At 72.8% G+C, this 57,671-nt stretch carries 46 protein-coding genes (2 of these 46 cut by a window edge); 34 read left to right on the plus strand and 12 right to left on the minus strand.

Annotation, left to right across the window (positions count from 1 at the left end):
* The 3 genes in view from AB0917_RS01085 to AB0917_RS01095 are tightly spaced (at most 60 nt apart) and all read left to right on the plus strand, a layout consistent with a single transcriptional unit that may run on beyond the window.
* On the plus strand, window positions 1-279 hold the final stretch of the coding sequence (locus AB0917_RS01085) for a trimeric intracellular cation channel family protein (RefSeq protein WP_366817322.1). 393 nt of this gene lie to the left of the window's left edge; only the last 279 of its 672 coding nucleotides appear in the window; the start codon falls outside the window, past its left edge; its stop codon occupies window positions 277-279.
* A 60-nt stretch (window positions 280-339) separates the two neighbouring features.
* On the plus strand, window positions 340-1,212 hold the full coding sequence (locus AB0917_RS01090) for a thioesterase family protein (protein ID WP_366817323.1): 873 nt from the start codon (window positions 340-342) through the stop codon (window positions 1,210-1,212).
* A 30-nt stretch (window positions 1,213-1,242) separates the two neighbouring features.
* Entirely contained in the window at window positions 1,243-1,911 is a 669-nt protein-coding gene (locus AB0917_RS01095) for a WYL domain-containing protein (protein ID WP_366817324.1), read from the plus strand.
* Window positions 1,912-1,922: 11 nt separating this feature from the next.
* On the opposite strand, the gene AB0917_RS01100 is transcribed toward AB0917_RS01095, so the two are convergent.
* The 3 genes from AB0917_RS01100 to AB0917_RS01110 form a co-directional block, all read right to left on the minus strand.
* Window positions 1,923-2,744 (minus strand): MerR family transcriptional regulator, encoded by an 822-nt coding sequence (locus AB0917_RS01100; protein WP_366817401.1) that lies wholly within the window; start codon window positions 2,742-2,744, stop codon window positions 1,923-1,925.
* Between the two features lie 59 nt (window positions 2,745-2,803).
* Complete coding sequence (locus AB0917_RS01105) at window positions 2,804-3,688, minus strand: DUF2268 domain-containing putative Zn-dependent protease (RefSeq protein ID WP_366817325.1); 885 nt, start codon at window positions 3,686-3,688, stop codon at window positions 2,804-2,806.
* Window positions 3,689-3,751: 63 nt separating this feature from the next.
* Window positions 3,752-4,375: a TetR family transcriptional regulator gene (locus AB0917_RS01110; protein WP_366817326.1), complete on the minus strand. Its 624-nt coding sequence runs from the start codon at window positions 4,373-4,375 to the stop codon at window positions 3,752-3,754.
* A gap of 122 nt (window positions 4,376-4,497) precedes the next feature.
* On the opposite strand from AB0917_RS01110, the gene AB0917_RS01115 reads away from it, so the two are divergent.
* The 3 genes from AB0917_RS01115 to AB0917_RS01125 all read left to right on the plus strand — a co-directional run bounded on the left by AB0917_RS01115 (window position 4,498) and on the right by AB0917_RS01125 (window position 6,582).
* Window positions 4,498-4,653 (plus strand): hypothetical protein, encoded by a 156-nt coding sequence (locus AB0917_RS01115; RefSeq protein WP_366817327.1) that lies wholly within the window; start codon window positions 4,498-4,500, stop codon window positions 4,651-4,653.
* Window positions 4,654-4,755: 102 nt separating this feature from the next.
* Window positions 4,756-5,202: a hypothetical protein gene (locus AB0917_RS01120; protein ID WP_366817328.1), complete on the plus strand. Its 447-nt coding sequence runs from the start codon at window positions 4,756-4,758 to the stop codon at window positions 5,200-5,202.
* A 210-nt stretch (window positions 5,203-5,412) separates the two neighbouring features.
* Complete coding sequence (locus AB0917_RS01125) at window positions 5,413-6,582, plus strand: cysteine desulfurase family protein (RefSeq protein ID WP_366817329.1); 1,170 nt, start codon at window positions 5,413-5,415, stop codon at window positions 6,580-6,582.
* Window positions 6,583-6,591: 9 nt separating this feature from the next.
* Here the strand turns inward: AB0917_RS01125 and AB0917_RS01130 are convergent, their stop codons facing one another.
* Complete coding sequence (locus AB0917_RS01130) at window positions 6,592-7,344, minus strand: peptidoglycan recognition family protein (RefSeq protein WP_366817330.1); 753 nt, start codon at window positions 7,342-7,344, stop codon at window positions 6,592-6,594.
* Window positions 7,345-7,405: 61 nt separating this feature from the next.
* Here AB0917_RS01130 and mnmA point away from each other — a divergent pair, with 61 nt between their 5' ends.
* Window positions 7,406-8,542: a tRNA 2-thiouridine(34) synthase MnmA gene (mnmA, locus tag AB0917_RS01135; RefSeq protein WP_366817331.1), complete on the plus strand. Its 1,137-nt coding sequence runs from the start codon at window positions 7,406-7,408 to the stop codon at window positions 8,540-8,542.
* Between the two features lie 158 nt (window positions 8,543-8,700).
* Here mnmA and AB0917_RS01140 read toward each other — a convergent pair whose 3' ends face one another.
* Both AB0917_RS01140 and AB0917_RS01145 read right to left on the minus strand, forming a co-directional pair.
* On the minus strand, window positions 8,701-9,534 hold the full coding sequence (locus AB0917_RS01140; RefSeq protein ID WP_366817332.1) for an alpha/beta fold hydrolase: 834 nt from the start codon (window positions 9,532-9,534) through the stop codon (window positions 8,701-8,703).
* 72 nt (window positions 9,535-9,606) lie between these two features.
* Window positions 9,607-11,265, minus strand: coding sequence for a DUF4157 domain-containing protein (locus tag AB0917_RS01145; RefSeq protein ID WP_366817333.1), 1,659 nt, complete (start codon window positions 11,263-11,265; stop codon window positions 9,607-9,609).
* 312 nt (window positions 11,266-11,577) lie between these two features.
* Here AB0917_RS01145 and AB0917_RS01150 point away from each other — a divergent pair, with 312 nt between their 5' ends.
* The 15 genes from AB0917_RS01150 to AB0917_RS01220 all read left to right on the plus strand — a co-directional run bounded on the left by AB0917_RS01150 (window position 11,578) and on the right by AB0917_RS01220 (window position 32,955).
* The gene (locus AB0917_RS01150) at window positions 11,578-12,117 is read left to right on the plus strand and encodes a TIGR00730 family Rossman fold protein (protein ID WP_366817334.1); all 540 of its coding nucleotides are present in this window, start codon (window positions 11,578-11,580) and stop codon (window positions 12,115-12,117) included.
* A gap of 25 nt (window positions 12,118-12,142) precedes the next feature.
* On the plus strand, window positions 12,143-12,832 hold the full coding sequence (locus AB0917_RS01155) for an SDR family oxidoreductase (protein WP_366817335.1): 690 nt from the start codon (window positions 12,143-12,145) through the stop codon (window positions 12,830-12,832).
* A gap of 52 nt (window positions 12,833-12,884) precedes the next feature.
* The gene (locus tag AB0917_RS01160) at window positions 12,885-13,913 is read left to right on the plus strand and encodes a methionine synthase (protein WP_366817336.1); all 1,029 of its coding nucleotides are present in this window, start codon (window positions 12,885-12,887) and stop codon (window positions 13,911-13,913) included.
* A 32-nt stretch (window positions 13,914-13,945) separates the two neighbouring features.
* The gene (gene ligA / locus AB0917_RS01165; RefSeq protein ID WP_366817337.1) at window positions 13,946-16,195 is read left to right on the plus strand and encodes an NAD-dependent DNA ligase LigA; all 2,250 of its coding nucleotides are present in this window, start codon (window positions 13,946-13,948) and stop codon (window positions 16,193-16,195) included.
* Between the two features lie 444 nt (window positions 16,196-16,639).
* Window positions 16,640-18,823: a bifunctional diguanylate cyclase/phosphodiesterase gene (locus AB0917_RS01170; protein WP_366817338.1), complete on the plus strand. Its 2,184-nt coding sequence runs from the start codon at window positions 16,640-16,642 to the stop codon at window positions 18,821-18,823.
* A 378-nt stretch (window positions 18,824-19,201) separates the two neighbouring features.
* The gene (gene gatC, locus AB0917_RS01175; protein ID WP_003966094.1) at window positions 19,202-19,498 is read left to right on the plus strand and encodes an Asp-tRNA(Asn)/Glu-tRNA(Gln) amidotransferase subunit GatC; all 297 of its coding nucleotides are present in this window, start codon (window positions 19,202-19,204) and stop codon (window positions 19,496-19,498) included.
* A gap of 5 nt (window positions 19,499-19,503) precedes the next feature.
* Window positions 19,504-21,006: an Asp-tRNA(Asn)/Glu-tRNA(Gln) amidotransferase subunit GatA gene (gene gatA / locus AB0917_RS01180; protein WP_366817339.1), complete on the plus strand. Its 1,503-nt coding sequence runs from the start codon at window positions 19,504-19,506 to the stop codon at window positions 21,004-21,006.
* 5 nt (window positions 21,007-21,011) lie between these two features.
* Window positions 21,012-21,245, plus strand: a complete 234-nt coding sequence (locus tag AB0917_RS01185; RefSeq protein ID WP_366817402.1) for a hypothetical protein — start codon at window positions 21,012-21,014, stop codon at window positions 21,243-21,245.
* A 16-nt stretch (window positions 21,246-21,261) separates the two neighbouring features.
* The gene (gatB, locus tag AB0917_RS01190; RefSeq protein WP_366817340.1) at window positions 21,262-22,770 is read left to right on the plus strand and encodes an Asp-tRNA(Asn)/Glu-tRNA(Gln) amidotransferase subunit GatB; all 1,509 of its coding nucleotides are present in this window, start codon (window positions 21,262-21,264) and stop codon (window positions 22,768-22,770) included.
* Between the two features lie 80 nt (window positions 22,771-22,850).
* Window positions 22,851-24,110 (plus strand): SLC13 family permease, encoded by a 1,260-nt coding sequence (locus AB0917_RS01195; protein ID WP_366817403.1) that lies wholly within the window; start codon window positions 22,851-22,853, stop codon window positions 24,108-24,110.
* 180 nt (window positions 24,111-24,290) lie between these two features.
* The gene (locus AB0917_RS01200) at window positions 24,291-26,393 is read left to right on the plus strand and encodes a phosphocholine-specific phospholipase C (protein WP_366817341.1); all 2,103 of its coding nucleotides are present in this window, start codon (window positions 24,291-24,293) and stop codon (window positions 26,391-26,393) included.
* A gap of 188 nt (window positions 26,394-26,581) precedes the next feature.
* Entirely contained in the window at window positions 26,582-28,822 is a 2,241-nt protein-coding gene (locus AB0917_RS01205) for an MMPL family transporter (RefSeq protein ID WP_366817342.1), read from the plus strand.
* Window positions 28,800-29,357 carry a GNAT family protein gene (locus tag AB0917_RS01210; protein WP_366817343.1) on the plus strand — a complete coding sequence of 186 codons (558 nt, stop codon included), beginning with the start codon at window positions 28,800-28,802 and terminating at the stop codon, window positions 29,355-29,357. The genes AB0917_RS01205 and AB0917_RS01210 overlap by 23 nt, the downstream gene beginning before the upstream one ends.
* Before the next feature lie 194 nt (window positions 29,358-29,551).
* Window positions 29,552-29,722: a hypothetical protein gene (locus AB0917_RS01215; protein ID WP_366817344.1), complete on the plus strand. Its 171-nt coding sequence runs from the start codon at window positions 29,552-29,554 to the stop codon at window positions 29,720-29,722.
* 104 nt (window positions 29,723-29,826) lie between these two features.
* Window positions 29,827-32,955 carry an AAA family ATPase gene (locus AB0917_RS01220; RefSeq protein ID WP_366817345.1) on the plus strand — a complete coding sequence of 1,043 codons (3,129 nt, stop codon included), beginning with the start codon at window positions 29,827-29,829 and terminating at the stop codon, window positions 32,953-32,955.
* A 2-nt stretch (window positions 32,956-32,957) separates the two neighbouring features.
* Here the strand turns inward: AB0917_RS01220 and AB0917_RS01225 are convergent, their stop codons facing one another.
* From AB0917_RS01225 to AB0917_RS01235, 3 genes are all read right to left on the minus strand, one after another.
* Entirely contained in the window at window positions 32,958-33,281 is a 324-nt protein-coding gene (locus AB0917_RS01225; protein WP_366817346.1) for a DUF6191 domain-containing protein, read from the minus strand.
* A 48-nt stretch (window positions 33,282-33,329) separates the two neighbouring features.
* Window positions 33,330-34,541 (minus strand): PQQ-dependent sugar dehydrogenase, encoded by a 1,212-nt coding sequence (locus AB0917_RS01230; protein ID WP_366817347.1) that lies wholly within the window; start codon window positions 34,539-34,541, stop codon window positions 33,330-33,332.
* A gap of 136 nt (window positions 34,542-34,677) precedes the next feature.
* A complete protein-coding gene (locus tag AB0917_RS01235) occupies window positions 34,678-35,634 on the minus strand; it encodes an aldo/keto reductase (protein ID WP_366817404.1) in 957 nt (318 codons plus the stop codon).
* 164 nt (window positions 35,635-35,798) lie between these two features.
* On the opposite strand from AB0917_RS01235, the gene AB0917_RS01240 reads away from it, so the two are divergent.
* The 9 genes from AB0917_RS01240 (at window position 35,799) to AB0917_RS01280 (ending at window position 49,748) form a co-directional block, all read left to right on the plus strand.
* On the plus strand, window positions 35,799-36,761 hold the full coding sequence (locus tag AB0917_RS01240; protein ID WP_366817348.1) for a 2-hydroxyacid dehydrogenase: 963 nt from the start codon (window positions 35,799-35,801) through the stop codon (window positions 36,759-36,761).
* 325 nt (window positions 36,762-37,086) lie between these two features.
* The gene (locus AB0917_RS01245) at window positions 37,087-39,906 is read left to right on the plus strand and encodes an EAL domain-containing protein (protein WP_366817349.1); all 2,820 of its coding nucleotides are present in this window, start codon (window positions 37,087-37,089) and stop codon (window positions 39,904-39,906) included.
* 218 nt (window positions 39,907-40,124) lie between these two features.
* Window positions 40,125-41,981 (plus strand): acetolactate synthase large subunit, encoded by a 1,857-nt coding sequence (locus AB0917_RS01250; protein ID WP_366817350.1) that lies wholly within the window; start codon window positions 40,125-40,127, stop codon window positions 41,979-41,981.
* Between the two features lie 23 nt (window positions 41,982-42,004).
* Window positions 42,005-42,532 carry an acetolactate synthase small subunit gene (gene ilvN, locus AB0917_RS01255; RefSeq protein WP_366817351.1) on the plus strand — a complete coding sequence of 176 codons (528 nt, stop codon included), beginning with the start codon at window positions 42,005-42,007 and terminating at the stop codon, window positions 42,530-42,532.
* Window positions 42,533-42,655: 123 nt separating this feature from the next.
* Complete coding sequence (ilvC, locus tag AB0917_RS01260) at window positions 42,656-43,657, plus strand: ketol-acid reductoisomerase (RefSeq protein WP_366817352.1); 1,002 nt, start codon at window positions 42,656-42,658, stop codon at window positions 43,655-43,657.
* A gap of 326 nt (window positions 43,658-43,983) precedes the next feature.
* On the plus strand, window positions 43,984-45,576 hold the full coding sequence (gene serA / locus AB0917_RS01265) for a phosphoglycerate dehydrogenase (RefSeq protein ID WP_366817353.1): 1,593 nt from the start codon (window positions 43,984-43,986) through the stop codon (window positions 45,574-45,576).
* 276 nt (window positions 45,577-45,852) lie between these two features.
* On the plus strand, window positions 45,853-48,399 hold the full coding sequence (locus tag AB0917_RS01270; protein WP_366817354.1) for a Tox-REase-5 domain-containing protein: 2,547 nt from the start codon (window positions 45,853-45,855) through the stop codon (window positions 48,397-48,399).
* 79 nt (window positions 48,400-48,478) lie between these two features.
* The gene (locus tag AB0917_RS01275) at window positions 48,479-49,177 is read left to right on the plus strand and encodes a hypothetical protein (RefSeq protein WP_366817355.1); all 699 of its coding nucleotides are present in this window, start codon (window positions 48,479-48,481) and stop codon (window positions 49,175-49,177) included.
* 37 nt (window positions 49,178-49,214) lie between these two features.
* Window positions 49,215-49,748 (plus strand): hypothetical protein, encoded by a 534-nt coding sequence (locus AB0917_RS01280; RefSeq protein WP_366817356.1) that lies wholly within the window; start codon window positions 49,215-49,217, stop codon window positions 49,746-49,748.
* A 91-nt stretch (window positions 49,749-49,839) separates the two neighbouring features.
* Here the strand turns inward: AB0917_RS01280 and AB0917_RS01285 are convergent, their stop codons facing one another.
* Complete coding sequence (locus tag AB0917_RS01285; RefSeq protein WP_366817405.1) at window positions 49,840-51,525, minus strand: SpoIIE family protein phosphatase; 1,686 nt, start codon at window positions 51,523-51,525, stop codon at window positions 49,840-49,842.
* 496 nt (window positions 51,526-52,021) lie between these two features.
* Here AB0917_RS01285 and AB0917_RS01290 point away from each other — a divergent pair, with 496 nt between their 5' ends.
* Complete coding sequence (locus AB0917_RS01290) at window positions 52,022-52,804, plus strand: isoprenyl transferase (RefSeq protein WP_366817357.1); 783 nt, start codon at window positions 52,022-52,024, stop codon at window positions 52,802-52,804.
* 33 nt (window positions 52,805-52,837) lie between these two features.
* Here the strand turns inward: AB0917_RS01290 and AB0917_RS01295 are convergent, their stop codons facing one another.
* The gene (locus AB0917_RS01295) at window positions 52,838-54,064 is read right to left on the minus strand and encodes a helix-turn-helix domain-containing protein (RefSeq protein WP_366817358.1); all 1,227 of its coding nucleotides are present in this window, start codon (window positions 54,062-54,064) and stop codon (window positions 52,838-52,840) included.
* 212 nt (window positions 54,065-54,276) lie between these two features.
* On the opposite strand from AB0917_RS01295, the gene AB0917_RS01300 reads away from it, so the two are divergent.
* Complete coding sequence (locus AB0917_RS01300; protein WP_366817359.1) at window positions 54,277-55,203, plus strand: proline dehydrogenase family protein; 927 nt, start codon at window positions 54,277-54,279, stop codon at window positions 55,201-55,203.
* A gap of 54 nt (window positions 55,204-55,257) precedes the next feature.
* Entirely contained in the window at window positions 55,258-56,889 is a 1,632-nt protein-coding gene (gene pruA, locus AB0917_RS01305) for an L-glutamate gamma-semialdehyde dehydrogenase (RefSeq protein WP_366817360.1), read from the plus strand.
* Window positions 56,890-57,126: 237 nt separating this feature from the next.
* Here the strand turns inward: pruA and AB0917_RS01310 are convergent, their stop codons facing one another.
* On the minus strand, window positions 57,127-57,671 hold the 3' portion of the coding sequence (locus AB0917_RS01310) for a nitroreductase family protein (protein WP_366817361.1). 166 nt of this gene lie beyond the right edge of the window; the window shows 545 of its 711 coding nt (coding positions 167-711); the start codon falls outside the window, past its right edge; the stop codon is at window positions 57,127-57,129.

Genomic DNA, 57,671 nt, shown 5'->3' on the forward strand with positions numbered 1-57,671 from the left:
GCCACCGCGGTGGGCGGCGGCGTGCTGCGGGACGTGCTGGCCAACGAGGTGCCCTCGCTGCTGCGCTGGGACCGCGACCTGTACGCGGTGCCCGCCATCGTCGGCGCGACCATGGTCGTCCTGTGCATCCGCTTCGACACCCTCAACGCCGTCACCAGCGGTCTGGCGGTCATCACCGCGTTCAGCCTGCGCCTGCTGGCCCTGCGCTTCCACTGGCGCGCGCCCCGCGCGTACAACCGCTCCTCCGCGCGGGCGGAGGAGGGCCCGGCGGCGACCTGAGGCGGTGATCTCGCCCAAAAAGCTACCGCTCAGTAGGGCGATCGATGTACCGTGCATGCCATGGCACAGGCAGCGACAGAGGCGGCGGCACAGACCGCACGGGCAACCATCGGCGACAGCGAGTTCGACCGGGACACCGCGGTCACCCCGCGCGAGGAAGGCGTCTACGACGCGGAGCTCTCCGCCGGCTGGACCATCATCCACGCCGTCAACGGCGGCTATCTGCTGGCGCTCCTCGGCCGCGCGCTGGGCGAGGCCCTGCCGCACCCCGACCCGTTCTCGGTCTCCGCGCACTACCTCACCGCCTCCGTCCCCGGCCCCGCCGTGATCCGGACCCAGACCGTCCGCACCGGCCGCACCCTCTCCACCGGCCAGGCCTCCCTCTTCCAGTACGCCGAGGACGGCAGCGAGATCGAGCGCATCCGGGTCCTCGCCACCTACGGCGACCTGGACGCCCTCCCCGACGACGTACGCACCACCGCCCTGCCGCCCGCCATGCCCGCCCGTGAGCAGTGCCTCGGCGCGGCCGACGGCAACGCCCCGATCCCCGGCAGCTCGGCCATCACCGAGCGCCTGGACATCAGGCTGGACCCGGCCACGGTCGGCTGGGCGGTCGGCGCCCCGTCGGGCAAGGGCGAGATGCGCGGCTGGTTCGGCCTCGCGGACGGCCGCGACCCCGACGCCCTCTCCCTGCTGCTCACCGTGGACGCCCTGCCGCCGACCTCCTTCGAGCTGGGCCTCACCGGCTGGACCCCCACCGTCGAACTCACCACCCACATCCGCTGCCGCCCCGCCCCGGGACCGCTGCGCGTCTCCATCACCACCCGCAACCTCGCGGGCGGCTTCCTGGAGGAGGACGCCGAGGTCTGGGACAGCGCCGACCGCCTCGTCGCCCAGTCCCGCCAACTGGCGAAGGCCCCGCGCACCGAGTAGGGCCTGCCCCCCGGACCGGGCCGCGGCAGGGTGGACTGGGCTGCATCGAGAGAGGTCCGGGGAGGATCGAGTGAGGTCCGGGGCGGATCAGGCCGGTACGGCGGCATCGCCGTCCTCCACGGCTTCCGCACCGACGTCACCGGCCTCACCACCGACGAGGCCCGCGCCCTGTTCGTGCTGGCCACCGAGGGCGCGCACGCCGCGCTCGGCCTGGACGCCGCGCTCAGCTCCGCCCTGCGCAAGGTGATGGCCGCCCTGCCCGCCCCGCACCGCCCGGCCGCCGAGCAGACCAGCCGCCTCTTCCGCGCCGACCGGATCCGGGCCGCCGACCGCACCGAGGAGCCGGCGCGGCGGCGGGCCGGGGTGGAGCTGGGCGAGGTGTGGGACGTGCTGCGCGCCCAGGTGGAGCGGCGCCCCGGCGGGGTACGTCTGCGGGTCCGGGTGCACCGCTCCCGGCTGGACCTGTTCCGGCGCCTGCACGCGGGCGTGCTGACGGGGGAGCCGCAGCCGGACGAACCCCGGGCCGGGGAGAGGCCGGCCCGGTGGCTGCTGGCCGAACTCGCGGTCCCCGAGGTCGCCTGGGCCCGCTCCCTGCTCTCCTTCGGGCCGAACCTGGAGGTGCTCGCCCCGCCCGAGGCCCGGGAGCTGCTGGCCGAGGCCGCCGCCCAGGTCGTCGAGGTGTACGCGGCCGGCGGCTGAAGGGCCCGCCGTCACTCCCAGGTGGCGGACTCCGGATCGACGCCGTGGGCCCCGGCGTTCGCGGCGATCACCGCGCACAGCCATCGGCCGAGCCCCGGCTCGATCGCGTCGTGGTGCGCGGCGTACCCGCGGTCGGTGATGTACGTCCGGCCGATGCAGACCTGCATGGCGTACGTGCAGTCGAAGTACGTGGAGATCAGCGCGCGGTGCCGTTCCGCGAGGGCGTTCGCCCGGTCCGATCCGGCGGCGACGCCGGTGCGGTACGCGGCGGCGAGGTCGGTGTTCAGGGCCTCGGTGGTCGCCGCCACGGCCTTCCAATCCTCGGCGCTCATCCCGGCGGCCCGCTCCGCGTACTGCGCCCACTGGTCCGTGGAGCCCCAGCGCTCCTCGGCCTCGTCGGCCCAGCCGGGCTGCCAGTCGGCCCCGAAGATCTCGACCTGTTCCTCGGGGGACAGCCGAATCCCGGGCTTCGACTCCAGCAGCATCCGGTCCACCGCTCCGACCATCCGTCGCAGCCGGGAGATCCGGTCCACGAGCTGCCCGCGCTGCCGGTGCAGATGCTCGCGCGCGTCGACACCCGGGTCGTCCAGGAGCCGCCCGATCTCGGCGAGCGGGACGCCGATCTCCCGGTAGACGAGGACCCGGTGGAGCCGGGCGACGTCGTCGTCCCCGTACACCCGGTATCCGGCCCGTGTGCGCCCGCCCGGCCGCACCAGACCGATCGTGTCCCAGTGGTGCAGTGTCTTCACGCTGACCCCGACGAGCGCGGCCGTCCGCCCGACGGTCAGCCCGTCGGCGGGCGGCCCCTGCGGGCGGCGGTCCTCGCTCATCACCGGTCCAGTCTCCCGCAGCCGGGCGGACGGGAGCCGGGGGTACGGGGCGCGGAGCCGGGTCACGCGGTGGTCGGCACGCCCGCGTTGGCGAGCACCTCGCGCGCGGGCAGGGCCACGCTCGCGGCGGCGGTCAGCCCGGAGGCCGCGAGGTGGGCGTCCACGAAGCGCAGCCCGGCCGCGTATCCGGCGAAGTCCGGCAGTCCGACCGGCCGCTGCCCCAGATGGCGCGTGGTGCGGTCGCCGTACACGTACGCGGGGAGGTTCTGCATCCCGGCGACGTCGATTCCGGCCGCCACCTTCGCGCAGGCCTCGTCCAGCTCCGCGCCGGACAGCGTCGTGGCCCAGGGGCCCATGGCGGCCTCGCCCGCCAGCTCCCGTACGAAGGCCTCGGCCAGCCCTTCGGCCACGACCTGCTCGCCGACCGTGACCGCCGTCGGGTCCCAGACCACGTTGGCGTAGCGGACGTTGTGGTGCAGTTCGTGGGCCGCGGCGTACTCGATCCTGGCCAGGCTGGTCGCGGTGGGCCACATCGTCAGCAGGATCGCCCCGGGAATGCCGCCGAAGCCGAAGTAGCCGTCGTTCAGGGTGGTCAGCGGGTTGTCGGGGTCACCGAGGACCAGGACCACATGCACGGTGCCGGCCGTCCGCGCAGCGGGCGCCGCCGTGCTCAGCCGCTCCCGTGCGGCGGCGAGGGACTCCTCGATCCGCTGCCACACCCGCGCTTGCCGCATCCGCTCCAGGGCCGCCAGGTGGCGCGGGTCGTCCCGGTCGAGCCGGAAGCCGCTGCCCGTACGGTGCGTCTCGACCAGGTCCCCGATCCCCACCCGGGACGTCACCTCCTGCAACGGGGCGAGGATCTCGCGCAGGGCGTCGGGCCGCTGGGCGTGCGGGCGGTGCAGGAGGTCGAGCAGGGCGGAGGCGGTGTCATGGACGATGATCTTCATGTCCGGGGACCGTAGAGCCTCCTGTCGCAGGAGGGTCAAGCGCCGTTCCCCGGCCCTGTCCGTTCACCCCTCGTCCAGCCAGTGGGCGCGGCCGATCGAGACCAGGCGCAGGCGCCGCCGGGCGACCTCGACGATGTCCCGCTCATGCCGCGGACCGGCCTCCAGGAGGGCCGACGCGGTGATCACCATGTGGTCCACGTAGAGGCCGCCCAGCATCAGCAGGTCCTCCTCGCTCCACCCGGCCGACCCCGGCTCCTGGCCGAGCGCCACGGCCACCTCCTCCGCGAACCGGAACAGCTGGGCGGCGATGGCCTCGCGCACCGGGCGCACCCCGCCGTGCTGCTCGCGGGCGATGAACCGGAAGTGGGCGGGCTGCGCGCCGACGTGCCGCGCGATCACCGCCACGCTGCGGTCCAGCCGCTCCTCGCTGTCGCCCGTCTCCGCGAGCACCGCGGCGATCAGCCCGTGCAGGCTGCCCAGCGTCTCCTCCACCAGGGCCACGCCGAGGGCCGCGGTGTCCTCGAAGTGCCGGTAGAAGGCCGTGGGGGTGACCCCGGCGGCCCGGGTCACCTCGCGCAGCCCCAGGCTGCTCAGGCTCTGGTGCTCCAGCAGCAGGAGCGCGGCGTCCAGCAGGGCCTGGCGGGTCTTCAGCTTCTGGGCCTGGCGGATCCCGGCGGTGTGACTCATGCCATTCAGTAAACAACCGTTCTCCGAGCCAAGGAAGGGGTCATAGGTTTAGGCTGACTGGTCAGTGAACACTCGTACTCCGAACGGCTTTCGTCTTCGTCGTCGTACAGAGAGGTCCCGCCGTGCTCGTCCTCGTCGCCGCGCTGCTGCTGCTGGGAATCGCCCTCGGGGCGGTCGCCCAGCTCCCGGTCCCGGTCTCCCTGGCCGCCGCGACCGTGATCGGCTGCTGGCTGCTGATCTTCGCCGTACGGGAGCGCCACGGGCGCCGTACGCGCTGACCGGCGGCCGCCACGCCCGCTGACCGGCGCCCGCCGCACCGGCACCCGCACCGGCACCCGCTGAGCCTGCCTCATCCGGACCGATCCGAAGGAGCTCGCACCATGACCCTCACCGACCTCGCCCGCCGCACGAGCCACGTCATCGAAAAGGCTGACAGGGGTGACAGGGGTGACAAAGGTGACAAGGGCGTGGCGCCGCGGCAGCCGCCTCCGCGCGAAGCGGCCACGCCGGCCACCCCGGCCACCGTGGCCACCCCGGCCCCGGAAGCCACCCCCGCCGCTGCCCCCACCCCCGCTCCCCGCCGGGCCGCCGGCCGTGAGGCGGACGGGCTGGCTGTGGCGTCCTTCGTCCTCGGCCTCGTCGGCCTGCTGGCGTTCAACCTGCTCCTCGGCCCCACCGCGATCGTGATGGCGCTGCTGGCCTTGGCGCGCCGCACCCGTCGCCCCCGCCGCGCCTACCTCGGCCTCGCACTCGGCGTCGCCGACCTCGTCGTCCTGGCCGTCCTGGTCACCGCCAACGGCACGGTCGCCTGGAACCTCGGCGCCTGACGCGGCCGTTCCGAGCCGCTCACCCCGTTCCGGATCGGGCTCCGGGGCGGGTTCCGGCCGGGCTCCGGATCGGACCCCGGGCGGGTTCCGGACCGGGTTCCGGGAGGGTTCCGGGCCGGTCCGTCGCACCCCTGTGCGAGCGTGTTCGGCCACCGCGCGGTGACGCGCCCGCCATGCGCCCCGCCCCGGACTCGTAGAATCGGCCCCACCATGGCCTACCTCGACCACGCCGCGACCACGCCGATGCTTCCCGAAGCGATCGAGGCGATGACCGCCCAGCTCGCCGTCACCGGCAACGCGTCCTCCCTGCACGCAGCCGGGCGCCGGGCCCGCCGTACCGTCGAGGAGTCCAGAGAAACCCTCGCCGACGCCCTCGGCGCCCGCCCCAGCGAGGTGGTGTTCACCTCCGGCGGTACGGAGGCCGACAACCTCGCCGTCAAGGGCCTCTACTGGTCCCGCCGCGACGCCGACCCCCGCCGCACCCGGGTCCTCGCGGGCCCCGTGGAGCACCACGCCGTCCTGGACGCGGTCGACTGGCTCGCCGAGCACGAGGGCGCGACCGTCGACTACCTCCCGGTCGACCGCTACGGCCGGGTCCACCCCGAGGACCTGCGCGAGGCGATCCTCCGCAACCCCGACGACGTCGCGATGATCACCGTGATGTGGGCCAACAACGAGATCGGCACGATCATGCCGGTACGGGAACTGGCGGCGGTGGCGGCCGAGTTCGCCGTCCCCATGCACGCCGACGCGGTCCAGGCGTTCGGTCAGCTGGAGGTCGGCTTCGCCGCCTCCGGACTGGCCGCGATGACGGTCAGCGGCCACAAGATCGGCGGCCCGTTCGGCATCGGCGCGCTGCTGCTGGGCCGCGACCACACCCCCGTACCCGTGCTGCACGGCGGCGGCCAGGAGCGGCACGTGCGCTCCGGCACCCTGGACGTGCCCGCCGTCGCCTCCTTCGCGGTGGCGGGGCGGCTGGCCGCCGAGGGGCGCGAGCACTTCGCCCGGCGCGTCGGCTCCCTCCGCGACGACCTGGTCGCCGCCGTACGCCACGCCGTCCCGGACGCCGTCCTGGGCGGCGACCCGGACCCGGCCGGGCGGCTCCCGGCCAACGCCCACTTCAGCTTCCCCGGCTGCGAGGGCGACTCCCTCCTGCTCCTCCTGGACGCCCAGGGCATCGAGTGCTCCACCGGCTCCGCCTGCACCGCCGGGATCGCCCAGCCCAGCCACGTACTCCTGGCCACCGGCACCGACCCGGAGCTGGCCCGGGGCACCCTGCGCTTCTCGCTCGGCCACACCTCGACCGAGGACGACGTCAAAGCGCTGGCCCAGGCGATCGGCCCGGCGGTGGAGCGGGCGCGGACGGCCGGGCTCAGCTGACGGCGGCCACTATTCCGCGCGCGTGGCGGAGGCCGAGGCGGACGGGGCGGGCGCGGGTGGCGGTGCCGTGGCCGCCCGCCGCACCAGCTCGAGATAGCGGTCCCAGTCCCAGTGCGGCCCCGGGTCGGTGTGGTCGGTGCCCGGCACCTCCACGTGCCCGATGATGTGCTCCCGGTCGATGGGTATGCCGTACCGCGCGCAGATCGACGCCGTGAGCCGCGCCGACGACTCGTACATCTCCTTCGTGAGGTCCTTGGGCCGGTCCACGAACCCCTCGTGCTCGATGCCGACCGCGCGCTCGTTGTAGGAGCGGTTGCCCGCCTGGTACGCCACGTCCAGCTCGCGGATCATCTGCACCACCCGCCCGTCCTGCCCCACGATGTAGTGCGTCGCGGCCCGGTGCGCGGGGTCCTGGAACACCCTCACCGCACTGTCGAAGCTGCCCTGGGTGACATGGATGATCACCCGGTCGATCCGGAAGTCGTCCGGGCGGTCCGCGCGCCGCCAGTTCGCCTCCGAGGCGGCGACCCAGGTGGCGCCCGCGTAATCCAGCTCACCGGGCTTGCGGGGCTTCTCCACGCCCGGCACCCGCCACCAGGCCCGCTTCACCTCGTCGCGCGCGAGCACGGCGGCCGTCCCGGCCGCCACCACCGCACCGCCGCCGATCAGCAGCGCGCGCCGGCTGACGCCGCCCGCGGACTTCTTCCGCGACGACCTGCCCGAGGGCTTGCGCGACGCCCGGGTGCTCCCGTTGTTCCCCATGTGGTCACCAACGCATATCCGCGAGCGTTCGGTTCCCGGCGACCCGTACCCTGGAGGGGCTATGACTCAGACTCCCCAGCGCCCCCTGCGTGTTCTCGCCGCGATGTCGGGCGGCGTGGACTCCGCCGTCGCCGCCGCCCGCGCCGCCGAGGCGGGCCACGACGTGACCGGTGTCCACCTCGCCCTCTCCGCCAACCCTCAGTCCTTCCGGACCGGGGCGCGCGGCTGTTGTACCATCGAGGACTCCCGGGACGCCCGCCGCGCGGCCGACGTCATCGGTATCCCGTTCTACGTCTGGGACCTGGCGGAACGCTTCCGCGAGGACGTCGTGGAGGACTTCGTCGCGGAGTACGAGGCCGGGCGCACCCCCAACCCCTGCCTGCGCTGCAACGAGAAGATCAAGTTCGCCGCGCTGCTCGACAAGGCCCTCGCCCTCGGCTTCGACGCCGTCTGCACCGGCCACTACGCCACGGTGGTGCTCGCCGAGGACGGCAGCCGCGAGCTGCACCGCGCCTCCGACATGGCCAAGGACCAGAGCTATGTGCTGGGCGTCCTGGACGAGAAGCAGCTCGCCCACGCCATGTTCCCGCTCGGCGACACCCTCACCACCAAGGACGAGATCCGCGCCGAGGCCGAGCGCCGGGGCCTGGCCGTCGCCAAGAAGCCCGACAGCCACGACATCTGCTTCATCGCCGACGGCGACACCCAGGGCTTCCTGGCCAACCGCCTGGGCGGCCCGGCCGAGGGCGACATCCTGGACGAGACGGGGACGAAGCTGGGCACCCACGAGGGCGCGTTCGGCTTCACCATCGGCCAGCGCAAGGGCCTGAAGATCGGCCACCCCGCCCCCGACGGCAAGCCGCGCTACGTGCTGGACATCTCCCCGGTCGACAACACGGTCACCGTCGGCCCGGTCGAGGCCCTGGACGTGACCTCCCTGACCGCCATCAGGCCCCGCTGGTGCGGAACGCCCCCGGCCGGCCCGGGAACGTACACCGCGCAGCTGCGCGCCCACGGCGGCGAGAGTGAGGTGACGGCGGAGCTGGTGGACGGCACGGAACTGAACGTCACGTTCACCGAGCCGGTACGGGGCGTGGCCCCCGGCCAGGCGGTCGTCCTGTACGACGGCACCCGCGTGGTCGGCTCGGCCACCATCGCCACGACCGTGCGGCGCGAGCGGGTCTCCTCAGGGGCCTGATCCCCGGGTCGTCTCACGACGCCAGGGGCTTGGTCCGCAGCTCACGACGTCACGAGGCTGACCCCGGGCTCACGGCGTCACGAGGCTGATCCCGGGCTCACGACGTCAGGGGCCTGATCCCGGGCGCACGACGTCAGGGGCCTGATCCCCGGGCCGCCTCACGACGCCTGGCCCACGTGCACGCCCCGGGCGAAGAAGTCCGCCAGCACCGGGGCGAGCACCTGCGGTGCCACCTCGCGCATCTGGCCCGTCAGCGTGCGGTGCCGGGCGCGCGGCAGGGCCTCGGCCAGGGCGCGGGTGGACGCGCGGGCCCGCGCCGGGCTGAAGCCGCCGCAGACCACCAGCGTGCGGGCGGTGACGGCGGCGAACCGCTCGGCCGGGACGTCCCCGTCGCCCAGCACCGCGTCGTCGTACGCCAGCGTGTGCGCCAGCGCCTCCAGGCCCGGCCACAGCGGTGCCCGCCGCATCCGGCCCACCGTCGCCGCGTCGATGCCCGACGCGGTCAGGAACAGCTCCACCGCCCCGGCCCGGTCCCCGGCCGCCAGCAGCCGGTGCAGCCGCGCCGTGCAGCGGGCCTTGAAGAGGAGGCCGGAGGCGCCGGGGGTGTAGGGCGGCTCGTAGACGGCGAGCAGGCTGACGGGGAGCCCGGCGGCGGCGGCCTCCAGGGCCAGCGCCCCGCCGGAGGACATCCCGAAGACCGCGGCCCCGGGGCCCGCCGCACCCACGACAGCCGTCAGATCCTCGACCTCCCGGCGCACGCGGACGGCCTCGGCGTCACCGCCCCCGGCGTCCCCGGCGTCCCCGGCGTCACCGCCGGCGCCGCGGCCCCGGCGGTCGTACGTGACCACGGTGAAGCGCGGCGCCAGCAGGGCGGCCAGGGGTGCGTCGGTCGCCGAGGTGCTCAGTGCCCCGCCGACCAGCACCAGCGGTGGCCCCTCGCCCTGGCGGCGGTAGGCGATCGGTGTGCCGTCGGCGGAGAGAATCCTGTCCATGGGAGGGCAGACCGGGCCGGGCCGGGAAACTCATCGCCGCGGTGGGAGGAATGTGGCCCGTCGGCCGGCGGGTCACTTCTTCAGGGGCTTGCGGGACGGGTTGTACAGCCCCTTCGGCAGGAAGGTGGACGTGGGCACCTTCTGGGTCAGGCAGAACTCCCTGAGCGACTGGCGCTCCCTGGCCTTCCCTTCCTTCGGGGGAGGGGTCTCCCGCGTCATGTAAGGGATGTAGACGAAGTTGCCCTTGGCCTGGACGTTGAGCACCGTCTGCCCGTAGTACCGGAATCCGCCCCCCGAGGGGGCCTGCTCGAAGTCGTGGTACTTGCCGTCCCTGACATCCGAGGCGAGAAGCTTGAAGTAGGTGTACTTCGTGATGTGCGCTCGGCTCAGCTTCGCGTCCGCGGCCAGCTCGTCCACCGTCATCCCGGCGTCGACCTCGGTCCATTCGGAGGGCTTGAAGTCGGCGACCTTCACGTTCTTCGTGAGAGCCAGGATCTCCTTCAGGGTTTCGACCCTCCGGGGGTTCTCCATGCCGGGCTCCTTCAGCGTCGCACCCAGCGAGATGAGGCTCTTGAACTCCTTCTTGCCGAGCGGGCTGAAGAACTGGCCGTCGGTGTCGATGTCGTCGCCGTTCTCCGACGGCTCCGCCCGGATCGAGGTGTTGGGGCCGACGAACTGATTGCCCGCCTGCCACTCGAAGAAGGAGTACCGGATGTCCTGGAAGGAGATCCCGTGCACGGACTCGGTGTTCGGAACGTTCTTGTCGGCGAGCCGCGTTCTCAGCCTCGACCGGTAGTCGTCGGTGTTCTCGCTCTCCGGTCGTACCTCCACCTTGAGGTTGACCAGCATCTCCTTGGTGATCTTCTTGGGGATCGCGCTGGTGAGGACGTCGAGCTTCTCCTCCTTGCTCAGACGGGCGAGGGCGGTCGTCAGCGTGGAGTGGGCCACGATGTGGTGCGCGGTCGTCGTCCACCCCTCGTGGTCGGTGGGCTTGGCGTACGGGTTGTCCTCGCGCCGCTGCACGGCGGGCGATGCCGGGGCCGGTGCGGCCGCCGACCGCTGGGCAGCCACCGGGCCCTGCGGTACGGGCCCCGAGAGCGCCCGTCTCGCGTTGGCCTCCGCCTCACGTTCGAAGCGGTCCGACGGGTCGGACACCTTCAGGCCGGAGCCGTTGTCCGTGCCGGCGACCGGACCCTGGCGCTGCTGTATGACATGGGTCAGCTCATGGGCGAGGGTGTGCTTGTCGCCGCCTCCGTCACCGATGACGACATGGCTGCCGGAGGTGTAGGCGCGGGCCCCGACCTCCGCCGCCGAGGCCCTGGCGGCGCTGTCGTCGTGGATACGCACGTCGGAGAAGTCGGCGCCGAGCCGTGCCTCCATGTCACCGCGCGTCGCCTCGTCGAGCGGCCGGCCGCCGGAGCGCAGCACGCCATGGACGGCGGAGCGCTGCACGTCGTGGACGGCGGAGCGCTGCACCTGCGGCTGTCCGGTCGGCTGATGGCCGCACCCGGCGCCGTGCTCGTGCCGCTCCCGTACCGCGCTCCGTACGCCGGGGTGCCCGGCCGCGTGGAGCATCTGCACCACGGCGGCGTTGCCCACACTGCCCTGCAGGGCGAGAAGAGAGGGCTGCGGTGCCCCGGCGTCGCCGACCGGACCGGTCGTCGGCACACGGCCCGGAGCGAGGCTCTCCTTCTCGGACGCCGGCTGCTGGACCTTGCCTTGAGCACGCATGGATCTTCTTCCGCAGAGGACGAAACTCCTTCCTGGATACCGGATGCGCGCGCACGAGGACATGGCCGGGAGGGCAGCGTTCGACGTCCGGGAAGGCACGGCACGCGGGCCCGCCGGACACGGGCTGTACGGCTGTGCTCCACCTCCGGTCCAGGTCGCCGCGGTTCACGGGTCCGGGGCAGGGCGTCGCCCGCCGCTCTCCGACCGCCCGCCGCGCTCCGACCGCCTGCCGCACCGAACACAGCGAGCGGTCGGCGACGGTCCCCAGGGCCGGGACGGAAGAGTGTCCGAGGCGGGTCGTACGGTGGCTCCATGAACATCTGCGTCTTCCTCTCCGCCGCCGACCTCGACGACCGCTACACCGTGCCCGCCAGGGAGTTCGCCGAGCTGCTCGGCAGGGGCGGGCACACCCTGGTCTGGGGCGGTTCGGAGAGCGGCCTGATGAAGGTCGTCGCGGACGGCGTGCAGGCGGCCGGCGGGCGGCTCGTGGGGGTGTCGGTCGACTTCCTCGCCGCCAAGGCCCGGACGAACGCGGACGAGATGGTGATCGCCCGCGACCTCGCCGAGCGCAAGGCCCTCCTGCTGGCGAAGTCCGACGCCGTCGTGATCATGGTCGGCGGGACCGGGACGCTGGACGAGGCCACCGAGATCCTGGAGCTGAAGAAGCACGGCAAGCACACCAAGCCGGTCGTCCTGCTCAACACGGCGGGCTTCTACGACGGGCTGCGCGAGCAGTTCCAGCGGATGGAGGACGAGGGGTTCCTCCCGGTGCCCCTGACCGACCTGGTCTTCTTCGCCAAGGACGCCGTCGGCGCACTGGCCTACCTGGAGGAGTCCGCCGGCCTGCAGTAGGCGGCACCCGCTCTAGGATCGCCCCATGCCTACCCACCTCATCACCGGCGCCGGCTCCGGCATCGGGGCCGCCGTCGCCCGCCGCCTCCTGGAGCGCGGCGACGACCTCGTCCTGCTCGCCCGCGACGCCGGCCGCGCCAAGGAGTTCGCCGACCGCTACCCGGGCGCGCGGACGCTCGTGGGCGACCTCGGCAACCCCGACCGGCTCTCCTGGGCGTTCGGCCAGCAGGCCATGCCCGAGCGGATCGACACCCTGCTGCACATCGCGGGCGTCGTCGAGCTGGGCACGGTCGGCGAGCTCACCCCCAAGGCCTGGCACTTCCAGCTCAACGCCAACCTCGTCGCCCCCGCCGAGATCACCCGCCTCCTCATCCCGCAGCTGCGCGCCGCCCAGGGCCACGTCCTGTTCGTGAACTCCGGCGCCGGGCTCGCCGCCCACGCCGGGTGGAGCGCGTACGCCGCGAGCAAGCACGGCCTCAAGGCGCTCGCCGACTCCCTGCGCCACGAGGAGCACGGCAACGGGGTGCGGGTCACCACCGTCTACCCCGGGCGCACCGCCGGCCCCATGCAGGCCAAGGTGCACCAGCAGGAGGGCAAGGAGTACGACGCCGCCCGCTGGATCGACCCCGAGTCGGTGGCCACCACCATCCTGATGGCGCTCGACCTGCCGCGCGACGCCGAGGTCAACGACCTCACCGTCCGCCCCGGCCGCTGACCCGGGCGCCCCGCGTACGCCGTGTGAGCGCGGCGGACCGTAGGCTTCCCGGGTGAGCGAGAAGAGCAAGTTGAGCGGGTGCCCGGCGACCGGGATCGGGTCGATGCCCGGGGGAGACGCGAGGGAGGCGGCGAAGACCGTCACCGGCTCCTTCGCCGACGGCCAGGGCATGCCCCACCTGGCGGAACTGCCGGCACGCGGGCCCGGCGCGGACATGATCGGCCGGACCCTCGGCATGCTCGTCGAGATGTACGGGCACGTCGAGCCGAGCGGCTGGCGGATCAGCGACCGGCCCGGCCGCGACACCCGCCGCGCCCGCTCCTGGCTGGGCGAGGACCTGGACGCCCTGGAGGAGTTCACCCAGGGGTACGAGGGGCTGCTCAAGGTCCAGGCGGTCGGCCCGTGGACGCTCGCCGCCGGCCTGGAGCTGCGCGGCGGCGAGGCCATGCTCGGCGACCCCGGGGCCTGCCGCGACCTGGCCGCCTCGCTGGCCGAGGGGCTGCGCTCCCACCTCGCCGAGGTGCGGCGGCGGATGCCCGGGGCCCAGGTCGTGCTGCAACTGGACGAGCCGTCCCTGACCGCCGTCCTGCTGGGCCGGGTCCGCTCCGCCAGCGGCTACCGCACCTACCGGGCCGTCGACCGCCAGGTCGTCGAGTCGGCCCTGCGCGACGTCCTCGCCGTCGCGGGCGAGGACGGGACGACGCTCGTCCACTCCTGTGCCCCCGAGGTGCCCTTCGCGCTGCTGCGCCGGGCCGGGGCGGACGGAATCTCGTTCGACTTCTCGTTGCTCACCGAGCGTGAGGAGGAGGCGATCGGGGAAGCCGTCGAAGGCGGCACCCAGCTCTTGCTCGGCGTGGTGCCCTCCACGGACCCGGCAGCGACGGCATTGTCAGACCCGGGCGGTAGCGTCATGGGGGTCAGGACGCTGTGGAGCAGGCTGGGGCTGAATCCGGGGACGCTCGCCCGGTCCGTCGCGATCACCCCGTCGTGCGGACTCGCGGGCGCGTCGCCCGCGTACGCCCGCACCGCGCTCGCCCACAGCGCCCGAGCGGCCAGGTCGCTCGCGGACAACCCTGAGTGACGGGGACGACGGGCAAACGGGAGGACGGGACGATGGCCGACGAACAGCGGGTGGAGCAGGAGAGCTCGATTCCGGCGGACGTGCGGGAGGAGCACGCGCTGCTGGCCGAGCAGGTCGAGGAGCACCGCTTCCGGTATTACGTGAAGGACCAGCCGGTCGTCAGCGACGCCGAGTTCGACCGGCTGATGCGGGCGCTGGAGGCACTGGAGGAGGAGCACCCGGCGCTGCGCACCCCGGACTCCCCGACCCAGAAGGTGGCGGGTCCCTACCGCACGGAGTTCACCTCCGTCGAGCACCGCGAGCGGATGCTCTCCCTGGACAACGCCTTCGACGACGAGGAGCTGGCCGCCTGGGCCGAGCGCGTCGCCAAGGACGTCGGCACGCCCGACCACCACTTCCTGTGCGAGCTCAAGGTGGACGGGCTCGCCGTCAACCTCACCTACGAGCACGGCCGGCTGACCCGGGCGGCGACCCGGGGCGACGGCCGCACCGGCGAGGACATCACCCCCAACGTCCGCACCATCGCGGAGATCCCGCACCGCCTCAAGGGCGAGGACATCCCCGCGCTGGTGGAGATCCGCGGCGAGGTCTTCTTCCCGATGGAGGCCTTCGAGGAGCTGAACGCCCGGCTGGTGGCCGCCGACGACAAGCCGTTCGCCAACCCGCGCAACGCGGCGGCCGGTTCGCTGCGCCAGAAGGACCCCAAGGTCACCGCGGGCCGCCCGCTCCACATGGTGGTGCACGGCATCGGCGCCCACGAGGGCCTGAGCATCGACCGCCTCTCCCAGGCGTACGAGCTCCTCAACTCCTGGGGCCTGCCCACGGCCCGGCACAACAAGGTCGTCGACTCCCTCGCGGACGTACGGAAGTTCATCGCGTACTTCGGCGAGCACCGGCACTCCGTGGAGCACGAGATCGACGGGGTCGTCGTCAAGCTCGACGAGATCCCGCTCCAGGGGCGCCTGGGCTCCACCTCGCGCGCCCCCCGCTGGGCCATCGCCTGGAAGTACGCCCCCGAAGAGGTCAACACCAAGCTGGTCAACATCCGCGTCGGCGTCGGCCGCACCGGCCGCGTCACGCCGTACGCCCAGGTCGAGCCGGTCGAGGTGGCCGGTTCCGAGGTCGAGTTCGCCACCCTGCACAACCAGAACGTGGTCAAGGCCAAGGGCGTCCTCATCGGCGACACCGTGGTCATCCGCAAGGCGGGCGACGTCATCCCGGAGATCCTCGGCCCCGTCGTCGACCTGCGCGACGGCACCGAGAAGGCCTTCGAGATGCCGACGCACTGCCCCGAGTGCGGCACGGAGCTGCGCCCGATGAAGGAGGCCGACATCGACCTCCGCTGCCCCAACGCCCGGACCTGTCCGGCCCAGTTGCGTGAGCGGGTCTTCTACCTCGCCGGCCGCAAGAGCCTGGACATCGACCACTTCGGCTATGTGGCCGCCGCCGCCCTGACCCGGCCCCTGGAGCCCGCCGAGCCGGTCCTGCGGGACGAGAGCGACCTGTTCGACCTCACCATCGAGCAGCTGCTGCCGATCCGGGCGTACGTCCTGGACCAGGACAGCGGGCTGCCCAAGCGGGACCCGAAGAGCGGCGAGGAGAAGATCGCGACCGTCTTCGCCAACCAGCAGGGCGAGCCGAAGAAGAACGCGGTGGCCATGCTGGAGGGCATCGCCGCCGCCAAGGAGGCGCCGCTGGCCCGGATCCTCACCGGGCTCTCCATCCGGCACGTCGGACCGGTCGCCGCCCAGGAGCTGGCCCGTCAGTTCCGCTCCATCGACCGGATCGAGGAGGCCACGGAGCAGGAGCTGGCCGACGCCGACGGGGTCGGTCCCACCATCGCCGCCTCCGTCAAGCAGTGGTTCGCCGAGGACTGGCACCGCGAGATCGTGCGCAAGTGGCGCGAGGCCGGGGTCAGGATGGCCGACGAGGGCTCCGACGAGGAGCAGGGCCCCCGCCCCCTCGAAGGGCTCACCGTCGTCGTCACCGGCACCCTCACCGGCTACACCCGGGACGGGGCCAAAGAGGCGCTCCAGGGCCTCGGGGCGAAGGTCACCGGGTCGGTGTCGAAGAAGACGGCGTTCGTGGTCGTCGGCGACAACCCCGGCTCCAAGTACGACAAGGCCATGCAGTTGAAGGTCCCCGTGCTGGACGAGGACGGCTTCGCCGTCCTCCTGGAGCAGGGCCCCGACGCCGCGCGGGAGGCGGCCCTGCCGGTGCCGGAGCCGGTGGCACCCGAGCCGGAGCCGGCGGCACCCGAGCCGGAAGCCGCCCCGGAGTAGCGCCCCTCGGCCCCGGCCGCCGCACCGGGACACCGCCGCGCCCGCCGCACCGGAAGACACCGCCGCGCCTGCCACACCGGGACACGACACGCCCGCCGCGTCCGCCACACCCGGGCATCCGCTGTTCGCCGGATCGAGACGACTTCGAGACGCGTCCCCGGCGTGGCGCGCCCCTGGTGGGGAAGAAATGGGGCAGAGGGGCGAAGAAGGGTCGGCCGGGCCCCGAACGGGCCACCGGCGTCACCCGTTCGGCGCATAGCAGATGGTGACGGGCAGTCGGTTCGCCTTCGGCAAGAGCTGTGGAGCGCTGCCCCTGGGAGCCCTTCGCGGCCTACTGTTGAGGGGTAGCGCCTGCCCGTGCACGGCCACCCGCCCGGGGCCGTGCGCACCGGAGAGCGGGGGCCACCGAGGGACTTCGGCACCGCCGGCTGTGAGAGGGACGGAATGAAACCGACCGAGAGTGCCGCCCCGGTGTCGCGGCTGCAAGGTTTCGTCGGCCTCACGTCCCCCGTGGGCGCCGCCGTCATAGGGATCGCGGCGTTACTGCTGGCGGCCGGTTTCTACCGGACGGTGCGCGACGGCCACGCCCTCTTCCCGGACGGTTCCGTGGGCTGGTCGCTCGCCGTGCTCACCGGGATCATCGTCGGCCACCTGGTCGCGCTCGGCCGCGACCGCTGGTGGGGCGGGACCGGCTCCGGGGCCGCGCTCACCCTCGCCGTGCTGCTGCTCTACGGCTGGCTGCCCGCGGGGCTGGTCAGCCTGGTCGTCGTGGTCCTCGTCGGGAGCGCCCGCAGACACCGCTGGTGGCAGGGGCTCCTGCACGGCGCGGTGGACATCCTCGGCATCGGGGCGGCGGCGCTCGTGCTCGCCGCGTTCGGCGAGGTGCCGACCGTGGAGCGGCCCTGGCTGCCGCTGGACTGGGGCATCGCCGCCGTGCCGGAGCTGCTCCTGACGGCGTCGACGTACCTGCTCGTCACCCGGGTCCTGCTGTGGTACGCGGGAGCCCCGCAGAACGGCGGGCTGCCGACCATCGCCCGCACCGCCCTGCTGCGCCAGGGGCTCGTCGCCGTCGCCCTGCTCGGCCTCGCCCCGCTGATCTGTGTCGTCGCGATGTCCATGCCCGTCGTGCTGCCGCTCTTCGCGGTCCCGCTGATCGCCCTGGACTCCACGCTCTGGATCGCCCGCGCCCGCGCCGAGGAGCAGCTGCGCGACCCGCTGACCGGCCTGCCCAACCGCCAGTGGCTGCTGGAGCGGACCTGGTCGGCGCTGGAGGACGCCGAGAGCGTCGGCACCAGGTCGGCCCTGGTCCTGATCGACCTGGACCGTTTCCGGGCGGTCAACGACACGCTCGGCCACCTCGCCGGGGACCGGCTGCTGCTCCAGATAGCGGAACGCCTGCGGCTCGCCCTGCCGCACGGCGCGGAGGCGGCCCGGCTCGGCGGCGACGAGTTCGCCGTACTGCTGCCGCAGGCCGACTCGACCACCAGCGCCCAGCGGGTCGCCCGCCACCTGGTCGCCGAGCTGTCCTCGCCGCTCGACCTGGACGGGCTGGTCCTCGTGCTGGAGGCCAGTGCCGGGGTCGCCGTCTACCCGGACCACGCGCTGGACGCCGAAGGACTGCTGCGCCGCGCGGACGTCGCGATGTACCAGGCCAAGCGCGACCGTACGGGCGTGGAGGTCTACGAGTCCAAGCGCGACAGCAACACCCCCGACCGGCTCGGGCTCCTGGGCGATCTGCGCCGCGCGCTGGACGCGGGCGACGTCGAGCTGCACTACCAGCCCAAGGTCCGCTTCGACGGGCAGGTCGCCGGTCTGGAGGCGCTGGTGCGCTGGGTGCACCCGGAGCGCGGCCGGGTCCCTCCGGACGAGTTCATCGCCATCGCGGAGTCCTCCGGACTGATGCCGCACCTCACGGAGTACGTGCTGGAGACGGCGCTGGCCCAGGTGGCCCGGTGGCGGGCGCAGGGCCTGTTCGTCCCCGTCGCGGTCAACGTCTCACCGCGCGACGTGCACACCCCCGGCTTCGCGGGCGGGGTCGCCGCCCGGCTCGCCCGGCACGGCGTCCCGGCCTCGGCGCTCCAGCTGGAGATCACCGAGCACGTTCTGCTGGAGGACCCGCAGCGGGCCGCCGACACCCTGGCCGGGCTGACCGCGCACGGCGTGAAGATGTCCCTGGACGACTTCGGTACGGGGTACTCCTCCCTCGTACATCTGCGCAGGCTGCCCGTGAGCGAGCTGAAGATCGACCGGTCCTTCGTGGCCCGCCTCGCCCTGGACCACGAGGACGGGGAGATCGTCCGCTGCACGATCGACCTGGCCCACTCGCTCGGCCTGGTCGTCGTCGCCGAGGGCGTCGAGGACGACGAGACCTGGGAGCGGCTGCGGGACCTGCGGTGCGACGCGGTGCAGGGCTGGCTGGTGGCGGCCGCGATGCCGCCCCAGGAGACGACGGCCTGGCTGCGGGCGCGCGGCGAGCACGGCTGGCGGCGGCCCGCGGACCTGAAGGCCCAGGCGGCGGCCGCCGCGGCGAACGGGAAGCCGGACACCGAGCAGCACCAGCACCAGCACCAGCACCAGCACCCGCACCCGACCCAGGGGCGTACGGTCTCGGGCCCGGCGACGACCTGAGGCACGGGCCCGGCCCCGTACGGAAACGGCTGGCGGCCCGTACGGAAACGGGTCACGGCCCCCTGCCGAAACGGGTCACGGCCAGGCACCGTGACCGCCCACCGCGTCCCGAAAAGGGTGGGCCCATCGGGGCGGGGCACCCGCCCCCGGCGGACCCCATAGGATTGGGGGTCGGTGGCACATTTCCACCTGCCGCCCGACGCCTGGCACGCACGCTCGCCGCGTTGCCGAATCGCCCACGTGGCCCCGCCACGAGGGCGCTCCGGCGCCTTGCGATCGCACGCACCGGACGCCGCGCGGCCCGTCCTTCGGACGGACGGTGGAAATGTGCCACCGACCCCCAGCCAAAACCACACACCAACCCCTGAGGATCGCTGCATGCCTGGCATCACGCGCGAGGAGGTCGCCCACCTCGCCCGGCTGGCGCGTCTGGAGCTGAAGGGCGAAGAGCTCGATCACTTCGCCGGTCAGCTCGACGACATCATCGGCGCGGTCGCCCGCGTCTCCGAGGTCGCCGACCAAGACGTACCGCCGACCTCCCACCCGCTGCCGCTGACCAACGTCATGCGCGCGGACGAGGTCCGTCCGTCGCTCACCCCCGCGCAGGCGCTCTCCGGCGCCCCGGCCCAGGAGCAGCAGCGTTTCAAGGTGCCGCAGATCCTGGGGGAGGACTAACCGCCATGACGGACAACAGCTCCATCATCAAGCTCACCGCGGCCGAGATCGCCGCGAGGATCGCCTCCGGCGAACTCACGGCCGTCGAGGTCACCGAGGCCCACCTGGCCCGGATCGACGCGGTCGACGAGAAGGTCCACGCCTTCCTGCACATCGACCGCGAGGGCGCGCTCGCCCAGGCCCGTGCCGTGGACGCGAAGCGGGAGGCGGGCGAGAAGCTCGGCCCGCTGGCCGGTGTCCCGCTCGCGCTGAAGGACATCTTCACCACCAAGGACATGCCGACCACCGTCGGTTCCAAGATCCTCGAGGGCTGGGTCCCGCCGTACGACGCCACGCTGACGCGGAAGCTGCGCGCCGCCGACGTCGTCATCCTCGGCAAGACCAACATGGACGAGTTCGCCATGGGGTCCTCCACCGAGAACAGCGCCTACGGCCCCACCGGCAACCCGTGGGACCTCACCCGCATCCCCGGCGGCTCCGGCGGCGGCTCCTCCGCCGCCCTCGCCTCCTACGAGGCCCCGCTCGCCATCGGCACGGACACCGGCGGCTCGATCCGCCAGCCCGCCGCCGTCACCGGCACGGTCGGCGTCAAGCCCACCTACGGCGGCGTCTCGCGCTACGGCATGGTCGCCTTCTCGTCCTCCCTGGACCAGGGCGGGCCCTGCGCCCGTACGGTCCTGGACGCGGCGCTGCTCCACGAGGCCATCGCCGGGCACGACCCGCTGGACTCGACCTCCATCGACGCCCCGGTCCCGCCGGTCGTCGAGGCCGCCCGCAACGGCTCCGTACAGGGCATGCGCGTCGGCGTCGTCAAGCAGTTCCGCGGCGAGGGCTACCAGGCCGGCGTCCTCCAGCGGTTCGACGAGTCGGTCGAGCTGCTGAAGTCGCTCGGCGCCACCGTCGTCGAGCTGGACTGCCCCTCCTTCGACCTGGCGCTCTCCGCGTACTACCTGATCGCGCCCTCCGAGTGCTCCTCCAACCTGGCCCGCTTCGACGCCATGCGCTACGGCCTGCGGGTCGGCGACGACGGCACGAAGTCGGCCGAGGAGGTCACCGCGCTGACCCGCGAGGCCGGCTTCGGCGACGAGGTCAAGCGCCGCATCATCCTGGGGACGTACGCGCTCAGCTCCGGCTACTACGACGCGTACTACGGCTCGGCCCAGAAGGTCCGCACCCTCATCACCCAGGACTTCGAGAAGGCCTTCGAGCAGGTCGACGTGATCGTCTCCCCGACGACGCCGACCACCGCCTTCCCGATCGGCGAGCGCGCCGACGACCCGATGGCGATGTACCTCGCGGACCTGTGCACCATCCCCACCAACCTGGCAGGCAACTCCGCCATGTCGCTCCCCTGCGGCCTGGCCCCGGAGGACGGTCTGCCGGTCGGATTGCAGATCATCGCCCCCGCCATGAAGGACGACCGGCTCTACAAGGTCGGAGCGGCCGTCGAGGCCGCTTTCGTGGAAAAGTGGGGGCACCCGCTGCTTGAGGAGGCTCCGTCGCTGTGACCGCCATGGCAAAGAAGGCCAGTAACTTCAAGAAGTCCAAGACCGGGCTGTACGTCTCGCTCGGCAGTACCGCGTTCGGCGCGATCAGCATCGCCAAGCAGGCGAAGCTCGCCCGCCAGGACAACGACGTGCTGCGCCTCATCGACGCGGCGGTCTCCGCGGCCGCCGTCGTCACCGGACTCGCGATCCTCTATCGCGAACTGAAGCGTCTGGGCGACGACGACGTCCTGCTGGGCTGAGAGGGAAAGTTTCACCGTGACTGTCACCGACCTGGTGTCGTACGAGGACGCGCTCGCGTCCTACGACCCCGTCATGGGCCTGGAGGTCCATGTCGAACTCGGCACGAAGACCAAGATGTTCTGCGGCTGCTCCACGGAGCTGAAGCAGGGCGCCAACTCCCAGACCTGTCCGGTCTGTCTCGGACTGCCCGGCGCGCTGCCGGTCGTCAACGAGATCGGCGTGGAGTCGGCCATCAAGATCGGTCTCGCGCTCAACTGCGAGATCGCCGAGTGGTGCCGCTTCGCCCGGAAGAACTACTTCTATCCGGACATGCCGAAGAACTTCCAGACCTCCCAGTACGACGAGCCGATCGCCTTCGACGGCTATCTGGACGTCCAGCTGGAGGACGGCGAGATCTTCCGCGTGGAGATCGAGCGCGCCCACATGGAGGAGGACACCGGCAAGTCGACGCACGTCGGCGGCGCCACCGGCCGTATCCACGGCGCGTCCCACTCCCTGCTCGACTACAACCGGGCCGGCATCCCGCTCATCGAGATCGTCACCAAGCCGATCGAGGGAGCCGGCGCCCGCGCCCCCGAGGTCGCCAAGGCGTACGTGGCCGAGCTCCGCGAGCTGATCAAGGCCCTCGGGGTCTCCGAAGCGCGCATGGAGATGGGCCAGATGCGCTGCGACGTCAACCTGTCGCTGCGCCCCAACGGCGCCGAGAAGTTCGGTACGCGCTCCGAGACGAAGAACGTGAACTCGCTGCGCTCCGTCGAGCGGGCCGCGCGCTACGAGGTGCAGCGACACGCCGCCGTACTGTCCTCGGGCGGCACGATCGTGCAGGAGACCCGGCACTTCCACGAGGAGGACGGCTCCACCACGGCCGGCCGCATCAAGGACAACGCCGAGGACTACCGCTACTTCCCCGAGCCGGACCTGGTGCCCGTGGCACCCGCCCGCGACTGGGTCGAGGAGCTCCGCAAGGGCCTCCCCGAGCTGCCCCGGCTGCGGCGCGCCCGGCTCAAGGAGGAGTGGGGCGTGGGCGAGCACGACATGCAGTCCATCCTCAACGCGGGCGCGGTCGACCTGATCGTCGCCACGACCGAGGAGGGCGCCCCCTCGGACCAGGCCCGCAAGTGGTGGATGGGCGAGCTGGCCCGTAACGCCAACGAGACCGGCCGCGCCCTGGACGAGCTGCCGATCACCCCGGCGCAGGTCGCCCGGGTGGCCGCGCTCGTCGCCGCGGGCGACCTCAACGACAAGCTGGCCCGCCAGGTCATCGAGGGCGTCCTCGCGGGCGAGGGCGACCCGGACACCGTCGTCGAGAAGCGCGGCCTGAAGGTCGTCTCGGACGAGGGCGCGCTGTCCACGGCCGTGGACGAGGCCATCGCGGGCAACGCGGCCATCGCGGACAAGATCCGCGGCGGCAAGGTCGCGGCGGCGGGCGCGCTCGTCGGCGCGGTCATGAAGGCCACCCGGGGCCAGGCGGACGCGGCGCGCGTGCGCGAGCTGATCCTGGAGAAGCTCGGCGTCGAGGGCTGACCCACCGATCGTCACCCTGAGGGGGCGGTGCACCCGTAGCGGTACGGGCGCGCCGCCCCCTCACCGGTCCGGAGAACCCCCTGAACACCGTCACCGCCGAGGTTGTCTCCTTCGCCCTCCTCCTGGGCGTCCTCGCCTTCGCCGTCCTGCGCCCCCGGGGCCTGCCGGAGGCGACCGTCGCCGTGCCCGCCGCCGTCCTCGTGGTGGCCGTGGGGGCGGTGTCCTGGCCCGAGGCCCGGGACCAGGTCGGCGAGCTGCTCCCGGTCGTCGGGTTCCTCGCCGCGATCCTGGTACTGGCCCGGCTCTGCGCCGACGAAGGGCTCTTCCGTGCCGCCGGGGACCTGGTGGCCCGCGCCTGCCGGGGCCGGACCCGCCCCCTGCTCGGCGGGGTCTTCGCCGTCGCCGCCCTCGTCACCGCCGTCCTCAGCCTGGACGCCACCGTCGTCCTGCTCACCCCGGTCGTCCTCGCCACGGCGGCCCGGGTCGGCGCGCGGCCACGCCCGTACGTCTACGCCTGCGCGCACCTCGCCAACTCCGCCTCCCTCCTGCTCCCCGTCTCCAACCTCACCAACCTCCTGGCGTTCACCGCGAGCGGCCTCTCCTTCACCCGGTTCGCCGCGCTGATGGCGCTGCCGTGGCTGGCCGCGATCGCCGTCGAGTACGCGGTGTTCCGCCGCGCCTTCCGGGCCGACCTGGCGGCCGGGGCGCACGCGCCGGACCCGGAGGCAGGGCGCACGCCCCTGCCCGTCTTCACGCTCGTCGTGCTGGGGCTGACCCTGGCCGGGTTCGTCGTCACCTCGTTCGCGGGCGCGGAACCGCTGTGGGCTGCGCTGGCGGGGGCGGCGGTGCTGGCCGTACGGGCGCTGGCCAGGCGGGAGACCACACCGGCCGCCGTCGTCCGCTCGGCCAACCCGCTCTTCTGCCTCTTCGTCCTCGCGCTCGGCGTCGTCGTCAAGGCCGTCGTCGACAACGGCCTCGGCTCCGGGATCGCCGCCCTGCTGCCCGAGGGCGACACGCTCCCCGCGCTCCTGGGCGTCGCCGTGGTCGCGGCGCTGCTGGCCAACCTGATCAACAACCTGCCCGCGATCCTCGCCCTGCTCCCGATCGTCGCGGCGGCCGGCCCCGGACCGCTGCTCGCTGCCCTGATCGGGGTGAACATCGGCCCCAACCTCACCTACGTCGGCTCCCTCGCCACGCTCCTGTGGCGCCGCATCCTGCACGCCCACGGGGACGCCCCCGAGCTGGGCCTGTTCACCCGGCTGGGACTCGCGACCGTACCGGCGACGCTCGTCGCGTCGACGCTCGCGCTGTGGGGATCGCTGCACCTCATCGGGGCCTGAGAGGCGTGCCACCGGTTGGGAGAGGGCACCTCACCGGGGTGTGGGCGGGGGCCGTGCGTCCCGGCCGGACCTCCGGGTCCGGCCGGCCGGACGTTCACCACCGGGCCGGACGCAGTCCTTCCCGGGGCCACCTGGCCCAACTAGCTTCCCGGCTGTAACCACCGAGAAAGGGAGGCTCTTTTGACCACGGACATGTCACGGCGGCGGCTCTTCGCCCTCGGCGGGGGCGCGCTCGGCGCCGCTGCGGCCGGATCGTTCCTGCCGCCGTCGCTCCAGGCAGCCATCGCCGCGCAGCCCGCCCACGCGGGGTCCGGTGGGCTGGGGGCCATCAAGCACGTGGTGATCCTCATGCAGGAGAACCGCTCCTTCGACCACTACTTCGGCACCCTGCGCGGCGTACGCGGCTTCGGCGACCGCAACGCCATCGAGCTGCCCACCGGCGGGAGCGTCTTCGAGCAGCCCGGCGCCTCCGGCACCACCGTGCTGCCCTTCCCGGTGCGCGGAGCGGCCGAGGAGCAGAAGAAGGACCTCCAGTACATCGGCGCCCTCGACCACTCCTGGAACGGCGGCGCGCAGGCCTGGGGCGGCGGCTGGATGAACGGCTGGATCGGCGCGAAGACCGCGGCCACCATGGCGTACTACGACCGCCGTGACATCCCGCTCCACTACGAGCTGGCCGACACCTTCACCGTCTGCGACGCCTACCACTCCTCGATCCACACCTCCACCAGCCCCAACCGCAACCACCTGTGGAGCGGGAGGACCGGCTTCGAGCCGAACGGGAAGCGGGCCGTCGGCAACGACGCGTACAGCGAGGGCAGCCACCCCGGCTACGACTGGTCCACCTACGCCGAGCGGCTGGAGGAGGCCGGGCACAGCTGGCGGACGTACACGGAGTGGGAGAACTTCACCGACAACCAGATCGAGTTCTACGCCACCTTCAAGGCCATCGCCCGCAAGGCGCTCGCCCGGACCGGCGGCCTTACGTACATGGAGGCGTTCCACGCCAAGGTCCGCGGCGCGTCCGCGACCGAGCGCACCCGCCTCCTCGGGCTGCTGGAGGAGGGCGTGGCCACGCTCACGAAGCGCGAGCGCAGCCTGTTCGAGCGGGGGCTGCGCCGGGTACCCACGGGCACGCTGGCGGACGAGTTCGCCAAGGACGTGGCGGCCGGGACGCTGCCGGAGGTCTCCTACCTGGTGCCCTCGGCGATCGACTCCGAGCACCCGAGCGTCTCCTCGCCGGTGCACAGCGCCACCGTCGTCTACAAGATCCTGGACGCCCTGGGCAACCATCCGGACGTGTGGCGCCACACCGCCGTCCTGATCAACTACGACGAGAACGATGGCTTCTTCGACCACGTACCGCCGCCCGTCGCGCCCCCCGAGGTGACCGACGAGCAGTGGGAGGGCCGCCCGACCGGCCTCGGCATCCGGGTGCCGCTGCTCGTCGTCTCGCCGTGGACCGTCGGCGGGTACGTCTGCTCCGAGGTCTTCGACCACACCTCCGTCATCCGCTTCCTGGAGCGCTGGAGCGGCGTCAAGGAGCCCAACATCAGCGACTGGCGGCGCCGCGTCACCGGCGACCTCACCTCCGCCTTCGACTTCACCCGCCCCCGGCGCAAGCCCGCCCTCCAACGGCCCGGGGCGATCCCGCCGCTCAGCGGCCGCTGGCAGCCCAGGCCCCCCTCGATCCAGCACCTCCCCGAGCAGGAGCCCGGCGTACGCCCGGCGCGCCCGCTGCCGTACCAGCTGGACGCCCAGGTCAGGACGGTGGGCGGCGGGCTGCGGGTGGAGCTCGGCAACAGCGGCCGGTCCTCGGCGCACTTCACGCTCTATCCGTACGCCGGTGAGTTCGCGGCCCCGCAGCACAAGGACGTCCGGGGCTCGGCGCACTGGACCGTGCCGCTGACGGGTGGGGCGTACCGCTTCACGGTCACCGGGCCGAACGGCTTCCGGCGCGAGTTCGCCGGACCGGCCCAGGGCGGCGCCGAGGTCACCACCCGCCTCGACACCCGCGACCGCGACCTCCACCTCACCCTGCGCAACACCGGCCGCCGGAACCTGACCTTCCTCGTCCGGCCGCTCGGCTACGTCGACGAGGACGACCTGCGGGACTGGACCCGCCGCGTCACCGTCAAGCCGGGCCGCAGCCGTACGGTCGTGCACTCGGCGGCCGACGCCCACGGCTGGTACGACCTCGCCGTCACGGCCGACGGGGAGGACGGCTTCCGGCGGCGGCTCATGGGGCACATCGAGAACGGCCGGGCGAGCGTCTCCGGCTGAGGCGCCCGCAGCCACGGCCCCTGTCCCTGTCCCATGTAGGGGTCAGATCAAGCCATGTGACCATGGCCACGAACCGGACAAAGGATCTTTTTCTGCTGACAGAGTGACGGTCTCAGGTCAGGTGACGTTTGCGGGCAGATCGATCCATCTGCGGGTAAAGGTCCACGAACCCGCAGGGAGCCCGTCCGTTGGCAGCCATCGCCCGCTGGTGCATCAGGCACCGCCTGCTCACCGTCCTCTTCTGGCTCGCCGCCCTCGGCGGTACGGCCGCCGCGGCCGGGTTCGCGGGTTCCGCGTACTCCAACGACTACGAGGTGCCCGGTACGGAGTCCGGCCGGGCCACCGAGCTCCTCTCGCGCGGCTTCACCCACCTCGGCGGCGACACCGACACCGTCGTCTGGCACACCACCGGCTCCACGGTCCGGGCCGCCGACGTCGAACAGACGATGACCCGCACCCTGCACGCGATCGACGCCCTGCCCGGCGTCGGCGGCGTCACCGGCCCCTACGGCGCGGCCGGCACCGGCCAGATCAGCGAGGACGGCCGCACCGCCTACGCCACGGTCACCTTCGACCGCCCCGCCGACGAGATCCCCGCCTCCCAGGCCCAGGCCCTCGTCGACACCGCGAAGGCCGCCGAGGCGGACGGGCTCCAGGTCGAACTGGGCGGCACCGCCGTCGCCCTCACCGAGGCGCCCTCCGCCCACATCGCCGAGGCGGTCGGCGTGGTCGTCGCGGCCGTGGTCCTCTTCCTCGCCTTCGGCTCGCTCGCCGCCAGCCTGCTGCCCATCGCCACCGCCCTGGTCTCCGTCGGCACCGCCTACGCGGGCATCGTGCTGCTCGGCCATGTGATGACCGTGGCCGACTTCGCCCCGATGCTCGGCATGCTCATCGGGCTCGGCGTCGGCATCGACTACGCCCTGTTCATCGTCACCCGGCACCGCAGAGGACTGCGGCGCGGGATGTCCGTCGACGAAGCGGCCCAGAACGCGGTCACGACCACCGGCCGCGCGGTCGTCTTCGCCGGGGCCACCGTCTGCATCGCGCTGCTCGGCATGCTGATCCTGCGGCTCAGCTTCCTCAACGGCGTCGCCATCGCCGCCTCGCTCACCGTCGTCCTGACCGTGGCCGCCTCCGTCACCCTGCTGCCCGCCCTGCTCTCGAGGATCGGGACGCGGGCGCTCAGCCGCCGCGAGCGCCGGCAGCTCGCCGAGCGCGGCCCGCGGCCCGAACTGCCCACCGGCTTCGCCGCCCGCTGGTCCGCCTTCGTCGAGCACCACCCCAAGCTGCTCGGCGGGATCGCGGCCGTGGTCATGGCCGTCCTGGCCCTGCCCGCCCTCGGCCTCCACCTCGGCACCTCCGACCAGGGCAACAATCCGGCCACCGCCACCACCCGGCAGGCCTACGACCTGCTCGCCGACGGCTTCGGCCCCGGCGTCAACGGCCCCCTCACCATCGCCGCCCAGCTCGACGGCGCGGACGACCGGCTCGCCCTGGACTCGCTGCCCGAGAAGCTGCGTACCACCGAAGGCGTCTCCTCGGTCAGCCCGCTCACGTACAACAGCGGGGGCGACACCGCCTTCCTCACCGTCATCCCCGACTCGGCGCCCCAGTCGCAGGAGACCAGCGAGCTGGTCGACCGCATCCGCGAGGACGTGCTGCCGCCGGTCCAGGACACGACCTCGCTGGAGACGTACGTCGGCGGGGTGACGGCGAGCTACGACGACTTCGCCGAGATCATCGTCGGCAAGCTGCCCCTCTTCGTCGGGGTCGTGATCGGCCTCGGCTGCCTGCTCCTCCTGCTCGCCTTCCGCTCCATCGGCATCCCCGTCAAGGCCGCCGTGATGAACGTGGCCGCCGTGGCCTCCTCCTTCGGCGTCGTCGTCGCCGTCTTCCAGTGGGGCTGGGGGAGCGAGCTGCTCGGCCTCGGCAGCGCCGGGCCCATCGAGCCCTTCCTCCCCGTGATCATGGTCTCGGTCCTCTTCGGCCTCTCCATGGACTACCAGGTCTTCCTGGTCGGCCGGATGTACGAGGAGTGGCTGGAGACCGGCGACAACCGGCGCTCGGTCCGGGTCGGCCTCGCCGAGACCGGCCGGGTGATCAACTCCGCCGCCGTGATCATGATCTCCGTCTTCCTCGCCTTCGTGCTCAGCGGCGACCGGGTGATCGCCATGTTCGGCATCGCGCTCGCCACCGCCGTCGCCCTGGACGCCTTCGTCCTGCGCACCCTGCTGGTGCCGGCCCTGATGCACATGCTCGGCGGCGCCAACTGGTGGCTGCCCGGCTGGCTGGACCGCCGGCTGCCCCGGATCAGCATCGAGCCGCCCGACTGCACGGTGGATCATGCGAGGATCCCGGGGGCGCGCGTCACCAAGGAGGGTGTCGCGTCGGCAAAGGAGGAGCACGATGTTCGCCATATCCCTGGGTGACGACCGGGCGGAGCTGCGACCGCTGGAGGTCTGGCAGGCCGAGGAGTTCCTCACCCACATGGACCGGGCCCGGGAGCTGGTCGACCCGTGGATCCCGTTCGCCTCCGCCGCCACCGACCTGGACTCGGCGCGCGCCCTGCTCCAGCGGTACGCGGACAAGCAGGCGGCCGACACCGGACGGCTCTACGGCATCTGGCTGGAGGGGACCCTCGTCGGCGGTGTCCTGTTCCGGATCTTCGACGCGCAGTCGGGCAACTGCGAGCTCGGCGTCTGGCTGGAACCCGCCGCCCAGGGCCGCGGCCTGATCACCCGTGCCGCCGAGCGCCTGATCGACTGGGCGGTGTACGAGCGGGGCATGCACCGCGTGGAGTGGGACGCCTCCGCCGCCAACACCCGTTCGATCGCGGTGGCCGAGCGGCTCGGCATGACCCGCGACGGGGTGCTGCGCCAGAACTACCTCTACCGGGGCGTACGCCACGACTCCGAGATCTGGTCCGTGCTGGCCCCGGAGTGGCGGGCCCGCACCGGGCGCTGAGCCCCCGGCGCGCGGGGCGCTAAGGCATCCGGCGCCCGCGCCTAAGGCCCCCCGCCCGGCGAAGATGCGGCACTCGCCCGATGTGGCCGCACCCCCTGGCCCACGACAGTGGAGGCACGGCGGAATCAGAGCCCCGGCCGCCCGGCCGACCGGCTTCCCGCCGCTGTCGTGACCGGCACCAGGGAGAGCACCCCATGTACGAGTACGAGCTGTACCGCATCACCTCCGACGAGCTGATCCGCAGGGCCGACGCCGCGCGCGAGGTCCGCGCGGCCCGCCTCGCCCGCCGGGCCGCCCGCCGTACCGGGCGCGGAGACCCCGGAGAGCGGGTGAGCCAGGACCTCCACTTCGTCCACGCCGCCTGACGGTGGCCCCGCCCCCGGGACCCGCCCAGGCGCCCCCCGGCCTCGCGGCACCCACCGCACCGCACTCCGGTCCCGCCCCGGCGGGGCCGGAGCAGCTCGGGACCATGATCACCAGAGGGGAGGACGCTGCCGCCCTCGTCGTCCCGTATGCGATGCTCCACACCGTGGAGACCAGGCCAGTCAGCCCCCAGTTCGTCGGACGCGCCGCGGAACTCGCCAGACTCACCAAAGCCCTCGCCCGCGCCGGAGCGGGCGAACCGCAGGCGCTGCTGATCGGCGGCGAGGCGGGCGTCGGAAAGACCCGGCTGGTCGAGGAGTTCCTCGGCCGGGCGGTCCGCCGCGATGCGGCGGTGGCCGTCGGCGGCTGTGTGGAGATCGGTGCCGAAGGGCTGCCGTACGCCCCCTTCCCCGCCGCCCTGCGGGCCCTGCTGCGCACCCTGCCCGAGGAGATGGCCGCCGCCGGCGCCGGCCACGAGGGCGAGCTGGCCCGGCTCCTGCCCGAGCTGGGCGAGGCCCACCGCGACGCCAACGACGAGCACAGCACCGCCCGCCTCTTCGAGCTCACCGTCCGGCTCCTGGAGCGGGTCTCCGCCGACCGCACGGTCGTCCTCGTCCTGGAGGACCTGCACTGGGCGGACGCCTCCACCCGGCACCTGCTCGCCTACCTCTTCCGCACCCTGCGCAGCGGCCGCCTCATGGTCGTCGGGACCTACCGCGCCGACGACATCCACCGCCGCCACCCCCTGCGCCCGCTCCTGGCGGAGCTGGACCGGCTGCGCACGGTGACCCGGATCGAACTCGGCCGGTTCAGCCACGCCGAGGTCGGCCGCCAGCTCACCTCCATCCTCGCCGGGGAGCCCGGGGCCGGTGTGGTCGACGAGATCTTCGACCGCTCCGACGGCAACGCCTTCTTCGTCGAGGAGCTGGCCCGCTCCATGGAGTGCTGCGGCGACAGCTCCTACCTCTCCGAGTCCCTGCGCGACCTCCTGCTCGTACGGGTCGAGGCGCTCCCGGACCACGCCCAGCGGCTCGCCCGGATCGTCGCCGAGGGCGGCTCCTTCGTCGAGCACGAACTGCTGGCAGCCGTCGCCGGGCTCGGCGAGGACGACCTCGACGAGGCGCTGCGCGCCGCCGTCGGCGCCAACCTGCTGCAACCCGCCCCCGACAGCGACGGCTACCGCTTCCGCCACTCCCTGGTCCGCGAGGCCGTCAGCGACGACCTGCTCCCCGGCGAGCGCACCCGCGTCAACCGCCGGTACGCCGAAGCCCTGGAGGCCGACCCGTCCCTGGTCCGGGAGGACGAACGCACCACCCGCCTGGCCAGTTACTGGTACGCCGCCCACGACGCGGCCAAGGCGCTGCCCGTGGTGCTCCAGGCCGCCGTGGAGGCCCGGCGCCGCTACGCCTACGCCGAGCAACTGCGCCTCCTCGAACGGGCGATGGAGCTCTGGGAGGAGGCGCCCGAGGCGGTACGGAACACCCTGCGCCCCCTGGACTTCGCGGAGGTCTACCCGGCCTCGGGCGACGACCCGGCCACCACCCCGCTGCGCTTTCTCGACGTGCTGGCCGAGGCCACCGTCGCCGCCCGCTTCGGCGGTGACCGCCAACGCGCCCTGGCCATCTCCAAGAAGGCCCTGCGGACCCTGGAGACCGAGGGCGACCCGCTGCGGGCCGCCTGGTTCTGGGTACAGCGCTCACGGCTGATGCAGGGGCTCGACCGGGGCGACGGCTGGGAGGAGCTGGCCACCGCGCAGAAGCTGGTCCGCGGACTGCCGCCGTCCCCCGTGCACGCCGACGTCCTGACCCACGTGGCCAGTTGGCGGGCGCTGCACGAGCCGGGCCCGCAGGCACTGGCCGACAGCGACCGGGCGGTGGAGTACGCCCGGCTCGTCGGCGACGAGTACATCGAGCTGCACGCCCGCCTCACCCGGGGCTGGCTCGTCGCCGACGCGGGCGGCGTCGAGGACGGGCTCGCCGAGATGTACGCGGTCCGGGACCGCGCCGACGAACGCAAGCTCGTCCACCTGGTCGGCCGGGCCAGCATCAACCTGCCCTCCTCCCTCGAAGCGATGGGCCGCTCGCTGGAGGCGGTGGCCGCCGCCGACCACGGCATCGAGGTCTGCCACACCCACGGCCTGGCGGACTCCGGCGCCTGGGTGTACGCCAACCAGGCGCAGTCCTACTTCTCGCTCGGCCGCTGGGCGCGGAGCGAGGCCGCCGCGGCCAGTGCGGAGCGACTGGCCCTCACCCCCAGGACCAGGGCCATGGCCGCGGTGCACCGCGCGGAACTGGCCGTGGCCCGCGGGGAGCAGGCCGAGGCGGAGCGGCAACTCACCCTCGCCCGCAAGCACTTCGGGCTGCGCAACCCGCAGCACCAGCACCGGATCACCCCGGTCCGCCATGCCATGCTGCTGGCGGCGGGGCAGGGCCGGACCGCCGAGGCGCGGGAGGCGTTCGAGGCGGTGGCCCAGCTGGGCTTCCCGCCCGGCACCCAGCGGTACGCGCTGCCGCTGCTCCAGGCCGCCGCCGCGATCGAGGCCGACGCCCGCGGGCTGCCCGCCACCGAGCCGGGGCGCCCGGCGATGCTGGCCCTGATCCGCCGGTACGTCAAACAGCTGCCGCTGCTCGTCCCCGTCTGGGTCGCCCACGGACTGGCCATCGACGCCGAACTGGCCCGCGCCGAGGGCACCGACACCCCGGAGCACTGGGCGCGCGCCGCGACCGCCTTCGCCCCGCTCTCCCGCCCCTACGAGCTGGCCCAGACGCACCACCGCTGGGCCGAGGCGCTCCTGACCGCCCCCGGCGACCGGGCCGCCGCCATGTCCCTGCTGCGCGGCGCCCACACGTCGGCCCGCCGCCTCGGCGCCCGCCCCCTGGCCGAGGCGATCGAACAGCTGGCGGCACGCGCCCGCATCGCCCTGGAGGAGCCCGGCCCCGACGGGGAGGCAAGGGCGGCGGTCCCGGCCGCACCGGACGCCCGCGTGATCACGGCCGGGCCGCACCCGGACCCCACGATCGCCGCGGCCGAGTCCTTCGGGCTGACCCCGCGCGAACAGGACGTGCACCGGCTGGTCGCGGCCGGGCACACCAACCGCCGGATCGCCGAGGAGCTGTTCATCTCACCGAAGACCGCGAGCGTGCACGTCTCCAACATCCTGGCCAAACTCGGCGTCTCCACCCGGGGCGAGGCGGCCGCCCTCGCCCACCGCCTCCGCCTCTACCCGGCCCCGTGACCTCAGCGCTCGGGCGCCCCGTCGCGCCCGGCGCCCCGGGCACCGCGACCGCCCACCGGCCCGGTGACCAGGCGGGTGCGCGGGGCGAGTACGGCGTCCTGTTCCAGGGGCGCCGTACGCATCCGGGGCGGAGCGTGCCCCTCCTCGCGGCCCGGGGCCGCTTGTGCCCCGGATGCGCGGACCGTCACCTTGCCGGAGGTCAGGTCTATCGGACCGCGCCCCGGATCGCCGGCGGCGACGTCCACCCGGCTCAGCTCCAGCCTCTTCTGCTCGGCGGCGCCGTGCTTGCGCCCCGGGGCGAAGAGTTCCTCGAAGAAATTGAACACGGTCGTGCTCCCTCCGACATGGTGCGCGTGGTGCCCGGGGACGTGCGCCTACTCCACTTCGACCAGCAGGATCCTGTCGTCCCCCGGCTTCGGCTCGCCTCGGCCGTCCGTGTTGCTGGTGACCAGCCAGAGCCGGTCGCCGCCCGCGCTCATCACGGTGCGCAGCCGGCCGTGCTTCTCATCCAGGAACGACTGGGGGTCGGCCAAAGGTTCCGCGTCCGCGTCACCGGAGAGCGGGATACGCCAGAGCCGCTCGCCGCGCAGCCCGGCCATCCAGATGGAGCCCTGAGCGTAGGCGATACCGCTGGGCGAGGCCTCGGAGGTCTTCCACTGGGCCACCGGGTCGATGAACCCGTCCTCGCCCCCCTCGCCCTCCACCTCGGGCCACCCGTAGTTGCCGCCGGGCTCGATCAGGTTCAGCTCGTCCCAGGTGTTCTGGCCGAACTCGGCCGCCCACAGCCGCTTCTGCGCGTCCCAGGCGAGCCCCTGCACATTGCGGTGCCCGTACGAATACACCACCGAGTCCGCCTCCGGGTTGCCGTGCACCGGCTTCCCGTCCGGGGTCATCCGCAGGATCTTGCCCGCCAGCGACTCCTTGTCCTGCGCGAGCCCGGTGTCCCCGGTCTCGCCGGTGCCCGCGTACAGCATCTTGTCCGGGCCGAACGCGATCCGCCCGCCGTTGTGGACGTTGCCCTTGGGGATGGAGCGCAGGATGGTGTCCGGTGCCCCCAGCTGCTTGCCCTCCGGGCGCTTCTCGTCGTAACTCATGCGGACGATCCGGTTGTCGGAGGCGGTGGTGAAGTAGGCGTACACCCACCCGTCCGTGCCGAAGGTCGAGGGGACCGCGAGCCCCAGCAGACCGCCCTCGCCCGCGGGGGAGACCCCGGGCACCGAGCCCAGCAGCGTCTGCTTCCCGCTCTCGCCGTCGATCCGGTGGATCGTCCCCTCGTCCCGCGAGGCGACCAGCAGGTCACCGCCGGGCAGCGCGGCCAGCCCCCAGGGCGACTTCAGCCCCTCGGTCAGCGTCGAGACGACCTTCGCCGAGCCCTTGGCGGGCGGCAGGTCGGCCGAGGCGCTCGGCGAGGGGGAGGGGTCGGAGCTTCGCGACGCGGTCGGCGAAGCGGTGCCTGTCCCGGACGAGCCCTCCTCCCCGCCCGTGGAGCACGCGGCGGACAGGACCAGTGAGGCCGTCGCCAGCGCGGCCACCACCCCCCTGCGCACCGAGGGGGACTGAACAGATCCGAACACAGCACCGCGCACTGAACCGATCCTTTCGAAGGCTGCCTGACCAACTGTTCCTACACCGCGGCCTCGCCCAAAGTTCCCGGCGCGCCCCATTGTCCTGCCATCTCCCGCCGGGCGCTCGGCCCACGGACGCCCATGCGCGCCCCCGCGCTCAGTCCCAGGACCCGCGCGCCGGGGGCAGCCCGGCGATCTCCGCCAGCTCCGCCTCCTCCAGCTCCACCTCCGCGGCCCGCGCGTTCTCCACCGCCCACCGCTCCCGCTTCGTCCCCGGCACCGCCACCACGTGCGGCCCCTGCCGCAGCACCCACGCCAGCGCCACCTGGGCCACGCTCGCCCCGCGCCGCTGGGCGATCCGCCGCAGGCCGGCCACGACCGGCTGGTTCGCCGCCATCATCTCGGCGGTGAACCGGGGGTGCCGGGCCCGCAGGTCCTCGGGCTCGAACCCCTGCCCCGGCTTGAGCGTCCCGGTCAGATAGCCGCTGCCCAGCGGCATCGCCGCGAGTACCCCGACCCCGCGCGCCGCACACCACGGCAGCAGCTCCTCCAGCGCCTCCGGCGACCACACCGACAGCTCGGCCTCCACGGCGCTGACCGGGAAGACCTGCTGGATCCGCTCCAACTGCCGGATCGTTCCGGCATGCGTCCCCGACCCGGACCTGCGCGGCGCGCGCGCCCCCACCGCGCACAGTCCCAGCGAACGCACCTTGCCCGCGGTCACCAGCTCCGCCATCGCCCCCCAGGTCTCCTCCACCGGCACCTCGGGGTCGGCCCGGTGCAGCTGGTAGAGGTCGATCACATCGGTCTGGAGCCGCCGCAGCGAGGCGTCGCAGGCCCGCCGTACGTAACCGGGGCGCCCGTTGGCGACGATGTGCTGATCACCCACCAGGAGACCGCACTTGGTGGAGAGGAAGGCCTCGGACCGGCGCCCCTTCAGCGCGCGCCCCACCAGCAGCTCATTGGTGAACGGCCCGTACATGTCCGCGGTGTCGAGCAACCGGACACCGGCGTCGAGCGCCGCGTGCACCGTACGCACCGAACGGTCACCGAGCTGCTGCGATGCGCTGTAACCCCAGCTCATCGGCATACAGCCCAGACCGATCGCGCCCACGGCGAACCCCGACGCCCCGATAGTCCTGCGCTCCAACTCCCCGAACCCTTCTTCGTTCCCGCAGTCACGGGGTCGTACCGCACCCCAAACTAACCTCTGGCCCGGTGACGTCCTCGATCAGCCGTCCTGGAGCGCTCGCACACTCGTCGCATAGCCTCCTGACCATGACTGCGACGACTGCCGGCGCGACGAGTGCCGATGTATGGCTGCCCTTTCCGGCCGAGGAGATCGACGGACTCCCCGAAGGCCTCGACTACCTCTACTGGGACGGGGGCCCGGAGTACCCCGGCGACCCCGCGCACTGCGTGTACTACGTCGTCCCCTACATGAAGGGCCCCGAGATCGCCGTCCGGCCGATGGGCGGGATGAGCGCCGTCCAGGTGGTGCAGACGCTCTCCGCGGGCATCGACCACGTGGAGCCGGGGCTCGGGCTGCTGCACGCCGGCGTACGCCTCTGCAACGCCAAAGGGGTGCACGAGGCGTCCACCGCCGAACTGACGCTCGCGCTGATCCTGGCCTCCCTGCGCGGCTTCCCCGGCTTCGTCCACGGCCAGGACAGGGAGGAGTGGCGGTCCGGCTTCTACCCGGCGCTCGCCGACAAGTCCGTCCTCATCGTGGGGTACGGCTCCATCGGCTCCGCCATCGAGGACCGGCTCGCGCCCTTCGAGTGCGCGCGGGTCGCGCGCGTCGCGCGCTCCGCCCGGACCACCGAGCGCGGTCCCGTACACACGCTCGACGACCTTCCGGCCCTGCTGCCCGAGGCGGACGTCGTCGTCCTCTCCACCCCGCTCAACGCCTCCACGCAGGGGCTGGTGGACGCCGACTTCCTCGCCGCGATGCCGGACGGCGCCCTCCTCGTCAACGTCGCGCGGGGCGGAGTCGTGGACACCAAGGCCCTGTTGGCCGAACTGGAATCCGGACGGCTGCGCGCGGCGCTCGACGTCACCGACCCGGAACCGCTGCCGTCCGGCCATCCTCTCTGGCATGCTCCGAATGTCTTGATCACGCCTCATGTGGGCGGCAGCACCTCGGCGTTCGAACCGCGCGCCAAGTGGCTGCTGGCCGCACAGCTCACCCGGTTCGCCGCGGGGGAGCCGGTGGTGAACGTCGTCGCCACCACCGGCTGACGGCTCCGGGCGGTCACACCGGAGGTGCGTTCAGCATGCACACAGCGCCGCCCACCTCGCATTTCGTCACGGAGCGTAGAGAAGCTATGGCCCTGAGTGACGAATCTGGTGTATCGTCCGCACCGGAGGGCCGCGCCGTGGCAGGGGCGGCGCGGGGGGAGCACCGGAACGCGAGGGGGCGACGGGCGATGTGCTGGCCATGGAGAGACGATCCCAGGCACCGAAGCGGGCTGCGGCGGCCATCGGCGCGGCACGGGCGCGGCGCCCGAAGGTGGCCGGAATTCCCCTCGGGGCGGCGGCCGGGTCCGGGACGGGGAGCCCTCCGGTGAGCGTGCTGGGGACCTGGCTCGCGCCGCGGACCGCCGCGGGCTCCACGGGGCTGCGGTACCGCATCCTGCTCGGCGTCGTCTGCGCCGGATACTCCGTGGGAGCGGCCCTCGGCTGGGGCTCACCGCAACTGGCCCGCTTCATGGGGGACTTCGGCCTCGCCGCGGCGGCGCTGGTCGCCGCCGTCTCCTGCTTCCTCTACGCCAGGGTGAGCGCCGGGCGGCTGCGGCCCGCCTGGCTGCTGTTCTCGCTCTCCTCGGCCATGGCGGCCTGCGGCAACGCCGTTTGGGGGTGGTACGAGGTGGTGCTCGGCGTCCCCGTGCCCACCCCGTCGGCCGCTGACGCCTTCTTCCTCTGCTTCGCGCCGCCCGCCATCGTCGGGCTGCTCGTCCTCGCCAAGCGCCCCGTCACCCGGGCCGGCTGGGTCTGCCTGGCCCTGGACGCCTGGCTGATCGGCGGCTCCCTGCTGACCCTCGCCTGGAGCCTGGCCCTCGCGCACGCCGCGCACCTGGCGGGCGTCCAGGAGGCCAGTGTGGGCCCGGCGGCGCTCTCGCTGGCCTACCCGCTGCTCGACATCGTCCTCGTCTCCATGGTGCTCGCGCTGCACTTCCGCCGCTCCGGGGCCAACCGCTCCGCGGTCAACACCGCCATCGCCGCCCTGGCGCTGACCGTCCTGTGCGACGCGGTGTTCACCTCACCGCTGCTGCGCTCCACCTACCACTCGGGCCAGTTGCTCGACGCCGGCTGGTTCGCCGGCTCGCTGCTCCTGGCCTACGCCCCCTGGGGGGTACGGCGCCGGGTGCCCGGAGCCGACCGCCCGGACCCGCCGCGCACCACGAGCCGCCCGATCGCCGGATCGCTGGCGGCGCTGACCCCGTATCTCGCCGCGGCCGTCTGCACCCTGGGCATCCTGTACAACGTGGTCGAGGGCCGCCGGGTGGACCGGGTCGTCGTCCTCACCGGCTGCACGGTCGTCCTCGCCCTGGTCGTCCGGCAGGGCATCATGCTCCTCGACAACATCTCCCTCACCCAGGAACTGGCCCAGAAGGAGAACCACTTCCGCTCCCTGGTGCAGGGCTCCAGCGACGTCATCATGATCGCCGCCCCCAGCGGCACCCTGCGTTACGTCAGCCCCGCCGCCGCCGGGGTCTACGGGCGCGACGCGGAGGATCTCGTCGGCTCCGAGCTGTCCTCGATCATCCACCCCGACGACCTGGGCCGGGTCGTCCACGAGGTCCGGCGCTTCCTCGCCGCCCCGCCCCACGAGGAGCCCACCACCCGCATCGAGTGCCGCTTCCGCTCCGGCACCGGCGACTGGCTCCACGCCGAGTCCACCGTCAACCGGCACCAGGGCGGGCTCCTGCTCAACAGCCGGGACGTCACCGAACGGGTCAGGCTCCAGGCCCAGTTGCAGCACAACGCCGAGCACGACCCGCTCACCGACCTGCCCAACCGGGCCCTGTTCACCTCCCGGGTCCGCCAGGCGCTCACCGGCCGCCGGGCCGGCGACCCGGGCACCGCCGTGCTCTTCATCGACCTCGACGGCTTCAAGGCCGTCAACGACACCATCGGCCACCAGGCGGGCGACGAGCTGCTCGTCCAGGCCGCCCGCCGCCTCCAGGAGTCCGTCCGGGCCGGCGACACCGCGGCCCGGCTCGGCGGCGACGAGTTCGCCGCCCTCATCATGGGCGACGGCACCCGCGACCAGAGCGCCCGGGAGTACCAGGTCCAGGAGATCGCCGACCGGCTCCGCCTCACCCTCTCCCAGCCTTACCGGATCGGCCCCAGCGAGGTCCGGGTGGCCGCCTCCATCGGCGTCGCCTTCGCCGAGCCCGGCATCACCCCCACCGACCTCATGCGCAACGCGGACCTCGCGATGTACCGCGCCAAGGCCGGCGGCAAGGACCGGGTCGAGCTGTACGCCCCCCAGATGCAGGCCGACGTCGTACGCCGCTCCGAGCTCGCCACCCGGCTGCGCACCGCCTTGCGCGAAGGCGAGTTCGCCCTGCTGCACCAGCCCGTCGTCCACCTCGCCGGCGGCTCCGTCGCCGCCGTCGCCGCCCAGGCCCGCTGGCGCTCCGCCCAGGGCATCCTGTTCACCCCCGCCGAGTTCCTCCGGGTCACCGGCGACGACGACCGCACCGCCGAGCTGGGCCGCTGGCTCCTGGAGGAGGCCGTGAAGCAGGCCGCCGACCGGGCCAGGGCCGGACACCCCGTCGCCGTCTCCGTACGGCTCTCCGCCACCCGGCTGCTGGACAAGGCCCTGCCCTTCGGCTCCATCGAGGCGCTGCTGACCCGGCACGGGCTGCCCTCGGGGGCGCTGATGATCGAGATCGCCGACAGCGACCCCCGGATCTCCTTCGACGAGCTGGAGCGGCGCCTCGTGGCCCTGCGCCGCCTCGGCGTCCGGATCGCCCTCGACGGCTTCGGCAGCGGCTTCGCCGCGGTCAACGCGCTGCGCCACCTCCCCATCGACGTACTGAAGCTCGACCGGAACCTGGTGGACGGGGTGGTCGAATCGGCCAGGCTCCACAAGATCACCAGCGGGCTGCTGCGGATCGCCTGCGACCTGGGCCTCCAGTCCGTCGCCGACGGGGTCGACGTCCCCGAGCAGGTGCTCGCGCTGCGCGCCATGGGCTGCACCCACGGCCAGGGGATGGCCTTCTCCGGCCCGCTCGACGAGTACCGGCTGCGACGCGCCCTGGTCCGCGGCCAGTTCCCCGTACCGGGCGTCCCCGGCCCCCGTACGGTGATGGCCGGCGGCTCGATCCCCCTGCTCACCGGATCACATACTGAGACGCCCGTCCCACCCACTTGACACGTCATGCGTGCCGGAGAGAGGGTCAATGCCATGCGCACCCGAATTCTCGTACTTGGAAAGCGCGTCGGCTGAAGCAGAGTCACTCCACGACACTCTGCGGACCGCACCCGGCGCGCTCCCCTCGCTTGCCTCACGGCACGAGGGGTTTTTTGTTGCCTGACACCTCTCAAAACGCTGTAAAACACCCGCGTAAACCCTTCAGCTTCGAGAAGAGAATGCCGATGACCGAGCAGGCCACCGGGGCCCACCACCCGCAGCCGCGCGCCCGTACCGGCGGACAGCCGTCCGCCACCGTTGAGCACCTCACGGGCGCGCAGTCCCTCATCCGCTCTCTCGAGGAAGTCGGCGCCGACACGGTATTCGGCCTCCCCGGCGGCTGCATCCTCCCCGCCTACGACCCGCTGATGGACTCCACCCGGGTCCGCCACATCCTGGTCCGCCACGAGCAGGGCGCGGGGCACGCGGCCACCGGCTACGCACAGGCCACCGGCAAGGTCGGCGTCTGCATGGTCACCTCGGGCCCCGGCGCCACCAACCTGGTCACCCCGATCGCCGACGCGCACATGGACTCCGTGCCGCTGGTCGCGATCACCGGCCAGGTCGCCTCCAAGGCGATCGGCACCGACGCCTTCCAGGAAGCCGACATCTGCGGCATCACGATGCCGATCACCAAGCACAACTTCCTGGTCACCAAGGCCGAGGACATCGCGCACACCATCGCCGAGGCCTTCCACATCGCCTCCACCGGCCGCCCCGGACCGGTCCTCGTCGACATCGCCAAGGACGCCCTCCAGGCGCAGACCACCTTCAGCTGGCCGCCCACCCAGGACCTGCCCGGCTACCGGCCCGTCACCAAGCCGCACGCCAAGCAGATCCGCGAGGCCGCCAAGCTGATCACCCAGGCCAAGCGCCCCGTGCTCTACGTCGGCGGCGGCGTCATCAAGGCCGGGGCCACCGCCGAGCTGAAGGTCCTCGCGGAGCTGACCGGAGCGCCCGTCACCACCACCCTGATGGCGCTCGGCGCCTTCCCCGACAGCCACCCGCTGCACGTGGGAATGCCGGGCATGCACGGTGCGGTCACCGCCGTCACCGCGCTGCAGAAGGCCGACCTGATCGTCGCCCTCGGAGCCCGCTTCGACGACCGCGTCACCGGCAAGCTGGACAGCTTCGCCCCGTACGCCAAGATCGTCCACGCCGACATCGACCCGGCCGAGATCAGCAAGAACCGCACGGCCGACGTCCCGATCGTGGGCGACGCCCGCGAGGTCCTGGCCGACCTGGTCCAGGCCGTCCAGGCCGAGCACACCGAGGGCCGTACCGGCGACTACACCGCTTGGTGGAAGGACCTCAACCGCTGGCGCGACACCTACCCGCTCGGCTACGACCTGCCCGAGGACGGCAGCCTCTCCCCGCAGCAGGTCATCCAGCGCATCGGCAAGCTCGCCCCCGAGGGCACGATCTTCACGGCGGGCGTCGGCCAGCACCAGATGTGGGCCGCCCACTTCATCGACTACGAGCAGCCCGCCACCTGGCTCAACAGCGGCGGCGCCGGGACGATGGGCTACGCGGTCCCGGCCGCGATGGGCGCCAAGGCCGGCGCCCCCGACCGCACCGTCTGGGCGATCGACGGTGACGGCTGCTTCCAGATGACCAACCAGGAACTGACCACCTGCGCGCTCAACAACATCCCGATCAAGGTCGCCGTCATCAACAACGGCGCCCTGGGGATGGTCCGCCAGTGGCAGACCCTCTTCTACAACCAGCGCTACTCCAACACCGTGCTGCACTCCGGCACGGACACGGACGGCCTGCCCGCCAAGGGCACCCGCGTCCCGGACTTCGTCAAGCTGTCCGAGGCCATGGGCTGCTACGCGATCCGCTGCGAGGACCCGGCCGACCTGGACAAGGCCATCGAAGAGGCCAACTCCATCAACGACCGCCCCGTCGTGATCGACTTCATCGTCCACGAGGACGCCATGGTCTGGCCGATGGTCGCCGCCGGCACCTCCAACGACGAGGTCCAGGCCGCCCGCGGCGTCCGCCCGGACTTCGGCGACAACGAAGACGACTGAGAGACAGAGAGAGATACGACTCCATGTCCGAAAAGCACACGCTCTCCGTCCTGGTCGAGAACAAGCCAGGTGTCCTCGCCCGGATCACCGCCCTGTTCTCCCGACGCGGCTTCAACATCGACTCGCTCGCGGTCGGTACCACCGAGCACCCCGACATCTCCCGCATCACCATCGTCGTGAATGTCGAGGACCTGCCCCTGGAGCAGGTGACCAAGCAGCTCAACAAGCTGGTCAACGTCCTGAAGATCGTCGAACTCGAGCCCACCGCTGCGATCCAGCGGGAGCTCGTCCTGGTGAAGGTCCGCGCCGACAGCGAGACCCGCTCCCAGATCGTCGAGATCGTCCAGCTGTTCCGCGCCAAGACCGTCGACGTCTCCCCGGAGGCCGTGACGATCGAGGCGACCGGAGGGGCCGACAAGCTGGAGGCGATGCTCAAGATGCTGGAGCAGTACGGCATCAAGGAGCTCGTCCAGTCCGGCACCATCGCCATAGGGCGAGGCTCGCGCTCGATCACCGACCGGTCCCTGCGCGCCCTCGACCGCTCGGCCTGACCCCCGGCGGGGAGACCCGAGGCGAGCCGCCGCCGCGCCGCTCGCATGGCGAGACCCGATCACGTACACGACGCCCCCGCCGTACGGTGGGACGCAACACCTGCACACCAAGGAGAAGACCCAGTGGCCGAGCTGTTCTACGACGACGATGCCGACCTGTCCATCATCCAGGGCCGCAAGGTCGCGGTTCTCGGTTACGGCAGCCAGGGCCACGCCCACGCGCTGTCGCTCCGTGACTCCGGCGTCGACGTCCGCGTCGGTCTGCACGAGGGCTCGAAGTCCAAGGCCAAGGCCGAGGAGCAGGGCCTGCGCGTGGTGACCCCTGCCGAGGCCGCCGCCGAGGCCGACGTCATCATGATCCTCGTCCCGGACCCGATCCAGGCGCAGGTCTACGAGGAGTCCGTCAAGGACAACCTCAAGGACGGCGACGCGCTGTTCTTCGGCCACGGCCTGAACATCCGCTTCGGCTTCATCAAGCCGCCGGCCAACGTCGACGTCTGCATGGTCGCCCCGAAGGGCCCCGGCCACCTGGTCCGCCGCCAGTACGAGGAGGGCCGCGGCGTTCCCTGCATCGTGGCCGTCGAGCAGGACGCCTCGGGCAAGGGCCTGGAGCTGGCCCTGTCGTACGCCAAGGGCATCGGCGGCACGCGGGCCGGCGTCATCAAGACCACCTTCACCGAGGAGACCGAGACCGACCTCTTCGGTGAGCAGGCCGTCCTCTGCGGTGGCACCGCCGCCCTGGTCAAGGCCGGTTTCGAGACGCTGACCGAGGCCGGCTACCAGCCGGAGATCGCGTACTTCGAGTGCCTGCACGAGCTGAAGCTCATCGTCGACCTCATGTACGAGGGCGGCCTGGAGAAGATGCGCTGGTCCATCTCGGAGACCGCCGAGTGGGGCGACTACGTCACCGGCCCGCGGATCATCACCGACGCCACCAAGGCCGAGATGAAGAAGGTCCTCGCCGAGATCCAGGACGGCACCTTCGCCAAGGCCTGGATGGCCGAGTACCACAACGGTCTGCCCAAGTACAACGAGTACAAGAAGGCCGACGGCGACCACCTGCTGGAGACCACCGGCCGTGAGCTGCGCAAGCTCATGAGCTGGGTGAACGACGAAGAGGCGTAGGTCTCGGGGGCGGGGGCGGGCCCGCACGGGTCCGCCCCCGCCCCGCACCACCTGTCGCACATCTCCGTCTCACATCCCCGTGTCACTGCGGAAACCGGGTGCGAGCCGGTGGCGGACGCGGTGGTCCCGTACGGATGTACACCACGGACACCCTCGTGCGGGTGATCCTTCCACGGGGGCGCAGTGGACGGCCCTCCGCACCACTACACTTCTCAACACATGTACGCGTCAGGGCCCACAGTGTCGTGCGTCTACCACGCGGCTAGCCCCTCCAACCGCCTGCGGCCGTCGGGACGGCCGTCCGCACTGGACTTGTGAGGACTCACGTGAGCTCGAAACCTGTCGTACTCATCGCTGAAGAGCTGTCGCCCGCCACGGTCGACGCTCTGGGTCCGGATTTCGAGATCCGGCACTGCAACGGCGCGGACCGCGCCGAGCTTCTCCCCGCGCTCGCCGACGTCGACGCCATCCTGGTGCGTTCCGCCACGAAGGTCGACGCCGAGGCCATCGCCGCCGCGAAGAAGCTGCGGGTCGTCGCCCGCGCGGGCGTCGGTCTGGACAACGTCGACGTCTCCTCGGCCACCAAGGCCGGCGTGATGGTCGTCAACGCCCCGACCTCCAACATCGTCACCGCCGCCGAGCTGGCCTGCGGTCTGCTGGTCGCCACCGCGCGCAACATCCCGCAGGCCAACACCGCCCTGAAGAACGCCGAGTGGAAGCGCTCCAAGTACACCGGGGTCGAGCTCAGCGAGAAGGTCCTCGGCGTCGTCGGCCTCGGCCGCATCGGCGTCCTGGTCGCGCAGCGCATGTCGGCCTTCGGCATGAAGATCGTCGCCTACGACCCCTACGTCCAGCCGGCCCGCGCCGCGCAGATGGGCGTCAAGCTCCTCAGCCTGGACGAGCTCCTGGAGGTCGCCGACTTCATCACCGTGCACCTGCCCAAGACCCCCGAGACCCTCGGTCTCATCGGGGACGAGGCGCTGCACAAGGTGAAGCCCTCGGTCCGCATCGTCAACGCCGCACGGGGCGGCATCGTGGACGAGGACGCGCTGTACTCGGCCCTCAAGGAGGGCCGCGTCGCCGGCGCCGGCCTCGACGTGTACGCGAAGGAGCCCTGCACGGACTCCCCGCTCTTCCAGTTCGACCAGGTCGTCTGCACCCCGCACCTGGGCGCCTCCACCGACGAGGCCCAGGAGAAGGCGGGCATCGCGGTCGCCAAGTCCGTCCGCCTCGCGCTCGCCGGTGAGCTGGTCCCGGACGCGGTCAACGTCCAGGGCGGTGTCATCGCCGAGGACGTACGCCCCGGCCTGCCGCTCGCCGAGAAGCTCGGCCGGATCTTCACCGCGCTCGCGGGCGAGGTGGCGGCCCGGCTCGACGTCGAGGTGTACGGCGAGATCACCCAGCACGACGTCAAGGTGCTGGAGCTCTCGGCGCTCAAGGGCGTCTTCGAGGACGTCGTCGACGAGACCGTCTCCTACGTCAACGCCCCGCTCTTCGCCCAGGAGCGCGGGGTCGAGGTCCGCCTCACCACCAGCTCCGAGTCGCCCGACCACCGCAACGTGGTGACCGTGCGCGGCACCCTCTCCAGCGGCGAGGAGGTCGCGGTCTCCGGCACGCTGGCGGGCCCGAAGCACCTCCAGAAGATCGTGGCCATCGGCGAGCACGACGTGGACCTGGCGCTCGCCGACCACATGGTCGTCCTGCGCTACCAGGACCGTCCCGGTGTGGTCGGCGCGGTCGGCAAGATCCTCGGCGAGGCCGGTCTGAACATCGCGGGCATGCAGGTCTCGCGGGCAGCGGAGGGCGGCGAGGCCCTGGTGGTCCTCACCGTCGACGAGACCGTCCCGCAGACGGTGCTGACCGAGATCGCCGACGAGATCGGCGCCTCCTCGGCCCGCTCGGTGAACCTCACCGACTGACGCGGACACATAGACACATAGACGCGTAGGCATGGGGAGACGCGCATACGTGTAGGCGTGTAGACGCACGCACGCACGCACAGCCCCGCTCCGTACCCGGCAGCCGGGCGCTCCTTCACCAGGGGCGCCCGGCTGCCGGGTTCGTCGTCCGTCCGCACGGACAACCCGCCCGTGTGGGCCCCGCGTTGGGTCCTGGGGCCCACGACGGCCGAGGTGGCGCGACCCTAGGGTGACCGGTTGTCAGGTCACTCAGGGGCACCGGGGGTCGGAGCACGTATGTCTGCTGTCGGTGGCATACCCCTAGCGGGCGGTCCGGCTCCGGCCGCGGCCCCCCGGCGTGACCTCCCGGGCCCGCTCGCCGTGGTGCGGGTGCTGCTCCTCGTCCTGCTCGGCGCGACGGTCCTCGGCGCGATCGGCCTCTCCGGCTCCGCGCTCGCCGCCGACGCCATGGGCGCCCAGGTGCTCGGCATCCTGCTCTACGCCTCCGCGCCCGGGGTGCTCTGCGCGCTGCTCGCCCGGCACCTGCGTACGGGCGGCCGGCGCGTCCGGTGGGGGATCGTCGCCGTCCAGCTCTGGCTGATCATCGGCGGCCTCGGCAACCTGGCGGACGGTTCGCCGGACGGGCTCACACAGCTGGTGCTGCCCGTCGTGATCCTGGTGCTGCTGAGCCGGGCGCGGAGCCGGGCGTGGTTCCTGCTGCCGCCCCGGGAGCGCGGGGAGCCGCCCAGGTTCTCGCTCCCGTACATGATCACCTGGCGCCGGGACCGGGGGCAGTCCGCGCTGGAGTACCTGGGCCTGGTCCTGATCGTCGTCGCGCTGATCGCGGCGCTGACGGTGGGGGGCCTCGGCGGCCGGATCACGGAGGGGCTCCAGTCGGCGATCTGCTCGCTGACCGGCAGCTCGTGCCCGGTCTCGGGCGGCAGCGGCTCGGTGGAGGCGGGGGACACGTCGGGCGGGACGGGGGCGGGCGGGGGCGGTTCGGCACAAGGGGCCGACGGGGGCGTCGACGGCGGTGCGTCCGAAGGGGCGTCCGGTAGCGCGTCCGGAAGTACGGACGCCGGGTCGACCGTCACGGGCGGTACGGGGACCTCCGGCGGCGACGCCACAGGCGGTACGGGCAACACGGGAAACACCGGCGGAACCGGCGGCACGGGCGGAACCGGCAGTCCAGGAGGCACGAGCGGAACCAGCGGCACGGGCGAGACCAGCGGCACGGGCGGAACCGGCGGCACCGGTGAAACCGGCGGCACGGGCGGCACCGGCAGTACAGGAGGCACCGGCGGCACCGGTGGCCCCGACGACGACGGGCGCCCCGGCACCGGCGAGGACACCTTCCCCGAGGACTACGAGGAGCCCGAGGCCGCCCACGACGTACCCGCCTCCGCCGAGGGGGACGGTGAAGGCGGCGGGGGAGAGAAGGCCGGTGAGCAGGAGGACTGCGGCGGCTGGGGCTTCTTCGGCTGCGCCTGGGACCGTACGACCCAGGTCTTCAAGGGCCTGGTGGTCGACGGCCTCTGGGGCGACATCTCCGGGATCATCGACCTGTTCAAGCCCGAGACCTGGGCCGGTCTCGCGGAGTACGGACGGCAGCTCGGCGACCGGTGGACGCAGGACTCCCAGGGCGCGGGCGACAAGTGGAGCGACGGCGACTACCTGGGCGCGCTCCTGGACTGGGGCAAGGCCTCCGTCAACACCGTGGTCACGGTCGGGGACGCCGTCTTCGTCGGGGACGAGGTCCGCGAGCGCTGGGACAACGGGGAGAAGACCCGGGCCGTCACCGATGTGATCTGGAACGTCGGATCGATCTTCATCCCCGGCTACAACGTCGCCAAGGTGGTCGGCAAGACCGGGAAGCTCGGCAAGGTCGGCAAGGTGGCCTCCGAGGTCGCGGACGCGGCGGGCGACGCGGGCGCGGCGGCCCGGCGGGCCCGCAAGGCGGCGGAGGCGGGGGACCTCGACGGCGTACGCAAGGCGGCGAAGGAGGCGGACGAGGCGGCGGACAGCGCCGAGGACGCGGCCCGCCGCACCGGCTGTGCCATCGCCTCCGGGCCACCGTCCGTGCGGTACGGGACCGGCGGAGTCGCCGGCTCCGGTACGGGGGTGCTGGCGGGCGGCTCCCCGGGTCGGGTGGTCCTGGCCGACGGCGGCTGCGACGAGGCGGCCAAGGCCGCGGCGGCGGAAGCCCGCAAACAGGAGCGGGCCGCGCACCTGGAGCAGAAGCGGCTGGAGGAGCCGGAGCGGGCGCGCAAGGCGGAGCTGGAGAAGAAGCAGTACCCCGAGCCCCGGCGCAACGACACCTCCGACCCGCGCAACTACAACCCGCCGTCCTGGGCGGACGACCTGAAGAGCCGCACGCTCGGCGACGTGGACGCGGGCGACGGCTACTGGGCGAGCCGGGACCGCAACCCCGCGCCCAACTGGAAGAACGAGTCCTGGCTCCGCTACCAGGAGCAGATCACCGGGACCAACCGGGGCCAGGAGTACGTCGTACCGCATCCGCGCGAGGGCAGGCCGGCGGTCGAGTACGACGGCTGGGACTCCTCCCGGCAGACGTATCTGGAGGCCAAGAACGGCTACGGCAGCTATCTGTCCAAGTCCGACCCCGGCACCCTCACCCCCTCCGGCAGGGAGAAGTTCGTGACCGAGGCCCGCGCCCAGGTGGAGGCGTCCGGCGGCAAGCCCGTGGAGTGGCACTTCTCCGACCCGGAGGTCGCGAAGGCGGCCCGCAGGACGTTCCGGGACGAGGGCCTGCCCGTCAAGGTGGTCCACAGCCCGACGAAACCCGGCGACAGCACCAGGAAGCCCGGGGCCTTCGACGGGTAGCCGAGTAGCCTGCACGCGTGGTGGCCCGGCCCCGGCCGGGCCACCGGGCGGAGCAGCCGGGCGACGAGGAGAGATCAGCATGCGACGTGTAGTGCGGGGCTTCTGGGGCCCGAGGCCGGAGCCGGTCGAGGCCCTGGCCGACCGGTGGCAGCAGACCCTGGACGGGCTCGCCGGACTGGTCCCGGAGGCGGCGGACGCCTGGAGCCAGGTCCACGGGAACGGGCCCGCCACCGCCTTCGCCGCCGAGGGGAGCGCCCTGCTCGGCGCGTTGCGCACCGCCCAGAGCGCGGCCGACTGGTCGGATCTGACGGGCACCGGGCTGCGGCTGGTCGGCACGGGGACGCCCGGCTGGGAGGCGGAGGTCAGCGGGCTGGCGGGCGGGCGGCCGGAGTTCCTGCTCCAGTCGCTCGCGATCGTCCTGCACGCCCCGGAGGAGGCCGTGGTCCCGGAGGAGGACGTCCTCGCGCTCCTCGCCCGGGTCTGGGAGCCGGACTTCGGCGATGTGAGCGACGACGACGTGCTGGACGCGCTGGAGGACGAGGCCGGGTTCTCGGCCGGTGACCCGGTCGTCGGCCGGACCGGCTACCTCTCGTCGGCCCGCGCCGCCCTCGTACCGGAGGATCTGGAGGTGGTCCGCCAGGAACTCCCCTCCGGCGGGGAGCTGTTGAGCATCGCGGCGCCCGGCGACAGCGCGGCGGTGGTTCGCGCGTACGTGCGGCTGCGGGAGGCGGGCGCGCTGGACCCGCTGCCCCGCCCGATGGACCGGGCCGTGCTGTGACCCCCGCGGCCGTGCGTGCGACCCGCCGGGCCGTGCCGTGACGTGCCGGGCGGGGGAGCCCTTCGTGCTGCCCCGTGCGGTGGCCGAGGTCGAGCGGCTCCTCGCCACCGCCGTACCGGCCACCGGCCCCACCGTCGCGGCGGGCGACCCCGTGACCGGCGAGTGGACCGCCACCGAGGGCGCGGGCTTCCGCATCGTGCCGCTCTGGGAGGGCGACCCGCTGACCGGGGTGTACGCCCCCGAGTGGAACGACGCCGAGGAGGCGGCCGAGGCTCATCTGGCCGCCCTGACCGAGGAATTGGACCGCCGCTGGGGCCCGCATGCCACGGTCCCTCTGTACGGGCCGCTGTTGACGTGGCAGGGCGGCGGCTCTCCCGTACAGCCGCTGTTCCAGGCGCTGTTCGCCGAGGACCTGTACGGGGACCTGACCGTCTGGGACCCGGTCGCCCCGAACGGCCGCTGGGCCGCGCTGACCGTCGGTCACAGCGACGGCGACGCACCGCTGGTGCTGGCCGCCCTGGTCGGTGAACGGACGGTGGCCCGGGAGCAGCCGGATGCGGGAAGCCGCTGACTCCGGAGCCGCGTCACCCACCGGCCCCGGAGCTGCGTCCCGCGTCGGCTCCGGAGCTGCCGCGTCCCCTGCCGGCTCCGGAGCTGCCGTGTCACCCGCCGGCTCTGGAGCTGCCGCCGGGCAGATCCTGCTCGGCCCAGACGACCTTTCCCTCGGGTGTCCGGCACGAGCCCCACCGGCGGCAGAGCATGTTGATCAGCTGGAGGCCGCGGCCGCCCTCGGAGCTGAGGGGGGCGTGCTGGATCTGGGGCAGGTCCGGCCCGATGTCCGAGACCTCGACGCACAGCCGGTCGTCGCGCAGCAGGCGGAGCCCGCTCGGCCCACCGCCGTAGCGCAGGGCGTTTCCGACGAGTTCGCTCACGACCAGTTCGGTGACGTCCACCAGTTCGGAGAGCGACCAGCTCTCCAGCTGTGCGCGGACCAGCCGGCGCGCCGCTCCGGCGGCCGACCCGTCCGCCGGGAGGGACCAGACGACCACTTCCGCCTCGGGCTGCGACAGGGCCTCCGCCATGAGCAGGACGGCGTCGTCGAAGCGCCCGCCGTCGCAGCTCTCGGTCCTGCTCCACGTCGCCTCGCAGCTCTCCGACAGAGCGGTCGGCGGGCCGTCGACCGCCGTCCGCAGGCGTTCCAGCAGCACATCGACGTCCTCGTGCCGGTTCTTGATCAGCCCGTCGGTGTACATCGCGATGCGGCTGCCTTCCGGCATCCGGGCCGTCACCTGGTCGTAGGGGATGACCCCCGCGCCCAGGGGCGCGCCCGGGGGCACGTCCAGGAGGGCGGCACGGCCGGCGGCGTCGATCACCAGGGGCGGCAGGTGCCCCGCGCTGGCCAGCCGGTACGTCCGCTCGGCGTGGTCGTAGACGGCGCACAGGCAGGTGGCGACCTGGTCCTCCTCCAGGTCGCGGGCCGCCAGGTCGAGCCGGGCCAGTACGCGTTCCGGTGCGATGTCCAGCCCCAGGAGCGTACGGGCCACGGAGCGCAGCCGGCCCATGGTCGCCGCGGCCGCCAGACCGTGGCCCATCACGTCTCCCACCACGAGGGCGGTGCGTCCGCTCGGCAGGGCCACCACGTCGAACCAGTCGCCGCCCACACCACCGGGGTCGACGGCGGGCCGGTAGCTCGACACGACCTGGAGGCCCGGTGTGGAGGGAGCGGCTCGGGGGAGCAGGGCGCGTTGCAGCGTGACGACGGCCGCGCGCTCACGCCCGTACAGACGGGCGTTGTCCACGAACACCGCGGCTTTCGTCGCCAGCTCGCACGCCAGGGCCAGGTCCGCGTGCGTGAACGCCGGCCGGTCTCCGCACCGGACGAAGTCGACGAGTCCCAGAAGGACACCACGTGAGACGAGGGGCAGCGCCAGGTAGCTGTGCACTCCCGCGCGACGCAGGGCGAGGGCGGCGTGCGGGGTGGGGGCGATGTGCTCGTACTGGTCCGGTGCGATCCGTCTCACCAGCACCGGCCGGCGCGTGGTCAGGCACTGATGGGCCACCTTGGAGGGGTTGACGGTGGTCAGCTCCCCCACCGGGTCCGGTTCGAGGTTCTGGAGCCGGTCGATCTGTGCCACGGCCATGGCCCGGGTCAGGGGCGCTCTCGCCGCTCCGCTCCGTTCCCCCTCGCCCCGGCGCAGGAGTGATTCCAGCAGGTCGACCGCAGCAGCGTCGGCCAGTCTCGGTACGGCGTAGTCGGCCAGTTCCTGGGCGGTCCGGTCCAGGTCGAGCGTGGTCCCGATGTGGTCGCCCGCCGCGTTGAGCCACTCCAGGCGGCGGGTGCCGCTCATCGCCGTGGCCGCGTCCACGGCGCGCCGGAGGAGCTGGGGGACGGGCAGGCGGTCGAGTACCGCCCTGAGGGGGGTGCCCGGCCGGCCCGGATGGTGGTCCACGTGCCACCCCTTCTCGCGTAGGGGGCATTCGGAGAGGCACTTCGATTGTGCCCGCACAGCGCCGGTCCGGCCTCCGGAGGCCCCGACGGGGTGAGGACCGGTCCGAAGCTCACGACCTGGTCTTTCGTGGTGAGTGAACGGGAGGGGAGCGGCGCCGCCCGCCAGACGCGCACCGGCCCGGAGGCGACGAGGCCGACCACGTCCGCGCCCCGGATGTTCCACCGGCGTCCGGCCGGGCAGGCCGTCGGGGCCGGCCGCCCCGCCCCGCCGCCCCGCTCCTTCACTCGGGGGAGCGCGGACCGTGGTGAACGGGTCCCTCGGCCGGATCCCTCGGGTGTCCGAGGCCGCTGGTAAGGTCCTTCGACGGTGGCCGTCGTGTGATGGAGAGGGTTCCATGAAGCTGCTTCCCCTGTTCCTCCGACGGCCCATCGAAGCGGTGTACGAGCGCCGGCTGGCCACCACCCTGGTGGGGCTGCCGCGCCCCCAGCACGTCGGCATCATGGTCGACGGCAACCGGCGCTGGGCCCGGAAGGCCGGGCACACGGACGTCCGGGAGGGGTACCGGGCGGGCGGCGCCAAGGTGACCACGTTCCTGGGCTGGTGCTCGGCCGCCGGGATCGAGCACGTGACCCTCTTCATGCTCTCCGACGACAACCTGGGCCGCCCCGCCGAGGAGCTGGGCCCGCTGATCGAGGTCATCGAGGAGACCGTCCGGGACATCACCGCCGAGGGCCGGAGCTGGGAGGTCCAGGTGATCGGCTCGCTCGACATGCTGCCCGGCACCAGCGCCCAGGTCCTCAAGGAGGCCACCGCCGCGACGACCGGGCGCGGGGGCCTCAAGGTGGACGTGGCGGTCGGCTACGGGGGCCGGCGCGAGATCGTCGACGCCGTGAAGCGGGCCTTCGAGGAGCACATGGCGGCCGGCGGCGACCCGGCCGAACTGGCCGCACGCTTCGACATCGACGACATCTCCCGCCACCTCTACTCGCCGATCGCCGACCACACCGACTTCATCATCCGCACCTCCGGCGAGCAGCGGCTCTCCGGCTTCCTGCTCTGGCAGTCCGCCTACGCCGAGATGCACTGGGTGGACTGCTACTGGCCGGCCTTCCGGCGCGTGGACTTCCTGCGCGCCCTGCGCTCGTACGCGAACCGGGAGCGCCGCTTCGGCAAGTGACGGGCGCGCGGCGGCGAGACCCGCAACCGCCGCCTACAGCCGAGCCCCCTTCAGCGCCATGTGCAGCAGCAGCCGGTCCTCGCCGTCGTTCAGGTCGAGGCCGGTGATCTGCTCGATCCGGGAGAGGCGGTAGTACAGCGTCTGGCGGTGGATGCCCAGCTCGGCCGCCGTCCGGCTCGCCTGGCCCGCGCAGTCCAAGAACGCCTCCGCCGTGTGCGCCAGCTCCTTGTGCAGCGGGGTCAGCAGCGAGGCGACCGCCGGGTCGGCCGGGTCCGTGCCGGTGCCCGGGAGGGCGGTGAGCAGGCGGTACGGGCCGATGGCCGACCAGCGGGCGACCGGGCCGAAGCGGGTCTCGGCGCGGGCCGCGCGCGCCGCCGCCGTGGCCTCGCGCCAGGAGTCCGGCAGGGCGTCCAGGCCCCGGCGGGGAGCCGCGATCCCCCCGGTGGCCCCCGGGCCCGCCCCCGTACGCAGCCGGTCCGCGGCGCCCAGCGCCGGGTCCAGGCGGTCCACCGAGCGCAGCCGGATCAGCGCGGCCAGTGAAACGGGCCCTCCGCCCCCCGACCCGGAGAACCCCGACCCGGAGAACCCCGACCCGGAGAACCCAGGCCCGGAGGACCCCGACCCGGAGAACCCCGGCGCGGGCACCGTCGCCAGAGCGGCCACCGAGGCCACGCCCCGTACCGACGGGGTGTCGTCGGCGGCCCACGGCGTCACGCACACCACCGTGTGCAGCCCCTCCGCGTCCTGGCCCAGCGCCTCCCGCAGCGCGGCGACCGCCGTGTCGTGCTGCCGCCCGTGCCCGGCCGTGAGGACCGCGCCGAACTCCCGCGAGAGGTCCGCGCCCGCCCGCGCCTCGTCGGCGAGGAGCGCCCCGATCCGGGCGGCGACCTCCATCGCGGCGGTCAGCTGGTCGTCGGTCGGCCCGGGGTCGGTGTCGAGCAGCCAGACGTAACCGAGGACGACGCCCCGGTGGCGTACCGGAAGGCAGACCCGGTCCCGGAAGACCCCGGCCTCCGGGGCGGCGGGGATGCGGACCGGGCCGGTCGCCCGGGTGATGCCGAACCCCTCGAACCAGGCGCGGACGGCGGGGGTGGAGCGGCGGGTCAGGATCGAGCGGGTGCGGACCGGGTCCATCGCGGTGTCGTCGTCGCTGTCGTGGGCCCCGAAGGCGACCAGGCCGAAATCGCGGTTCTCCAGGGTGGCGGGGGCGCCGAGGAGGGCGGAGATCTCGTCGACCAGTTCCTGGTAATCGCCTGTCACTCGGCCATTCTCGCACCCCTCCCCACCTTTCTTCAGACAGATGTCTGAGATGGCGGCCACGGATGCGTGACAGGTGTCGATGGCACAGCGCCGGGGCGGTGCCTAGATTTCACAGTGGTTATCCGTGCCGTACCGGTCTGTTCATGCCCGTTCACATACGTTCGTGTACCTGCTGTTACGCCCCCTGGTCCGTACATTCGTGGAGGTACCCCGTGCTGGGTCCCGTGATTCTCGCCGCGTCCCGCAGCGACAAGATGCGCCGGTTCGTCTCGGCCGCGCCCGGCACCAAGCAGGTCGTCGACCGCTTCATCGCCGGCGAGAGCGTCGACCAGGTCGTGCCGATCGTCGAGGACGCCGCCGACAAGGGGCTGGAGGTCACGCTCGACGTCGTCGGCGAGGACATCACCACCCCCGCGCAGGCCGAGGCCGCCCGCGACGCCTACCTGGAGCTGATCGAGCGCCTGAAGGTCCTGGACCTGGGCCCGCGCGCCGAGATGTCCGTCAAGCTGTCGATGTTCGGGCAAGCGCTGGAGGGCGGCCACGAGCTGGCCCTCGCCAACGTGCGCCCGGTCGTCGAGGCGGCGGCCGCCATCGGCACCACGGTCACCCTGGACGCCGAGGACCACACCACCCTCGACTCGATGTTCGCCATCCACGAGGAGCTGCGGAAGGACTTCCCGGAGACCGGCTGCGTCATCCAGTCCTACCTCTTCCGCACGGAGGACGACGCCCGCCGCCTGGCCGCCGCCGGCAGCCGCGTACGCATCGTGAAGGGCGCCTACAAGGAGCCCGCCTCCGTCGCGTACCAGGACAAGGCCGAGATCGACAAGGCGTACGTCCGGATCGTCAGGATCCTGATGGAGGGCGAGGGCTACCCGATGATCGGGTCGCACGACCCCCGTCTCATCGCCATCGCCCAGGAGCTGGGCCGCCAGGCCGGGCGCAAACTGGACGAGTACGAGTTCCAGATGCTGTACGGCATCCGCAGCGACGAGCACATCCGGCTCGCGGCCGAGGGCCACCGGATGCGCGTCTACACGGCCTACGGCACCGACTGGTACGGATATTTCATGCGCCGCCTCGCGGAGAAGCCGGCCAACCTGCTGTTCTTCGGCCGCTCGATCCTCACCAAGGGCTGATCCGGCCCCCGGGCCGAACCACATCCCCGCCGACACCAAGGAGACAAGGCACTCATGGACGCCGTCACCCAGGTCCCCGCGCCGGTCAACGAGCCGGTCCACTCCTACGCCCCGGGCTCCCCGGAGCGCGCCCGTCTGGAGGAGAAGCTCAAGGAGCTCAGCCAGAACCCGATCGACCTGCCGATGACCATCGGCGGCGAGAAGCGCATGGGCGGCGGCGAGCGCGTGAACGTCGTACAGCCGCACAACCACCAGGCCGTCCTCGGCACCTTCGCCGGCGCCACCGAGCAGGACGCCCAGGACGCCGTCGACGCGGCCCTGGCCGCCGCTCCGGCCTGGCGCGCGCTGTCCTTCGACGACCGCGCGGCGATCATCCTGCGCGCCGCCGAGCTGCTGGCGGGCCCCTGGCGCGAGACGCTGGCCGCCTCCACCATGCTCGGCCAGTCCAAGACCGCCCAGCAGGCCGAGATCGACACTCCCTGCGAGCTCATCGACTTCTGGCGCTTCAACGTGCACTACGCGCGTCAGATGCTCGCCGAGCAGCCCCCGGCGAACTCCCCGGGCGTGTGGAACCGTATGGACCACCGCCCGCTGGAGGGCTTCGTCTACGCGATCACGCCGTTCAACTTCACGGCCATCGCGGGCAACCTCCCCACCGCCCCCGCCCTCATGGGCAACGTCGTGGTGTGGAAGCCGTCCCCGACCCAGACCCACGCCGCCGTGCTGCTGATGCAGCTCCTGGAGGAGGCCGGTCTGCCCAAGGGCGTCATCAACCTGGTCACCGGCGACGGCAAGGCCGTCTCCGAGGTGGCGCTGAACCACCGCGACCTGGCCGGTATCCACTTCACCGGCTCGACCCCCACCTTCCAGCACCTGTGGAAGACGGTCGGCAACAACATCGCCACGTACCGCACCTACCCGCGGCTCGTCGGCGAGACCGGCGGCAAGGACTTCGTCGTCGCGCACCCCAGCGCCGACCGCGCCGTGCTGAAGACCGCGCTCACCCGCGGCTCCTTCGAGTTCCAGGGCCAGAAGTGCTCCGCGTCCTCGCGCGCGTACGTCCCCGCCTCCATCTGGAACTCCGGTTTCAAGGAGGAGTTCGCGGCCGAGGTCGACTCCATCAAGATGGGCGACGTCACCGACCTGACGAACTTCATCGGGGCCGTCATCGACGAGCGCTCGTTCGCCAAGAACAAGGCCGCGATCGACCGCGCGAAGTCCGACGCGGCGTGCACGATCGTCGCGGGCGGCACCTACGACGACTCGGTGGGCTACTTCGTCCGCCCGACCGTCATCGAGTGCTCCGACCCCGAGAACGAGGTCTTCACGACCGAGTACTTCGGCCCGATCCTCGCGGTCCACGTGTACGAGGACGACCAGTACGACGCCATGCTGGAGCAGATGGAGTCGGTCTCCGACTACGCGCTGACCGGCTCGGTCATCGCGGGCGACCGCGCGGCCGCCGCGTACACGATGGACAAGCTCCGCTACGCCGCGGGCAACTTCTACATCAACGACAAGTCGACCGGCGCCGTCGTCGGCCAGCAGCCCTTCGGCGGCGGCCGTGCCTCGGGCACCAACGACAAGGCGGGCGCCCCGCAGAACCTCCAGCGCTGGACCCTGACCCGGGCCATCAAGGAGACCCTGGTCCCGCCGACCGAGTACACCTACCCCCACCAGGGCTGATACCCCTCCCCGGGGCGCCGCAGCACGACGCCCCGGGCCCAGGGGCTCCCCGGAGCCCTCTTCGAGCACCGCCCCCCGACCGGTCCCCCAACCGGCCGGGGGGCGGTTTCCATGCACGTCCACGTGCATGCATGTACCTCTATGCGAGGTCAGGCGCGTCTCTGTGGGTTCAGGCGCGTACGGGTGCGCCTGCGTACGGGGTCGCCGGCGGGGCGTCCGCCGACGCGAGGCGGACCCTCAGATCTCCACCAGCACCTGGTCCAGCGACTTGCGCACCAGGTCGGGGACCTCGCAGTCGTCGGCGGGATGGCCGACGGGGATCACGGCGAACGCCTTCTCGTTCTCCGGCCGGCCCAGCACCTCGCCGAGGAAGCGCATCGGGCTCGGGGTGTGGATCAGCGCGGCGAGCCCCGACAGGTGCAGGGCGCTGAGCAGCATCCCCACCGCGATGCCGACCGACTCGTCGACGTAGTAGTGCTTGCGCTTGGTGCCGTCCTCGCCCAGCCAGTAACGCTGCTGGAACACCACGATCAGGGCGGGGGCGTCCGTCATGTGGGCCTTGACCGCGTCGGTGCCCAGCGGGCGCAGCGCGGCGAGCCACTCCTCGCCGAGCCGCCCGTCGTAGCTCAGCTTCTCCTCGTGCTCGGCGGCCTCCCGGATCCGGCGGCGCACCTCGGGGTCCTTGACCAGGACGAAGGTCCACGGCTGCTGGTGGGCGCCGGAGGGGGCGGTGGCCGCGCACGCGATGGCGTCGCGCAGCACCTGCTCGGGGACCGGGTCGG

This window comes from Streptomyces sp. NPDC007346 (genome assembly GCF_040703535.1).
Lineage (GTDB): Bacteria > Actinomycetota > Actinomycetes > Streptomycetales > Streptomycetaceae > Streptomyces.

Excerpts from the sequence above, each read along its gene's own strand:
- AB0917_RS01120 (WP_366817328.1), top strand. The coding sequence starts at position 4,756 with ATGACCCTCACCGACCTCGCCCGCCGCACGAGCCACGTCATCGAAAAG.
- AB0917_RS01285 (WP_366817405.1), bottom strand. The coding sequence starts at position 51,525 with ATGAGCGGCACCCGCCGCCTGGAGTGGCTCAACGCGGCGGGCGACCAC.
- mnmA (WP_366817331.1), top strand. The coding sequence starts at position 7,406 with ATGACTCAGACTCCCCAGCGCCCCCTGCGTGTTCTCGCCGCGATGTCG.
- AB0917_RS01090 (WP_366817323.1), top strand. The coding sequence starts at position 340 with ATGGCACAGGCAGCGACAGAGGCGGCGGCACAGACCGCACGGGCAACC.
- AB0917_RS01250 (WP_366817350.1), top strand. The coding sequence starts at position 40,125 with ATGCCGATGACCGAGCAGGCCACCGGGGCCCACCACCCGCAGCCGCGC.
- ligA (WP_366817337.1), top strand. The coding sequence starts at position 13,946 with ATGGCCGACGAACAGCGGGTGGAGCAGGAGAGCTCGATTCCGGCGGAC.
- AB0917_RS01125 (WP_366817329.1), top strand. The coding sequence starts at position 5,413 with ATGGCCTACCTCGACCACGCCGCGACCACGCCGATGCTTCCCGAAGCG.
- AB0917_RS01150 (WP_366817334.1), top strand. The coding sequence starts at position 11,578 with ATGAACATCTGCGTCTTCCTCTCCGCCGCCGACCTCGACGACCGCTAC.
- AB0917_RS01270 (WP_366817354.1), top strand. The coding sequence starts at position 45,853 with ATGTCTGCTGTCGGTGGCATACCCCTAGCGGGCGGTCCGGCTCCGGCC.
- AB0917_RS01105 (WP_366817325.1), bottom strand. The coding sequence starts at position 3,688 with ATGAAGATCATCGTCCATGACACCGCCTCCGCCCTGCTCGACCTCCTG.
- AB0917_RS01210 (WP_366817343.1), top strand. The coding sequence starts at position 28,800 with ATGTTCGCCATATCCCTGGGTGACGACCGGGCGGAGCTGCGACCGCTG.
- AB0917_RS01240 (WP_366817348.1), top strand. The coding sequence starts at position 35,799 with ATGACTGCGACGACTGCCGGCGCGACGAGTGCCGATGTATGGCTGCCC.
- gatC (WP_003966094.1), top strand. The coding sequence starts at position 19,202 with ATGCCTGGCATCACGCGCGAGGAGGTCGCCCACCTCGCCCGGCTGGCG.
- AB0917_RS01290 (WP_366817357.1), top strand. The coding sequence starts at position 52,022 with ATGAAGCTGCTTCCCCTGTTCCTCCGACGGCCCATCGAAGCGGTGTAC.
- gatA (WP_366817339.1), top strand. The coding sequence starts at position 19,504 with ATGACGGACAACAGCTCCATCATCAAGCTCACCGCGGCCGAGATCGCC.
- AB0917_RS01140 (WP_366817332.1), bottom strand. The coding sequence starts at position 9,534 with ATGGACAGGATTCTCTCCGCCGACGGCACACCGATCGCCTACCGCCGC.
- pruA (WP_366817360.1), top strand. The coding sequence starts at position 55,258 with ATGGACGCCGTCACCCAGGTCCCCGCGCCGGTCAACGAGCCGGTCCAC.
- AB0917_RS01220 (WP_366817345.1), top strand. The coding sequence starts at position 29,827 with ATGATCACCAGAGGGGAGGACGCTGCCGCCCTCGTCGTCCCGTATGCG.
- AB0917_RS01170 (WP_366817338.1), top strand. The coding sequence starts at position 16,640 with ATGAAACCGACCGAGAGTGCCGCCCCGGTGTCGCGGCTGCAAGGTTTC.
- ilvN (WP_366817351.1), top strand. The coding sequence starts at position 42,005 with ATGTCCGAAAAGCACACGCTCTCCGTCCTGGTCGAGAACAAGCCAGGT.
- AB0917_RS01185 (WP_366817402.1), top strand. The coding sequence starts at position 21,012 with ATGGCAAAGAAGGCCAGTAACTTCAAGAAGTCCAAGACCGGGCTGTAC.
- AB0917_RS01215 (WP_366817344.1), top strand. The coding sequence starts at position 29,552 with ATGTACGAGTACGAGCTGTACCGCATCACCTCCGACGAGCTGATCCGC.
- AB0917_RS01275 (WP_366817355.1), top strand. The coding sequence starts at position 48,479 with ATGCGACGTGTAGTGCGGGGCTTCTGGGGCCCGAGGCCGGAGCCGGTC.
- AB0917_RS01155 (WP_366817335.1), top strand. The coding sequence starts at position 12,143 with ATGCCTACCCACCTCATCACCGGCGCCGGCTCCGGCATCGGGGCCGCC.
- AB0917_RS01130 (WP_366817330.1), bottom strand. The coding sequence starts at position 7,344 with ATGGGGAACAACGGGAGCACCCGGGCGTCGCGCAAGCCCTCGGGCAGG.
- AB0917_RS01145 (WP_366817333.1), bottom strand. The coding sequence starts at position 11,265 with ATGCGTGCTCAAGGCAAGGTCCAGCAGCCGGCGTCCGAGAAGGAGAGC.
- AB0917_RS01110 (WP_366817326.1), bottom strand. The coding sequence starts at position 4,375 with ATGAGTCACACCGCCGGGATCCGCCAGGCCCAGAAGCTGAAGACCCGC.